The sequence below is a fragment of the Agrobacterium sp. 10MFCol1.1 genome, from assembly GCF_000381165.1.
Lineage (GTDB): Bacteria > Pseudomonadota > Alphaproteobacteria > Rhizobiales > Rhizobiaceae > Agrobacterium > Agrobacterium tumefaciens.
The window spans coordinates 606,086-663,472 of sequence record NZ_KB906072.1; the positions used below are offsets into that span (position 1 = coordinate 606,086).

The following is a 57,387-nucleotide window of genomic DNA, read 5'->3' on the forward strand; positions in this document are numbered from 1 at the left end:
GAAACCGCAGGCGGAATGGCTTAGAACTCCTGCCAGTCCCCGTTCGCTACAGCAGCGGCTGGTTGGGCGTTGAGAGCGCGGCTGACGCTGCTCATCAATTTACGTGCCGGAGAGGCCACGGCCGCTGCCCTTCCGGACACCGCCACGGGCCGCATCTGCTGTTCTGCGCGAGAGCGGATCTGACCATCCTCTACGCCAACCTTGAAGCGCGACACCAGCGTGACGAGATGGCCCGCTTCACCGCTCAGCTTGTGGGTTGCGGCCGAGGTTTCCTCGACCATTGCGGCATTGCGCTGCGTCACCTGATCCATCTGGTTGATGGCGGTATTCACCTCATGCAGGCCGGTCGACTGTTCCCGCGCCGCCGTGGCGATCGAATGGATATGTTCGTTGATAGCCAGAACGCGGGTCTCGATCTCGCCCAGCGCGCTACCGGTTCTCTGCACCAGCGACACACCGCGACCGACCTCTTCGCCGGACTTGGTGATCAGCGCCTTGATGTCCTTCGCAGCCGTCGCAGAGCGTTGCGCCAGTTCACGCACTTCCTGTGCGACGACAGCGAAGCCCTTGCCCGCCTCACCCGCACGCGCAGCCTCAACGCCGGCGTTCAGCGCCAGGAGGTTGGTCTGAAAGGCGATCTCGTCAATGACATTGATGATCTGGCTGATTTCCCGCGAGGCATGCTCGATCCGATCCATGGCGGAGACGGCATCGCGCACGACATTGGCGGATTCTGCCGTCTTCTGCTTGGTCTCGGCCACCATGGTGCTGGCTTCCTGCGCCCGATCCGTTGAATTGCGAACGACGGCGGTGATTTCGTCGAGGGCGGCGGAGGTTTCCTCCAGTGCCGCAGCCTGCTGTTCCGTCCGCTTCGAAAGGTCGTCGGCCGCCGAACGCAATTCGTTCGCATTGCCGCTGATGCCTTCCGTGCTGCTGCGCACTTCCCGCATCGTCTCCCGCAGCTTGGCCAGCGTCTCGTTGACATTGGTCTGGAGCTCGGCGAAGACGCCGCGGAACTCGCCATCCATCTTTTCCGTCAGATCGCCCCGCGCCAGACCTTCGATGACGCGGCTGGTCTCGGAAACACCATTGTCCACGCCGGTGAGCAGGGCATTGATCGTCGCAGCGAAACGATTGAGGTTTTCGTCGCCGTAATCCTTGTTGATGCGGCGGCTGAAATCGCCCTGGGCAGCAGCGTCGACGACAACGGCCATGCCGGCCTGCAGATCATCGCTCTTGGCACGCATGGCGGTTTCCTGCGCATTCATGCGGCGCACTTCACGACCGTTCTTCTTGAAGACTTCGACTGCCGCTGCCATTTCGCCGATTTCGTCGGTCCGGCCGAGATAGGGCACGTCCGCGTCCAGATTTCCGTCCGCAACGGCATTCATCACTTCCGAAACCTTGCGGATGGGCGCGCTCAGCTGCCGCGCTCCGATGTAGAGGCCGAACGCCGCGCCGGCCAATATGCCGCTGCCGGTGACGATGATGACCAGCCAGAAGGTCGTCGTTACAAACCCGTCGATGCCCGCCTTGACGGCTTCAAGCCCGGCGATGTCATTCTTCACGACAGCATCGATTTCCGCCTGATAGGCTTTGCGGTTGGCCCGGTTCGCGTCGTTATTACCCTGCTGGTTGGCGGCCTGCGGGCCGGCCTCGCGGGCAAGCCGCGCCGTTTCCAGACGGAAGGCCTTGAATTCCTTGAAGCGACTGGAGAGATTGTCGAAGGCCGCCTTCTGTTCTGCCGGAACGAGAGGGGTCCAGGTTGCGATCAGCTTCTCCATGGCGTCGAGGTTCTTGACGATGCCATCGGCAAAAGGTGCCGCCTTTTCGATATCGGGCGCAGCGTAGACCCCGCGCGCCTCCATGACGACCGCAGTCACAAGCCGGTTCAGCGCTTCACCCTTATAGGCGCGCTCCGCTGCCTTTTCGTATCCGACCGTGCGCACCTGAAACTCGCTGACCGCATATATGGACAGGCCGCCGATGGTGCAGGCCACAAGGCTCATAAGCCCGACAAGAAGATTGATACGACCGCGAATTCTCAATTTCGTTCCCCCAAAAGCCAGCCGCACGATGGAAAATGGGAAGCTGGCATAACTTTTCCCATCACAACATTTATCAATGCCGCCTTAAGAAAGAATTTCAGAATTTACCGATCGTGCGATCGGAATGCGCCCGCAGCGCCCGTGAGCGAAGCCGATTTCATGGCGCTTCCGCAAAAGGTGAAGGGCGAAAACCCCTTCGGCAATTGACTTTGCTCGGCCTATGCCCTTATAAGCCGCGCACGCTCGGCCATTAAAAGCTCGCCCAGGCGGGGTTAGCCGTGCAAAAAACGAAACGCTCTTGCAAATAGTGCAAATTCAAGAAGGGCCGCACACCGCGGTATTAAATAAATGTCGAAGCGTACATTCCAGCCATCCAAGCTTGTTCGCAAGCGTCGTCATGGTTTCCGTGCCCGTATGGCTACTGCCGGCGGTCGCAAAGTTCTCGCAGCCCGCCGTGCGCGCGGCCGCGCAAGTCTGTCGGCTTAATTGCCGTCTCTGTGGCCCGATGAAAGTCGCGGGCACATGAGCAAGACAAAAAAACTGCCCGGCCGGCTTAAAAACCGGTCGGATTTTCTTGCCGTGCAGACGGGGGAAAAGCGTCGGGGAGGCACCTTTCTTCTGGAGGTCCTCGACAGGAAAACCCCGGAAACCGAACCTCGGGTCGGTTTCACCGTAACGAAAAGACAAGGCAACGCGGTCGAGCGAAATCGCATGCGCCGCCGTCTCAAGGAAGCCGTCAGGCTTTCTGCCGGATTCGCAATGAAGCCCGGCCATGACTATGTGATTGTCGCCCGCAGGGACGTGCTCGAGACGGCCTTCCCGAAACTTCAGTCTCTCCTTACCGAGCGAATTGAAGGAACGGCGAAACCGAAACGGTCCCAGGACACCCGCTCCAGGAAAGAATGATGGAAAAGAACCGCAATTACTTCATCGCGATAGCCCTTTCGGTTGTCATCGTCCTCGCCTGGCAATTCCTTTACATGAATCCGCGCATCGAGCAGCAGCGCCGCGCCGAAGAGGCCCGCCAGGCGCAGCAGCAGACAACGCAGCAACAGCCGGCACCGGGTGCCGCACCCGGCGTGACCGTCGACGGCGCACCGCCTGCCTCCTCCACGCAGGCCGCCGCCACGGCGACGCGTGAAGAAGCGATTGCAAAAAGCCAGCGTGTGGCCATCGACACCAACGCCATCGCCGGCTCGATCAATCTGACCGGCGCCCGCTTCGATGACATCCGGCTCAAGGGCTACCATGAGACCGTCGATGACTCGAGCCCGATCATCACGCTGTTTTCGCCTTCCGACACCAAGGACGGCTATTTCACCGAACTCGGTTACGTTGGCGGCGCCGATGCCGGCAGCGTTCCCGGTCCTGCGACCGTGTGGACACTCGCAAGCGGCGACAAGCTGACGGAGACCACACCGGTTACCCTGAAGTATACCAACCAGAATGGCGTCGTTTTCTCCCGTACCGTTTCGATCGACCAGCATTACATGATCACGGTCAACGACAAGGTCGAGAACCCCGGGCAGGCGCCCGTCTCCTTTGCCACCTACGGCCGCGTGACGCGCAACAACAAGCCGGCAATACCGCCCGTTTTCGTTATCCATGAAGGCTTCCTCGGCGTCTCGGGCAAAGACGGCAGCCTGACGGAAGAAAAATACAAGGATGTCGAAGAAACCCCGGTAACGATTGCCAAGGCGACCGGCGGCTGGCTCGGCATCACCGACAAATATTGGGCCGCTGCCATTGTGCCGCCGCAGATGACGCCGTTCGAAACGCGTTACTCGCACATCAAGGGCAATCAGCCGAGCTACCAGGCCGATTTCAAGAGCGACACGATGACGGTCGAACCCGGCCAGTCCATCGAACTGAAGAGCCTTGTCTTCGCCGGTGCCAAGGAAGTGCCGCTGGTTGACCGCTATGAAACCGAATATTCCATTCCGAAGTTCGACCTGTTGATCGACTGGGGCTGGTTCTACTTCATCACCAAGCCGATGTTCAAAATGATGGATTTCTTCTTCCGTTATTTTGGCAACTTCGGTGTGGCCATCCTGCTGACCACCATCGTCGTCAAGGCTCTCTTCTTCCCGCTCGCCAGCAAGCAATATGCATCCATGGCGAACATGAAGCGCATGCAGCCGAAGATGGAAGAGCTGAAGGCCAAGCATGGCGATGACCGCATGGCCATGCAGCAGGCGATGATGCAGCTCTACAAGGAAGAGAAGATCAATCCGGTTGCCGGCTGCTGGCCGATGCTGCTGCAGATTCCGGTCTTCTTCGCGCTCTACAAGGTCATCTACGTCACCATCGAAATGCGGCATGCACCGTTCTTCGGCTGGATTCACGACCTTTCCGCGCCAGATCCGACCTCGCTGTTCAATCTGTTCGGCCTTCTGCCCTACGACGTGCCGCACTTCCTGATGATCGGCGTCTGGCCGCTCGTCATGGGCATCACGATGTTCCTGCAGATGCGCATGAACCCGACCCCACCCGATCCGACACAGGCGATGATCTTCACCTGGATGCCGCTGATCTTCACCTTCATGCTGGCTTCGTTCCCCGCCGGTCTGGTTATCTACTGGGCATGGAACAACACGCTGTCGATCTCGCAGCAGGCCCTCATCATGAAGCGTCACGGTGCCAAGATCGAACTGTTCGATAATCTCAAAGGGCTATTCAAGCGAAAGCCGGTGCAATCGAAATGAGTGAAACCGGCCCGGCAACCGAAAAGCCCCTCTTTGGGCGACCCTGGATATTCATTCGCGGCGTTCCCGCGATGAAATTCCTGCCGCCCGAAGGCCCGCCGGAGATTGCCTTCGCCGGACGTTCGAATGTCGGCAAGTCTTCGCTCATCAATGCGCTGGTGGGCCACAAAGGCCTTGCCCGCACCTCCAACACACCCGGACGCACGCAGGAACTGAACTACTTCGTTCCTGAGGGTTATTCCGGTGAGCCGGGCGACCTGCCGCCGATGGCGCTGGTCGATATGCCGGGTTACGGCTATGCGCAGGCGCCGAAGGACCATGTCGATGCCTGGACGAAGCTCGTCTTCGATTACCTGCGTGGACGTGCGACGCTGAAGCGCGTCTACGTGCTGATCGATTCCCGCCACGGAATAAAAAAGAACGACGAGGAGGTTCTTGGCCTGCTCGACAAGGCGGCCGTGTCCTATCAGGTCGTGCTGACGAAGACGGACAAGATCAAGGACGTTGGCGTTCCCCGGCTGATCAGTGAAACGCTGGAGAAAATCCGCAAGCGTCCCGCCGCCTATCCGGAAGTTCTCGCTACCTCTTCGGAAAAATCCTTCGGGCTGGATAGCCTACGCGCCGAGATCGTACGAACGGTCTCGCTCTAAAAGACCATCGCCTTCAGGCGATGGTGAAAAGCAGGACGGCGGTCCACAGCATCGCCGTCAATGCCAGAAGCCGCCAGAAACGCACGGAATTCCACACCTCCAGAAGCATCGCCGCGAATATGCTGCCATTGCGAAGCGGCTGGCCCTTGAATGGCAGACCGGAGCGAAGCGGATCCCTGTCAAGCAGGGCTGCAACGCCCGCTCTTTCGCGATATTCGGTTTCCGCCAGATTGTCCCGCCAGCGCCTGACCATGGCCGCAAACTGGCGGTCGCGTTTGACGCGTTTTGCAAGCTCCGCCATGCTTTCCGGTGGCAAGGCACCCAGCACATATTCGCCAGCGAGTACTTCGTCCCGCAAACCGCTTTGCTTGTCTCGATCCGGTACGGTCATATGTTTTCAAACTCCTCGGTCGTTCAGGCCAGCATCGTTTTTTGCGATGCGCAACGATCCTCCGTCGCCCTGCTGAATAACCCCTCCCCTGCTCGCCACAAGGCTGGTCCGATTGGTGCTTTATGTCAATCTTATTACGCGCCGCAGGCCGCCCAAAAGCGGAATTTTACTATGCGCCGACACAATATGGCCCGGAGGTTACTTCATTCATTCACCCCGCGCATTCACCTGTCTTTGCAAACGCATCGACATGTCGAATCTGCGCATCCTGCACCGCAAAAATCGATTCCGATTTTTGCGCCGATGCTGTAGAGCGATGAAAGGCTCTCAAGGGCCGCAACCACAGACCGAGGTTTTTCCATGACTGCTTCCGAAAGCGAGACTCAGGCGCGGCTGCTCGCACAGGCTCTGCCCTTTATGCAGAAATATGAGAACAAGACCATCGTGGTGAAATATGGCGGTCATGCCATGGGCGACTCCACACTTGGAAAGGCTTTTGCGGAAGATATCGCCCTGTTGAAGCAGTCCGGTATCAACCCCATCGTCGTGCACGGCGGCGGCCCGCAGATCGGTGCAATGCTGACGAAGATGGGCATTGAATCGAAGTTCGAAAGCGGCCTGCGCGTCACCGATGCCAAGACAGTCGAGATCGTCGAAATGGTTCTGGCCGGCTCGATCAACAAGGAGATCGTCGCGCTCATCAACCAGACGGGCGAATGGGCCATTGGCCTGTGCGGCAAGGACGGCAACATGGTCTTCGCCGAAAAGGCGAAAAAGACCGTCGTCGATCCCGACAGCAATATCGAGCGCGTTCTCGATCTTGGTTTTGTCGGTGAAGTCGTCGAGGTCGACCGCACCCTGCTCGACCTGCTTGCCAAGTCGGAGATGATCCCTGTCATCGCTCCCGTCGCTCCCGGTCGCGATGGCGCCACCTACAACATCAATGCCGACACCTTTGCCGGCGCAATTGCCGGTGCGCTCAACGCCACCCGCCTGCTGTTCCTCACCGATGTGCCCGGCGTGCTCGACAAGAACAAGGAACTCATCAAGGAACTGACGGTCTCCCAGGCGCGTGCGCTGATCAAGGACGGCACGATTTCCGGCGGCATGATCCCGAAGGTCGAGACCTGCATCGAGGCCATCAAGGCCGGTGTTCAGGGCGTGGTGATCCTCAACGGCAAGACCGCCCATTCCGTTCTTCTGGAAATCTTCACGGAAGGCGCGGGCACGCTCATCGTGCCCTGATACGGTTCATGTGGCGGACGGGAATGCCTGTCCGCCACGACAACACTTTCAGCCGAATATCAGAAGCGACAGCACGCCCAGCACGATCAGCAGGCAGCCCGAGAGTTCCAGCCGGTTGATCTTTTCCTTGAAGAAGAGCACGGTCGAGGCGAAGGCGAAGAGCATCTCCACCTGCGCCAGCGCCTTGACCACAGCCGCCTGCTGCAACGTCATCGCCGTGAACCAGCCGAATGACGCCGTGGCCCCCACGAAACCGACCGCAAGCGACGGTTTCCATGCCTTCGCGATCCGCCGCAATTCGTCCCTCTCCCGCCATATGATCCACAAGAACATCGCCAAGGTCTGCGTCACGATGACAACGACGAGGGTAAAGCCGGCCTGCATCACCGCATCCGGTGCCGGCAGGCTGGGTGCCAAAGCCAGCGAGGCAGAGCGATATGCAACCGATGAGAGGCCGAACAACGCACCCGAGGCGAGGCCGATGCCCGCCGTCCGGCTGAAGATGGAGGTGAGAATGGAGGCAGGGGTCACTTCCGTGCGTGCAACCGAAATCAGCATGACGCCGGCCACCGAAATAGCGATGGCCGCAAGAGTGCCGCCATTGACGCTTTCGCCAACGAAAATCAGTGCAAACAATGCCGCCTGCGCCGGCTCAGTTCGGGAATAGGCCGTGCCAACCGCGAAGTTGCGGAAGGAAAACAGGTGCACCAACAGGAAAGTGGCGGCGATCTGCGCCATGGCCCCGACCATCGCCCAGACGGCGAATGACATGTTCGGCACCGGCAGCGGCCGGCCAAGTACACCATGCAGAAAACCGAGATAGGCAAGAGCGAAGGGCATTCCAAAAACGAAGCGCACGAAAGTGGCGCCCGTGGTGCCCATCATGCCCTTCAGGTGCTTTTGCAGGGTCGAGCGCAGGTTCTGCAAGAACGCGCTTGCGAAGGTTATGCCTATCCAGAGTTCCATGATCTTGGCGGTATCATGCGCTGGAGGCCGCAGCCAAGCCCGATTTTCCCGTCTGTCGTCGTCTTTTCGATTTTCTTCGGCATTCGAAACGGGCATAAAGCTGCCCATGGACACAAAGCCGAAAAACCTGCCCGATGCCGCCGATTTCGCCCACGTCAGCGAATGGGTCTTCGACCTCGACAACACGCTCTATCCGCATCACGTCAATCTGTTTTCGCAGATCGATCGTAACATGACGGCCTATGTTGCGGAGCTTTTAAAGCTCGAGCCCGACGAGGCTCGCGCACTTCAGAAGCGCTATTACCACGAACATGGCACCACGCTTCAGGGCCTGATGATCCACTGCGGCATCAGCCCGGACGAGTTTCTGGAGCGCGCGCATGCCATCGACTATTCCGCGCTGAGCCCGCATCCGGAGCTCGGCGAGGCAATCAAGGCGTTGCCGGGCCGCAAGTTCATCCTCACCAATGGCAGCGTCAAGCATGCACAGGCAGCGGCTGGCGCGCTCGGCATTCTCGACCATTTCGAGGATATTTTCGATATCGTCGCCGCGGACTATCTGCCAAAGCCGGCCAGTGCGACCTATGAGAAGTTTGCCGCACTTGCGAAGCTCGACACCAGAAAAGCCGCCATGTTCGAGGACCTGCCACGCAATCTCGCGGCACCCAAGGCACTCGGCATGAAGACCGTGCTGCTCGTTCCTTCGAACCTCGAAGGCGTGATCATGGAGCGCTGGGAGATCCCCGCCGCGACGGATGAGCATATCGACTACATCACTGACGATCTGACCGGTTTCCTGATCAAAACGATCGCCCGCTGACAGGTAACATCGAAATCGAGCGCAGACGACATTACCGAAGCTTCATGCACCTTACGGATGTTTAAGTAGTGAACTGCCACCTGCGCCACTATCTTCCTCCTCAGGGACACCAACGGAAGGTAATGACGATGTCTACACGAAAGATCGCACTCTCTGCTCTTGGCGCAGCCCTCTTGCTCGGCTCGGCCGCTACAGCCAGCTTTGCGGCCCCGCCAGCGCACGGCAAAGGCCACGGCGAACGCATGCCGTTCCGCCCGGAACTGGCGTTCGTTCAGCTGCTGAAGGTGGCCGACACCAACAAGGACGGCAAGATTACCAAGGAAGAGTTCGCCGCACGTCAGGACGCACTTTTTGCCGAGATCGACAAGGACAAGGACGGTTCGATCACGCCAAAGGAAATGCGTGAATACCGCCAGGCCAAAATGGAGGCGTTCCGTGCGGCTCATCCGCGCCCAGAGGCTGCTGACGCCAAAGCGGGCGAAGGAAAGGGACCTGAAGGCAAGCGCGCCGAACGCGAACATGGCGGTCGTCAGGGCTGGGGCAAGCATGGCGGCAAGGGTGGGGCGTTCGCGATGATGCGCGTGGCCGACACCGATGAAAACGGCCAGGTCAGCAAGGCCGAATTTACCGCAGCCGGCGAAAAAATGTTCGAACGGTTGGACAGGAACAAGGACGGCGTCATCTCCATCGATGATATGCCAGACCGCCCGTTCCTTTAATCACATAAGAAAAAGCCCGCTCAATCGGCGGGCTTTTTTCCTTTCAATGCAGGCTGACGGTTTTCAAATCGTCTTCGGCAGCCTTGAAAAACGTGCTGGAACGATTGTCTGTCAGGAGGATCGGCGTGCCATCCGCGCCAAACAGGGCCCAGAGATCGAGTTGCGGATCGAGATCAGGCGCTTCCGGGAAACAGCGGCTTACGTCTTCCGCACGGATTTTACGGATATAGCCCACTTCTCCCTCGCCGATATGAGCGAGCTGGGACCGGGTGAGACGCGCATGCGCTTCTTTTAAAAGCATATTTCAGCCTCCTTCTTCACGCCGAGCGATTCGTGTCGGATTCCGGCGTTCACGTTCTACTCTGAGACGGAAATATTAATTTTCTTTACCACGTTTGAAATTTCGGGCTTCACCAGATCGATGGCAAGAAGGCCGTTGCGCAGGCGCGCGTCCCTCACCTGCATGCCGTCTGCAAGCACGAAGACCCGCTGGAATTGCCGGGCAGCGATACCCCGGTAGAGAAAATCCCGCTTTTCCTGCTCCTGCTGGCGACCGCGAATGACGAGCTGGTTGTCGGCCGTCGTCACATCCAGATCGTCCTGCGAAAAACCGGCGACTGCAATCGTGATACGCAGGCGTTCCGGTACGTCTTCAGCGCCGGGCAGGCGCTCGATGTTGTATGGAGGATAGCCATCATTGGCCTTCGCCATACGCTCCAGCGTTTTTTCCATGGCATCAAAACCCAGCAAAAGCGGGTGGGTGAATGGCGTCATGCGGCTCATATCGTCTCTGTCCTTGCAACCAAGCGACGTTTCGCGGTCCCGCTTCCGGCAACCCTGCCGGTCAATCTTACCGGCTGTACGCAATATGGGAAGCAAAACCACGATGCGCAAGGCGGGGCCACAAGGCAAAGGCAGGCACTCCGAGGAATGAGGCTTGACAAGTGAGCGTCCGCCGCTCGAAAAAAGCGCCTTATCTCAACGGCGGGCAAGACATGGCAGAACGCAGAAAAATCATCATAGACACGGATCCAGGTCAGGACGACGCGGCAGCGATCATGCTGGCTTTCGCAAGCCCGGAAGAAATTGAAATTCTCGGTCTGTGCGCCGTCGCCGGCAATGTTCCGCTGAAACTGACCAGCCGCAACATCCGCATCATCTGCGAATTGTGCGACCGCACCGATATTTCCGTCTATGAGGGTGCCGAGCGGCCACTGGTGCGAAAGCCCATCACTGCCGAGCATGTTCACGGCAGCACCGGCCTTGATGGCCCGGTTCTCGACGAGCCGACGATGGAGGCACAAAAGCAGCACGCCGTCGATTTCATCATCGAAACGCTGCTGCGGGAGCCTGCGGGCACCGTGACGCTCTGCACGCTCGGCGCGCTGACCAATGTGGCGCTGGCTTTGCAGAAGGCCCCCGAGATTGCAGGCCGCGTCAAGGAACTGGTGATGATGGGTGGCGGCTTCTTTGAAGGCGGCAACATCACACCGGCTGCGGAATTCAACATCTATGTCGATCCGCAGGCTGCCGATATCGTCTTCCGTTCCGGCGTGCCCATCGTCGTAATGCCGCTTGACGTAACCCACCAGTTGCTGACCACCAAGGCGCGTGTCAGCCGCATTCGCGATATAGGCACACGCCCGGCAATCGCCATGGCGGAAATGCTGGAATTCTTCGAGCGTTTCGACATCGAGAAATACGGTTCGGACGGCGGCCCCCTGCACGATCCAAGCGTTATCGCCTATCTCCTCAAGCCCGAGCTGTTTCAGGGCCGCGATTGCAATGTCGAAATCGAGGTCAATTCCGAACTGACCATGGGCATGACGGTGGTGGACTGGTGGCGGGTGACCGAGCGCCCGGTCAACGCCCGCGTGATGCGAAATGTGGATGCGGACGGCTTCTTCGAGTTGCTGACGGAACGTTTCGCCCGCCTCTGATGGAAACGCAGACATGAAAAGGGCCGCTGGCATGACCAGCGGCCCTTTCATTTGGAACCACGGGATATTCTCAGAACTCCGTCCAGTCGTCCTGTGCCAGCGCGTTTGCGCCGCTGGTTCTTGGGCGGGAACGTTGGGTCGCAGCCGAGCGGCCCGATGCCTGTGACGGGGCGACAGGCGCACGCATTGCCGCCGCGGTGGCGCGCAATTGCTGGCTCGACTGGCTGGAATGACCGCCGGATACGGAGAAGCCGGCAACGAGCGATTTCAGCGTTTCCGCCTCGCTGTTCAGCGTCACGCTTGCCGCCGTTGTTTCTTCCACCATGGCAGCATTCTGCTGGGTGACCTGGTCCATCTGAGTGACGGCGGAGTTGATCTCCTTGAGACCTACCGCCTGCTCGCTGGCGGAGGCCGAAATCTGCCTTATCAGCTGGTTGATCTGCAGAACCTGATCGGCAATCTTTCTCATCGTCTCGCCGGCCTTGCCGACCAGCTGGACGCCCTCGCCCACCTGCCTTGCGGAGGTGTTGATCAGACCTTTGATCTCCTTCGCGGCTGTCGCGGAACGTTGCGCCAGTTCACGTACTTCCTGCGCGACAACGGCAAAACCCTTGCCAGCCTCGCCCGCACGGGCAGCTTCCACACCGGCATTCAGCGCCAGAAGGTTGGTCTGGAAAGCGATTTCGTCGATTACCCCGATGATGCGGGAGATTTCCGCCGAGGATTGAGCGATGCCTTCCATGGAACTGACGGCCTGCTGCACGACCTCGCCCGACTTGCCGGCGTCGTCGCAGGCGTTGCTGACAGCTGTCGCCGCCTGCGCTGCGTTTTCCGCACTGGAATTGACCTGCGCCGTCAGCTGGTTGAGGGCAGCAGCGGTTTCTTCCAGGCTTGCAGCCTGCTGTTCCGTGCGGTGGGAGAGATCGCTCGCAGCGCGGGTGATCTCGCCGGTGCCGTTGCCGATGCTGGCAACGGTTCCGTTGACGGTGGAAACGGTTTCCTCGAGGCTGGCGAGCGCCGAGTTGAAGTCGTTGCGCAGCTTTGCATATTCACCGGGGAACTGGTCCTCGATGCGATAGGTCAGATTGCCCTGCGAGAGCGCATTGAGACCCGCGCCGAGTACGCTCACGATATGTTGCTGCATCCGGCTGTTCTCATTGCGCTCGGATTCGGACCTTTGGCGCTCCGTTTCCGCATTGCCACGCTGCACGGCGGCATCCGCTTCCATTTCGCGGATACCGGCAAGCTTCGCACGGAAGCCTTCCAGAGCCGTTGCCACCGCGCCCGTCTCATCCCTGCGGTCCTGTCCGGAAACCGGCACATCGTAACGACCGTCGCTCAGTGTTTTCACATCGGAGACCAGCGAGGCGAGCGGATTGCGGACGAAATAGCGGACGGAGAAATAGAGCGCGGCAATAACCGCCGCAAGAATGACGATCGCCCCAAGGATCATCAGATAAGTCTGCTCCTGCACCGGCGCGTTCAACGCCTGATGCGGGATATCCACCAGAACCACCCAGGTGGCATTGAGGCCCGGCACCGCAAACGGATAGACAAGGCGGTTATAGGGCGCGTCGGTATCAAGACCGAGATTTTCGATCAGACCCTGCTTGCCGGATGTGATCGCCGCCTGAACGGTGCTTGCACCCTCTCCGTCATAGGCCTTCATGTTCTGCTCGGGCGTCGGCGGTACCAGCCATTGGCCGCCCTGCGAAATGAGTGTCACACGGCCGGTTTCGAAAGGATGCAGCGCCTGCAGCTTCTGCGACAGAGCTGCCAGCGAGATATCGACCCCCGCCACACCAATCATCTTACCATCAGACATGACGGGATAGGCAAGCGAGGTCATTGTGGTGGGCACTTCCGTGCCTTCGGCCAGATAGGGCTGGGTAATGGCGCCCTTGCCGGATTTGGCAGCGAGCGAATACCACTCCGCCGCATAGTCGTTCTTGAAGGTCGAAAACTGGATGTCGCCTTTCTGGGTCTTCGACCAGTAGGGGGCAAATGCACCCGTTGCATTGGTGCCGAGATCGAGCCTGTTGGCGATCTCGGTGGTCTGTCCGTCGAAAAGGCCCAGCTGCTCACAGAACCAGCTTCCGAAAGCGAAAGCATTCTGCTCGACATTGGCCTTGAGGATGTTGACGATGCCGGGGCGGTCCATCGATTTCGCCTGGTGCGCACGGCCGATGATACCGGCCATGGAGCGGGCAGCACTGCCGAGTTCACCGACATCTGCGGCGATGACGTTGGCGATGGCGCGTGCCTCGGTGTTCGCCTGATCCATGGTCAGCGAATGGACACGGTCGCTGGTCTGGGAAATGAGGAAGGAATTCGATGCGACAAGGACCGTGGTGATTGCACAGCCGGTTACAAGGATCAGCTTGGTCGCAAGCGACTTCACTTTGAAATTGAACATTTTGGCCTCGATCAAATCGCCGGCCGAAAAGGCTGGCGTCAACGGATGAGAAATCTCCGTCATGGAGGCCCGCCCGCTAGGGGCAGTGCGCTGCAACGCGACGAGGGGAAATTAGAATATCTTTGCTAATTAACCCCTAAAATTCCCCCGTCGCATCAAGCCGAAATCAGTGCTCGTAATAGGCGGATACGATGTTCCATGCATCGTCGGCCGTTTCGGCGAAATGTAGCAGCTCCATATCTTCGGGCGCAATGGTTCCGAAATCCGCGAGGAATTCGAAATTGACGACGGAGCGCCAGAATTTCTCTCCGAAGAGAATGAGCGGGATGGGCGCCATGCGCTTCGTCTGGATCAGCGTCAGCGTCTCGAAGAGTTCATCCAGCGTGCCGAAACCGCCGGGGAAGATCACCACGGCCTTGGCCCGCATCAGGAAATGCATCTTGCGGATGGCGAAATAGTGGAAGTTGAAGCTCAGCTCCGGCGTGACATAGGGGTTGGGCGCCTGCTCATGCGGCAGAACGATGTTGAGGCCGATGGACGGGCCTCCGACATCGGCTGCGCCGCGATTGCCCGCTTCCATGACGCCGGGACCACCGCCGGTGACCACGACATATTCCAGATGGTCCGATTTCGCGCCGTAGTCGGTGCAGAGCCGGGCGAACTTGCGCGCCTCCTCGTAATAAACCGAGGATTGCTCCAGATTGCGTTTCTGCGTCTCGTTGCGGGCCGCCCAAGCCTCGCCGCCGGGCTCGGGAATGCGCGCGCCGCCGAACATGACGACGGTGGACTTGATGCCCCGCTCGGTCAGCGCCATTTCCGTCTTCAGAAGTTCGAGTTGAAGCCTGACGGGGCGCAACTCCTCGCGGCAAAGAAAATCCATATCCGCGTAGGCAAGCCGGTAGGATGGGGAATCCGACTGCGGTGTTTTGGGAATGACATCGGCCTGCTGCTTGTCCGCAGAGCTACGCTTCAACGGGTCCCACACCCCATCCTTGCGCCGCAATTTGCCGTTTTTCAGTCGTGTCATTTCCAAGCCTTTCGTCTGGTGCGCCAAATCACCCAAATCACATTGACGCCTTTCCAACACTCCCTTAGATCAAATGACCAGAGCCTTCCAGCGGCGCGGGACCATCCGTGGCCACGAACACACGCGACATTCAAGGAATTTTCCATGAGCCTTCCGGACCTCACCTCTCTCGAAACCACCATCGAAACAGCCTTCGACAACCGTGACGGTGTGAACGTATCGACAAAGGGCGAGGTTCGCGACGCGGTGAACACATCTCTTCAACTTCTCGACAGCGGCAAGGTACGCGTCGCCGAAAAGCAGGCGGACGGGAACTGGAAAGTGAACCAATGGCTGAAAAAGGCCGTGCTCCTCTCCTTCCGTCTGAACGACATGGAGATCGTCACCGGCGGCCCCGGTGAATCCACCTGGTGGGACAAGGTGCCGTCGAAGTTCGAGAACTGGGGTGAAAACCAGTTCCGCGCTGCGGGCTTCCGCGCAGTGCCTAACGCCGTCGTGCGCCGCTCGGCCTATGTGGCCAAGAACGTGGTGCTGATGCCTTCCTTCGTCAATCTCGGCGCCTATGTCGATGAAGGCACGATGGTCGACACCTGGGCGACGGTCGGCTCCTGCGCGCAGATCGGCAAGAACGTGCATCTGTCCGGCGGCGTTGGCATCGGCGGCGTTCTGGAGCCGCTTCAGGCCGGCCCGACCATCATCGAGGACAATTGCTTCATCGGTGCCCGTTCGGAAGTCGTAGAAGGCTGCATCGTGCGCGAGGGCGCCGTTCTCGGCATGGGCGTCTTCATCGGCAAGTCGACCAAGATCGTCGATCGCGCCACCGGCGAGATCACCTATGGCGAAGTGCCACCCTATTCCGTCGTCGTTGCCGGCACCATGCCGGGCAAGCCGTTCCCGAACGGCGAGCCGGGCCCAAGCCTTTATTGCGCCGTCATCGTCAAGCGCGTCGATGAAAAGACCCGCTCCAAGACCGGCATCAACGAGCTTCTGCGCGACTGATAAAAGCTGATACCATGACCACGACCGATCCCGTTGCAAATCTCGCCGCCCTCATCCGTTGCCCTTCGGTGACGCCCGCCGAAGGTGGCGCGCTATCGCTGCTAGACACCCTGCTTTCACCGCTTGGCTTTGCGGTGGAAAAGATGGTGGCGAGGGAAGCGGGAACGCCTGACGTTGAAAACCTCTACGCCCGGCTTGGCACGGAAGGCCCGCACCTGATGTTTGCGGGCCATACCGATGTCGTTCCGGTGGGCGACGAGGCGGCATGGAGCCATCCGCCCTTTGCCGCTGAAATTGCCGGCGGCGAAATGTTCGGCCGTGGTGCGGTGGACATGAAGGGCGGCATTGCCTGTTTCGTCGCTGCCATTGCCCGCTACATCGAGAAACACGGAAAACCGAAAGGTTCCGTTTCTTTCCTGATCACCGGTGACGAGGAAGGCCCCTCGATCAACGGCACCTCCAAGCTGCTGGAATGGGCCGCCGCCAAAGGCGAGGCATGGGATGCCTGCGTGGTGGGTGAACCGACCAACCCCGACCAGCTGGGCGACATGATCAAGATCGGCCGCCGGGGGTCGATTTCGGGCCGCATCACCGTGCATGGCGTGCAGGGTCATGCCGCATATCCGCATCTGGCCGACAACCCCATTCGCGGGCTGCTGCAACTGACCCACGCGCTGATGCATCCGCCCTTCGATCACGGCACGGACGACTTCCAGCCGTCCAATCTGGAAGTGACGACCATCGACACCGGCAATGCCGCCACAAATGTCATTCCGGCGCGGGCGACGGCGTCGTTCAACATCCGTTTCAATGACAGCTGGACGGTGGAGAGCCTGCGGGCGGAAATCATCCGCCGCCTCGATGCCGCCGCTGCCGAGGGAGAACTTCGTCCCGACCGCAGCCCGGTCAAATATGAGATCGTCTGGGCCGACCGTCCGGCCCATGTTTTCCTGACCCGGAACAATGCGCTCATCTCATCGCTTTCCGGCGCCGTGGAAGCCGTGACAGGCAAGGAGCCCAAGCTTTCGACCACCGGCGGCACGTCGGATGCGCGTTTCATCAAGGACTATTGCCCCGTCGTGGAATTCGGCCTCGTCGGGCAGACCATGCATATGGTCGATGAGCGCGTGGAAATCGCCGATCTGGAGACTCTCACAAACATCTACGAGACCTTCATCGAACGCTGGTTCTCCCATGCCGACGGCAAGTGAAGTAAGGCTCTATCTGAAAGGCCTCTGGCTGCTGCTGCTCGGCGACCATACCGGCGCGCGTTATCTGGACCTTTCCGAGCGCGGCATGTGGCGATCCTTCTATTCCGCTCTCTGGTGCCTGCCGGCCATGCTGGTGTCCTGGCTGTGGCTGCGCGCTGCGTTCCTGGCAAGCTATCCGCCCGGAACAGGAACGGGTTTCATCTTCTTTTTCCGCCTTGCGATGGTCGAGGCTATCTGCTGGATCGTGCCGCTGTTGTTGATCGGCATGCTGCTGTTCGCCTTTGGCGCACGGGAAAAATTCACCGCACTGGTCACCACCATGAACTGGCTGTCGCTGCCGTTTTCCTATGCCTATGCGGTTCTGATCCTGATCGCGTTTTTTCTGCCGCCCTTGCAGGGGCTGATCGCCATCCTCTGGCTGGCACTGCTGCTGTCGCTGGTCTTCGCCTTTTCGCGGATCGTGCGCTTCTTCATCCGCGACCAGTCGTTGCTTGTCTCGGCGATCGTTATGACCCTGCTGGTGCCCGGCATGCTTCTGTCCGAGGCGCTGCAGCGTTTTCTCGGCGTTTATCCGGCCTGAGAAACGAGACGGACTTCAGTCCGTGTCTTCTACCGTCTCGACCTTTGAATAGACCCGCGGCGGAATGACATCGGGATAATCGACCTGCATGAAATAGAGACCATCCGGTGGCGCGACGGGGCCGCAGGCTTTGCGATCCCGTGCTTCCAGTGCCGCGCGCACGTCTTCCGGTGTCATGCTGCCTTCACCGGCCATTTTCAGCGTTCCGGCAAAAGAGCGTATCTGGTTGTGGAGAAAGCTCTGCGCGGTGGCGCGTATCTCGATAAGATCGCCATTGCGCGTCACATCCAGCCGGTCGAGCGTTCTGACCGGGCTGCTCGCCTGACAATGAACCGAGCGGAAAGTGGTAAAATCGTGCCGGCCGACGAGCATCTGTGCAGCTTCATGCATGCGTTCGTGGTCCAGATCTTTCGATACCCACCATGCGCGCTTGTGCTCGAGTGCCAGCCGCGCTTTCCGGCAAATGATGCGGTACAGATAATGGCGGCGAAGCGCGGAGAAGCGCGCGTCGAAATCCTCGGTCACCGCCGTTACGTCGACAACCGAGACGGCCTCTTTCGCCATCGCCAGATGGGCGTTGAGAGCATTGCGAAGCTTATACGGAGCCCAATCGCGGGAAAGATCGACATGGGCTACCTGTCCCACGGCATGCACGCCGGAATCGGTGCGGCCAGCGCCGCGAATAGAAACGGTTTCGCCGGTCAGCGACCGGACGGCAGCTTCAAGCGCGCCCTGAACTGAAGGGCCGTTATCCTGTCTCTGCCAGCCGAAGTAAGGCGTACCGTCATATTCGACGGTCATGCGGAAACGCGGCATCAGCCGAGCCTCGTTCTGGCGGGAACGGGTGTGCCACGAACGAAATCGGCAGCCGACAGCGGCTTGCCACCCGCCTTCTGCAAACGGGTAAGCCGCACCGCGCCACTGCCGCAGGCGATGGTCAGGGCGTCATCGAGCACAGCGCCCGCTTCGCCCATACCGCTCGCCAGTTCTGACGCCAGAACCTTCACGCGCTCGGCCTTACCGCCGATTTCCATTTCCAGCCAGGCGCCGGGGAAAGGCGAAAGGCCGCGGATATGGTTATGGACATCCTGTGCCGGCCGGGAAAAATTAATCCGAGTCTCGCCCTTGTCGATTTTCGAGGCATAAACGACGCCTTCTTCCGGCTGCGCAACGAGAGGAAGATCGTCTGCTTCCAGCTTGTCCATCGCCTGCCGCATCAGCCGCGCGCCTGTCAGCATCAGGCTGTCGTGCAATTCACCTGCCGTGGTATTCTCACCGATCGTGACCTTGGCGGTCAGCGCCACCGGGCCGGTATCGAGCCCCTTTTCCATTTTCATGACCATCATGCCCGTCTCGGCATCGCCAGCCATGATCGCCCGCTGAATGGGAGCAGCGCCGCGCCAGCGCGGCAGCAACGAGGCGTGGCCGTTATAGCAGCCAAGACGCGTACCGCTCAGGATAGCCTCGGGCAATAGCAGCCCATAGGCAACGACAACAGCGACATCGGCGTTGAATTCCCTGAATTGCTGCCGGTCTTCCTCGGCCTTGAAATTCACCGGCGTCAGCACGGGCAGACCCAGCAGTTCGGCCGCCCGATGCACCGGCGATTTCTGCAGATCGAGGCCACGGCGACCGCCTGGACGCGGCGGCTGCGTATAAACGGCAACGACTTCGTGACCAGCGTCCACCAATGCACGCAGCGTGGGAACGGAAAAATCCGGCGTGCCCATGAAAATGATGCGAAGAGCCATATCGCCCCCTGCCCTCTATGCCGGTCCGTCTACATATTTAAGACGAATCAGACCTTAGCGCGGGCTGCTTTGGTGAATTTCTTGATGACCATTTCTCGCTTCAGGCGCGAAATATGGTCGATGAACAGAATGCCGTTCAGGTGGTCGATCTCATGCTGCAGACACGTCGCCAGAAGTCCGTCCGCATCGACCGTCTGCTGCTTTCCGTCACGATCGACATATCGCACTGTCAGGGATGCGGGACGCTCCACCTCGGCATAATAATCGGGAATGGAGAGACACCCTTCCTCATAGGCCGAGACGTCGTCCGACACTCTGAGGATTTCCGGATTGATGAAGACGACCGGCTTTCTCTCCTCGTCCTCGCGCGAAACGTCGATCACCAGCATGCGGCGCGGCACGCCCACCTGAATGGCGGCAAGGCCGATACCCGGCGCATCATACATGGTTTCAAGCATATCGTCGGCAAGGCGCAACACTTCGGCATCCACCTGTTCGATGGGCCTTGATTGCTGGCGCAGCACGGGATCGGGCAAAATGATAAGCGGTTTGATAGTCATGGCTTCCCATAACGTATCTCTTGCGCGGAGGAAATAAAAAATACGCGGTCGAAATGAGACCTTCGTCCGGTTTTGGCCGACTCAATTCCGCCGCATGAATGTTCTTGTTTTGATCTTACGAATCACTGGAAATCTGGTAGATTTAGCCATGAGCATCGATTTCTCTTTTCTCCTCGATCCCGCCTTGCGGGCCGGCTCCGTCGACATCAGCTTCGGCGGGCTTCTTGCGGCTCTCGTTTTCGGCCTTTCCGCTTTCTGGATGGTCACGAAAAGTCGTGGGAAAAAAGCGGAAGCCGATGGTGAAATTTCCGATCTGTTGAAAACCCAGTCGGAACTGCACGGCCGGATCGCGGCGATGGCCGAGACGCTCGGCACACGCCAGAGCGAGATGGGCCAGACCATCAACCAGCGCCTCGACGGCATGTCGCAGCGGCTGGGCGAGACGCTGACCGAGCAGACGCGGTCGACGCACGAGAATCTAAGCCGCCTGCAGGAGCGGCTTGCGGTTATCGATGCCGCGCAGGGTAATATTCAGGATCTGGCAAAGGACGTGGTCGGGCTTCAGGCGATCCTCTCCAACAAGCAGACGCGCGGCGCTTTCGGGCAGGCACGCATGGAAGCGCTGATCGCCGATGCGCTTCCCGCCGCGGCCTTTCAGCTTCAGCCCACGCTTTCGAATGGCTACCGACCGGACTGCATCATCAGGATGCCGAATAACGCCCCGTCCCTCGTCATCGACGCCAAGTTTCCGCTGGAGGCGTGGAATGCGCTTAAGGCGGATGAAACGCCCGAGGGCAAACGGGCTGCGACCCAGCAGTTCCGCCGCGATATGGAGGTGCATATTCGCGACGTGGCGGAGAAATATCTGATACGCGGCGAAACGCAGGATACGGCCTTCATCTTCGTGCCGTCGGAATCGATCTTCGCCGATATTCACCAGCATTTCGAATATCTGGTACAGCGTGCCCATCGCGCCCGTGTCGTCATTGTCTCGCCATCGCTTTTGATGCTGTCGGTGCAGGTTATCCAGTCGGTGCTGAAGGACCAGCGCATGCGCGAGCAGGCGCACCTCATTCAGGGTGAAGTCGCGCTTCTCATGGATGACGTGCGGCGGCTGGACGACCGGACGCGCAAGCTGCAAGCCCATTTCGGGCTGGCGCAGAAAGATGTCGACATGATGCTGATTTCCTCCGACAAGGTGCTGGCGCGCGGCCAGAAGATCGAGGGCCTCGATTTTTCGCCGACGGAAAAGGAGACCTCCCATAGCGAAATCGAGCAGGCGCGACGCTTTGCAGAGAACAGGGCAGGAACGGCCAAGTTGCGGGTGGTTGACGACGAGTGATCCCCTCGGGCAAAGTCGCCGCCTTGCTTTGAATTTCATACGGACATGCCCTGATGATTACTGTTTTCGGCTCCATCAACATGGATCTCGTCGCCACCGCCAAACGCCTGCCCAAACCCGGTGAAACCGTGACGGGAGAGACCTTTTCCACGGCGGCCGGCGGAAAGGGAGCCAATCAGGCGCTTGCCGCACGGCGCGCAGGTGCAACGGTCAAAATGGCGGGCGCTACGGGTGATGACACCTTTGCCGCGCCAGCGCTGACATTGCTGCGCGATGCCGGCACCGATCTGTCGCTCGTCAAGACCGCGCCCGGCCCCACGGGAACCGCCGTAATCCTGATCGGTGAAGGCGGGGAGAACATGATCTCGGTCATTCCCGCCGCCAATGGCGAAGTTTCCGCATCCGACGCCGCAAGAGCCGTGGCGGAGATGGCAGCGGGCGATATTCTGATGCTTCAGTTCGAGGTGCCCGCACCCTCAATCGAAGCAGCACTGACGGCCGCGAAGGCTAAACGCATCACCACTATCATCAATACCGCGCCGCTGACCGCGGACGGGCCGCGCCTTGCCAGCCTTGCCGATATCGTCATCGCCAATGAAACCGAGTTCGAACTGCTGATCGGCAAAAACGGACTTTCAGCCTCCGAACGGGAAAATGAACTCAAATCCCTGCATGAGCAGACCGGCCAGACATTGATCGTGACGCTTGGTGCTGATGGCGTGATCGCCATTCGCAACGGCAAGGTCTTCAAGGCGTCCGGTCTCAAGATCGAGCCGGTCGATACTGTTGGCGCTGGCGATACATTCTGCGGTTATCTCGCCGCCAGCCTCGATCAGGGTATGGATTTCGAAAAGGCGCTGAAGCGCGCCGCCGTCGCAGGCTCGCTCGCCTGCACCCGCGCCGGCGCCCAGCCTTCCATTCCGGTCGCAGCCGAAGTGGACGCGAATATCTGACGGTTCGAGCTGTTAAATGCGAATGAAAGTGAGATAGGCCGAGCTGCGGCCTTCTCTTTTCGCCTTGTTCTCATAACGCGTGCCCGGCCAGTTGGCATAGGGGGTGTGCCAGTCCTCGGCACTTGCCGCCGTCCACTCGAAACCGCCGTGGCGAGCGCAATGCTGTAGCGTCCAGTTGACGTAGGTATCGATATCGGAAGCAAAGCAGAACTTGCCACCGGGTTTCAGGACGCGATGGAAACGGGCAAGATTGACGTCGGAAACGAAACGGCGCTTCCAGTGCTTCTTCTTCGGCCAGGGATCGGGATAGAGAAGATCGATGTGATCGATCGACCCATCCGGCAGCCAATCCAGCAATTGCGTCGCGTCATCATCGTAAAGGCGGATATTCATCAACTCGCCTTCACGCACGCTTGCCAGCAGCTTGGCCATGGAATTGACGAAGGGCTCGACGCCGATAAAGCCGGTCTCAGGATTTTCAACCGCGCGGTGGGCAAGGTGCTCGCCGCCGCCGAAACCGATTTCCAGACGGACCGATTTCACATCCGCCGGAAAGAGAGCGACGAGATTTTTCGGAGGCGCGCTTTCCAGATCGATTTTCAGCAAAGGCAGCAGGTTTTCGATCGTATCGATCTGCTGATTGCGCAGGGGCTTGCCCTTGCGTCTGCCAAAAAACGCTTCCGTTGCGCGCGAACGCCGCTCTTCCGTCATGTCATACTCTCAAGAACAAATAGACTAAACCCGCACAGGGCCACTTGAATGGCACTATGCGGGTTACAAATGGTGCAACCGGTATCTCTCAATCCCCGCCTAATGACAAGGCTTAGAGCAAGTCCCCGCATTTTCCGAACGTAAAATCGCTACGCAATTTTACTGGAAATGCTTCAAGCGCTCAAAGCTTCCTTGAGCGGCTTCACCAGATCGAGCTTCTCCCAGGAGAAGGAACCGTCACGGCCCGCCTTGCGACCGAAATGGCCGTAGGAAGACGTTTTGGCATAGATCGGCTTGTTGAGATCGAGATGACGGCGAATGCCCGACGGCGAGAGATCCATGACCTTGCGGATGGCGCCTTCGACCTGATCTTCGCTGACCTTGCCGGTACCGTGCAGATCGACATAAATCGACAGAGGCTGGGCGATGCCGATCGCGTAGGAAATCTGAATGGTGCAGCGCTCGGCCAGACCGGCAGCCACCACGTTCTTGGCCAGATAGCGGGCAGCATAGGCCGCGGAACGGTCGACCTTGGTCGTGTCCTTGCCGGAGAATGCACCGCCGCCATGGGGGGCAGCACCGCCATAGGTGTCCACGATGATTTTGCGGCCGGTCAGACCCGCATCGCCATCGGGACCACCGATGACGAATTTGCCCGTCGGGTTGATATACCACTGGCAATCATCGGCGATCTTCAGGTCACCCAGAGCTTCGCGGATATAGGGTTCGACAACTTCGCGAACCTTCTTCGAATCCCAGCTGGCATCGAGATGCTGCGTGGACAAAACGATGGACACGGCTTCCGAAGCCTTGCCGTCGACGTAACGAACCGTCACCTGGCTCTTGGCGTCGGGACCGAGTTTCGCAGCTTCGCCTTCGCCGCTTTTACGGGCGGTCGCGAGCAGCTGCAGAATACGGTGGGAATAATAGATCGGAGCCGGCATCAGGTCCGGCGTTTCCTTGCAGGCGTAACCGAACATGATGCCCTGGTCGCCAGCACCCTCGTCGCCCTGCTTGTCGGAGGCGTTGTCCACGCCCTGCGCGATATCCGCCGACTGCGGATGCAGGAGAACGTCGATCTTCGCCGTCTTCCAGTGGAAACCATCCTGCTCGTAGCCGATGTCGCGGATCGCCTTGCGGGCAGCCGACTTGAACTTCGAGGGATTGATGACCGGGTGGCCGGCAGCATCCTTGAGAACCTTGCCGTCCTTGTCCTTTTTCAGCAGGGTATCGGGAACCCGAACCTCACCGGCGATAATGACGCGGTTCGTCGTCGCAAGCGTTTCGCATGCGATGCGCACGGTCCAGGGGTCGACACCCGTCTTGGATGCCTCACGATAGATGAGATCCACGATTTCATCGGAAATACGATCACAAACCTTGTCCGGATGACCTTCGGCCACGGACTCGCTGGTGAACAGGTAATTGGCACGCATGCGGGATTCCCCTCAAAGAACGGTCTTCGAGTTTGTTAGTCATTTCGGCCATGAAAGACAAGGACACAACCACATAAATATATCTTTATGTGAGAATTCCTTTCTAATTGGGCACAAAAAAACGGCCCTTGCGGACCGTTGAGTGTCCAGCGCCGTACGCTGGAAAATAAAGCAGTCGCCTGCGAGTGCTACTCAGCATCCCCTTCGGCGGCGAGCGACTTCACGAGATCAACGAGGCGGCGGCGAACCTTCGGGTCGGCGATCTTCACGAAAGCGCGGTTCAGTTGCAAGCCTTCGGCAGACGACAGGAAATCCACCACGTAATTGGAACTCGATGCTTCTGCCATGCCCGTCGTGCCGACGGCCTGATCTCCCGGCGCGTCCTCGAAGAAGAAGGAAACCGGCACATTCAGAATCGCGGAAATATTCTGCAGGCGGCTGGCGCCCACGCGGTTCGTGCCCTTTTCATACTTCTGAATTTGCTGAAAAGTAATTCCGAGGCTTTCACCCAGCTTTTCCTGGCTCATGCCCAGCATGGTTCTGCGAAGACGAATTCGGCTTCCGACATGAATGTCGATGGGGTTAGGCTTTTTCTTATTTTCGGTCATCATGCGGTCCTGACACTCGGAAAGGGTTGATATCTCGTTTCATTGCTTATTCGAAGAAATGAGCTGGTATTTCGACAGCGTCTAAACTTGTTTTACGACTGACGTATTCACTATGCAATTGTAGGGGTTCCCGGTCAATTCTGGCGCCGGGCAAAACGCCAGGCAGAAAATACCGAAACGGTCAGCATGATAGAAAAAATCAACCAGAAATACGTCCGATGTATGTCGTAAGTAACAGCGTCATTTGACCCACCACTCAAGGTGGCGTCAACAATTCCGACCCGGCCGTAATCCAACCCGGCAATAATACGACCATAGGGATCTATAACGGCTGAAATTCCGGTATTAGCGCCGCGAATCACCGGCACTCCCGTTTCAACGGCCCGTACTCTTGCCTGCAGAAAATGCTGATAAGGGCCGGGTGTATCGCCGAACCAGCCATCATTCGTGACGTTCAGGATCGCTGCGGCGCCCGCCAGACCAGGGGTCATCTCTTCGGGAAAAATGATCTCGTAGCAGATCAGGGGATAGAGGGTTTTACCGGAAGGAAGCGTCAAAGGCGTGCGCGAAGACGCGGCTGAAAAGCCGCCCGGCAGGCTGATGACATTATTGATGCCGAATCCCCGTAGAATATCTTCGAAAGGGACATATTCTCCAAAGGGTGTCAGATGGACCTTGTCGGTCGCGCCGATGATCTCGCCCTGACTGTCAATCGCATAGACCGAATTGTAATAACGCGGAGGCCGGCCGGCACCGGCATCTTCCATTCTGACCGCACCGGTAAACAGGACCTGCCCGTCCTCAAGCGTCTTGGCGATTTCCGCCAGAGCGTCCGGATTTTGCGTCAGGATGAAAGGCACGGAGGTCTCCGGCCAAACAATGATATCTGGGCGTTTTTTTCCTTCGCCGGGCGGCAGGCCCGTCAAGCGTAGATGCTCGCTGAAAATCTCGGCCCTGTCTGCATTCAGCATCTTGCGGGACTGGTCGATCGACGGCTGCACGATCCTCACGGTCAGCGCGTCCGCAGGTGTCTCCAACGGTGTCTGAAGGCGGTAAAAGCCATAACCAAAATGGCCAGCCAGCAGCAGGCCCGCCACAATGAGACCCGGCCACATGCCTTTTTTCGTGCCGATCAAGGCAGGCGAGGCGAAGATGAAAACGGCAAGCGTGGTGACACCAAAAAGACCAAGCAGATGCGCCGACTGCATCATGATCGGCACAGGCATGATGCCATAACCGATGGCGTTCCAGGGAAAGCCAGTTGCTATGAAGCTGCGGAGCCATTCCAAAAGGCCGAATGCGGCCGCAAGTGCGGCGATACGGCCGAGACCGTCCGACCAGACGATATTGGCGGCTGCGACCGCAAAACCGTAAAACACGGCGAGAACAGCCGGAAGGCCGAGGATGGCGAGCGGTAGCGCCCAGGCGAACTCGTCAGCTTCCAGCAGGAGCGCATTGCCCAGCCACCACAGGCCCGCCACGAAATAACCAAGGCCGAAACACCAACCGATGCCGAAAGCGGGCATGATACGGCTGAAGATGCCGCCGCCCGGCTTGCCGGTGCAGCCATCGACCAACCAGACAAGCAGGGTGAAAGACAAAAAAAGCGCCGCGAAAAAGCCAACCGGAGGCAAGGCCAGCGCTCCAACCGCGCCTGCGGCAATCGCCATCACTGCGCGGCTTTTGCCGCCGGCCAGCATTACCCTGCCTGCAAGACGCTCCATGCCATCTCCGTTTAATGCCTACCCGGAAAAGCCCAACCCCGGCATGGCCGTGCAAAGGAATTTCCCTTTAGACTCGACGTAAAGGAAAAAAGATTCGCAGTCCACAGAAGGGATGATCGCCGGAGCACCGTGCGTCCTTTTGGACCCTTGATGACGCGTTCAAGGAGCGGCGGCGACGGGGAGCATCCCGTCGCCCACCTCAGTCAGCGTTTTGCTGGTGGGTGATGAGGCGAACATCCGGCGCGGGCAGCGGAATAACCTCATCGGCATCGGCATCGCCCGGCGCGCGGTCATCCTGCCCTTCCGAGCCATGATCGCGGACGATACGGACACCCTTGATACGCCTTGTATCCGCATCGAGGATCTGGAACTCGAAACCAGGTACGGCCCTGACCACTTCACCCTTGGCCGGAATGCGGCCGAGTGCGAAGAATATCAGGCCGCCGAGCGTATCGATTTCTTCAAGATGTTCGCGGACATCGAATTCCGGTCCGATTGCCTCGGCAAGTTCTGTAAGCTCTGCGCGGGCATCCGCCACCAGCACGTCGGCGGACAGACGCGAAAACATCGTCTCGTCCTTGTCGTGCTCGTCATCAATGTCACCCACGACCATCTCGACGATGTCCTCATGGCTGACGAGACCGTCCGTGCCACCATATTCGTCGATCACCAGGGCAAGCTGTGTTCTCTGTGCCTGCATGGTCTTCAAAAGATCGGAGGCCAGCATGGAGGGGGGTGCAAAAAGAATTTTACGCACCAGCCCGGCATCGGCGACCGTCTGTTCCAGATCCACCCGAGCCAGGTCAAAATTCGGTCGCGGCGAGCGCGGAGCCTTCGCCTCGCCATAGGCAACGCCACGCGATCCCACCCGGCGTTTGTTGCGGGCCTGCTTGGCGACATAGGCCAGCAGATCGCGAATGTGGATCATGCCCTTCGGATTATCCAGCGTCTCATCGTAGACCGGCATGCGGGAGCGCCCGGTTTCCTCAAAGAGGATCAGAGCTTCGCCGATGGTCATATTCTGGTCGAGACCGTCGATATCCACGCGTGGGATCATGATATCTTCGACCCGAACCTCCCGGAAACGCAGGATATTGTTCAGCATCGCCCGCTCTTCGGGCGAAAAGGCGGCACCGATTTCGGTGTCGTCCATCAGCGCGTCGGTCAAATCCTCGCGCAGGCGCTCACCCTGTGACGGTTTCAGCAACCGTCCAATGCGCGACCAGATCGTCGATCTCGGCTTTGCATTGGAGTCGTTCCGTAAATGACTACTGCCCTCCTCCGAGGAGGACTGCTCGCCGTTTTCTCTGCCCTCATTGGCAGGTCGTGCAGAATGTTCGTTCATGGCTCCAGACAATATTCAAAGCGGTTCCTGTCCCGCATAAGGATCAGATAGGCCAAGCACCGCCAAAATGCGAGTCTCAAGCGACTCCATTTCTTCCGCCTCCTCCTCATCCATGTGGTCATAACCGAACAGGTGCAGGAACCCATGAACAAGAAGATGGGTCAGATGATCCTCGAAACTCTTCTCAAGTTCAAGAGCCTCGCGTTCAACCGTCTCGCGCGCGATGACGATATCGCCCAGCATCGGGCCGGGCATGCCGCCCGGTTCCAGCGGAAAAGCGGGGAAAGACAAGACATTGGTTGCCTTGTCCTTGTCGCGCCATTCGGCATTGATTTCCCGGATATTTTCATCGTCGGTAAAGACCAGCGACAGTTCCACCGGCATTTTCGGGAAGGGTTGTTTCTCTTCCCGCTTCAAAAAATCAACCGCCGCATCCAGCGCCTTGGTGGCAAAGGCAAGAAGGTCCTCTTCCGAGGACCACCCTTCGGCCTCGACGCTGATTTGAATATCCAGAGCTGTCATTGTCTTGCGTCAGTTGCCCTTCAGGAGGCTTTCATCCGGCACCGCCGTGTGGGATTCGTAGGCCCGCACGATGCGCGCCACCATCGGATGGCGCACGACGTCCACATCCTTGAAGCGCACGACGGATACACCTTCCACATCGGTGAGGATTTGCAGTGCCTCGACAAGGCCCGACTTCACGCCGCGCGGAAGGTCCACCTGGCTTGGGTCGCCGGTCACGATCATGCGGCCTTTCTCACCGAGACGGGTGAGGAACATTTTCATCTGCATGGTCGTGGTGTTCTGGGCTTCGTCCAGAATGACGGCGGCGTTGGCAAGCGTGCGTCCGCGCATGAAGGCCAGCGGCGCAATTTCGATGACGCCCGCCTGAATGGCGCGCTCCACCTTGTCACCCGGCATCATGTCGTAAAGCGCGTCGTAAAGCGGGCGCAGATAAGGATCGACCTTCTCCTTCATGTCGCCCGGCAGGAAGCCAAGGCGTTCGCCCGCTTCTACTGCGGGACGCGAGAGGATGATGCGGTCGACCGCACCACGCTCCAGAAGTTGCGCTGCATGCGCCACGGCAAGATAGGTCTTGCCGGTGCCGGCGGGGCCGACGCCGAAAACCAGTTCGGATTGCTCCAGCGCCCGCATGTAGACATCCTGGGTGGGCGTTCGGGCAGCGACGGTCTTCTTGCGCGTGGAAATCTGCGCCATGGAGATCTTCGCCTTGCGCTCCATCGTCGGCAAGGTCAGCTGGTCATCTGCCGCCATGGCCATGCGGATCGCGCCTTCCACGTCGGAAACCTCGGCGGTTCCGCCCTTGAGCAGACGCTCGTAAAGGAAATCCAGCGCCCGGCGAGCCTGATTGGTGGCAACGACATCGCCGGTGATGGCAACGGAATTGCCGCGCGGGCGCGCATCGATGTTGAGGCGTTGTTCCAGCAATTTGAGGTTCTGATCGAACTGACCGAATAGCTCTCCCGCTATCCTGTTATTCTCGAACGTGAGGACGAAGTGATTGGCGTCGGTCGCGGCTTGGCGTGGCTGGCGCGATGAAGGTGATACCAATTCATGTGCGTTCAAGCGGTCAGGCTCCTGTCCCAATCAGTGTCGGCTCCTCACTCTAACTCTCTGCCACCTCGGCAAACAAGCTGTTTGGACCCGTTGCGGTGATTCGTACATTAACAATGTCACCGATTTTCAAAGTCTTTGCATCAAGATTCACAGATTGCAGCCAGGGAGAGCGACCTATCAACTGTTCAGGCATGCGGCCGGGCTTTTCCAGCAACACATCCATCGTCTTTCCGACCAGCGATTCCGCAAATTCCTTCTGCTGCCGCAAGAGCAGCGCCTGCAATCGTTCCAGCCGCTCGGCCTTCACCTCTTCCGCAACCTGATCCGTCAGATCGGCGCCCGGCGTTCCGGGGCGTGTGGAATATTTGAATGAAAAGGCCTGCGCATATTTCACCTGTTCGATGATCGCCATCGTGTCTTCGAAATCACGATCCGTCTCGCCGGGGAAGCCAACAATAAAATCCCCGGACATGGCGATATCAGGGCGGGCGGCCCGGATTTTTTCAATGAGCTGGATATATTCCTCACCTGTGTGGCGACGATTCATCGCCTTCAGAATGCGATCCGACCCGGACTGAACAGGCAAATGCAGATAGGGCATCAGAATGCGCAGGTCGCGATGTGCGCCAATCAAGCGGTCATCCATGTCGCGCGGATGGCTGGTGGTATAGCGAAGGCGTGCAAGACCGGGAATTTCCGCCAGCCGGTAAAGAAGCTCGGCAAGTCCCCATTTTTCGCCCTTCGGGCCTTCGCCCTGCCAGGCATTGACGTTCTGGCCGAGCAGCGTGATTTCGCGCACACCGGCATCCACCAGTTTCATCGCCTCATCGACGATCTGGCGCACGGGACGCGAAACTTCCGAACCACGCGTATAGGGCACAACACAGAAGGTGCAGAACTTGTCGCAGCCTTCCTGCACCGTCAAAAATGCCGTGACGCCGCGCGTACGCAGTGTTGCCTTTTCGGCCACCGGCAGATGTTCGAACTTGTCCTCAACGGCATATTCGGTCTCGATGACGCGCTCGCCGCCGCGCACCCGCTTCAGGGCGTCCGGCAGGCGATGATAGGTCTGTGGGCCGATGACGACATCGACGGCTGGCGCACGGCGAAGGATTTCCTCGCCTTCCGCCTGCGCCACACATCCGGCAACGCCGATCACGAATTCGCGGCCCTGTTCTTCGCGCGATTTTTTCATGTCGCGCAGGCGGCCGAGCGCCGAATAGACCTTTTCAGCGGCCTTTTCGCGGATGTGACAGGTGTTCAGAAGCACCAGATCCGCCTCGCCCATATCCTCCGTCTGAACGTAACCGTCCTTCGCCAGCGCATCGCTCATGCGGACGGAATCGTAGACGTTCATCTGACAGCCATAGGTCTTGATGAAGACCTTCCTGCTGTTAGAGCCCTCGCGGGCAATCATTTCGGGGGCATCGAGGCCAAGCGTTTCCTGGGTCATGGCGGTTATCTAGTGTTTTTCACGCCCGGATTAAACAGAAAAATACCGGAAAAGCTGGAATGCTCTATTTCCGCCAGCCACCACGCAGGCTGAACGCCAACATGGAACGGATAGAAGCGGCGATATCGGTCGCCAGACGCTTGCGGTTATCCGTGCTGTGAAACGGAACGCTGTCGCCGAATGTAACGTCGACGTCGATAGCACCTGCCCTGATGATACCGAGCAGATGCGGCACCAGAGTTATGCTGCCCGGCCAGGCCGCAATGACCCGGTGGTAACGTCCCATGGCCATGCCCTGCACCCGCGTATAGGCGATTGCAACCGGCTGCACATAGACGAGCTTGCCCGGAACCTGCTCGGCAGCCGTGGAGGCTGCGCCAAACAGCGAGGATTTGACGGCAAGCATGCGGTTGCCGTCAGAGGTGGTGCCTTCCGGGAACAACACGACAATCTCGCCATCGGCCATGCGCGCGGCGATCTCGCCGACCTGCGCACCGGTGCTGCGCTTCTGCTCGCGCTGGACGAAGATGCTTTTCTGCAGACGGGCGAGCCAGCCAAAGACGGGCCAGTCACGCACTTCCGTCTTGGCGATGAACACCACGTCGGCAATACTGCCGAGAACGAGAATGTCCTTCCACGAGGCGTGGTTGACCGCCAGCATCAGCGGTTTTGCCCGCTCCACATCCCCATGGACATGCACGCGGATGCCGAGGACATGGCAGGCGATGCGGTGCCAGATGCGGGGAATGCGGCGACGAAGCCGCCAGTCGAAGGCAAGGCCCAACAGTTGCAGCGGCAGCAATATAAGCGTGACGATCAGGAGAACGACCGCAATATAGGCTGTCCGAAGCCACATCATGATTGAACCGTGCGCTTGCTCACCAGCGTCTCAATGTTCGCCGGGCTTCAACGGTACACCGTAGAGTTCGAGCCGGTGATCAACGAGCTTGAAGCCATGTTCCCTGGCGATCTTTTCCTGAAGCGCCTCGATCTCGGGTGAATGAAACTCGATGACCACACTGTTCTTCAGATCGATCAGATGATCGTGATGTTCCTCAGGCACGGTCTCGTAACGCGAGCGGCCATCGCGAAAATCATGACGCTCGATGATGCCGGCGTCCTCGAACAGCTTCACCGTTCTGTAAACGGTGGAAATCGAGATGCGCGGATCCACGGCGGAGGAACGGCGGTAAAGCTCCTCGACATCAGGATGGTCTGCCGATTCCTGCAGCACGCGGGCGATGACACGGCGCTGGTCCGTCATCCGCATGCCGCGTTCGGCACAAAGTTCCTCCAGCGTTTTCGAAAGGTCTATCACGTCTTCTGGCCTTTTGAGTATTCCGGTTGAATTTCGGGGCTGTCGCCGAAAAATGCCTGTCGCAGGGAACTAGCGAAGATCGCGGCGCATGACAAGCGCCGTCGACTTCGCGCCATCCTTGGCGGTGTAATAGGCCTTGCGCTCAGCGACCGTTTTGAAGCCGAGCTTTTTATAAAGTCCCAGGGCGGAGGCATTGTTGCTGTCCACTTCCAGGAACATCGTTTCGGCACCGCGCATCATCGCCTCACGGACGGCCGATTGCATCAGGCGCCAGCCGAGGCCGGTGCGCGCGAACTTGTCGGCCACCGCAACGGTCAGGATTTCCGCCTCGCCGGCCACTTCGCGCGCAAGCACGAAACCACCGAGCGGTTTGCTGAAAAATGCGTTCGTCTGCCGCGCGACGGCACCGAAAACCGAGCCTTGCGTCAACAGCCCGGAAAACTCCCCGTCATTCCAGGGGCGCGGAAAGCGCAGCGCATGCAATTCCGCCACTCCGGCGCAATCCTCATGCTGCATCGGCACGATCTCGAAATAGGGCTTCCAGCTTAGATATTCGTCAAACATAACAAGGAATCATCCGCACGCATTTACGGGTGCCACCTATCAGGCAACGCTCTGGCGTGCCAGCGCAAAACCCGTCTGCGGCCGGGCATCCGGGCCGCGAAGGTAAAGCGGTGCGGGTTTCGGCATGCCTTTCGGCTTGCGTCCACCCGCCCGCGCGACAGTGGAAATCGGAAAATGATCGGGCCCTGACCCCGTGTCGAAACCCTGAAAAAGGGGTGCGGCGGAACCGATAATGGCGCCATCGAAACCGGAGAGAGCCGTTTTGGCATCCTCCAGAGACAAAAGCGCGGCCTCGAGGAGCGGCGATCCATCCTCTGCAAATGTCTGGAGGTAGGCTTCGCCCCGTTTGGCGTCGAGCCCGACAGCCACTGGCCGGCCGGGATTTTCCAGCAGATGATGCAAGGCGATCGTCTCAAGCGTGGTTACGCCGACTGCCTCTATGCCGAGCGACAGGGCAAAACCACGCGCGGCGGCAACGCCGACGCGAATGCCGGTAAAGGAACCCGGTCCGATCGTTACCGCGATGCGCCCGACTTTCTGAAGCGGTAGCTGCGCCTGCTGCAGGGCACCATCAATCACAGCCATCAGCCGCTCGGCATGACCTTTTCCGATGGTTTCGCATACCTCGCCAAGCACCGTGTCGGAGGCGCTGTCATAGACGCAGGCGGAACAGTCCACACCTGAGGTATCGAGTGCGAGAACAATCATGGCGCGGCCTGGCTTACAACGTCATACAGCTTCGACTTCTCGCACTTCCGGCACGAAATGGCGAAGCAGGTTCTGGACGCCGTGCTTCAGCGTGGCGGTGGAGGACGGGCAACCGGAGCAGGCGCCCTTCATGTTCAGGAACACGGTGCCGTCGCGGAAACCACGGAAAGTGATATCGCCACCATCCTGCGCCACGGCGGGGCGGACGCGGGTATCCAGCAGTTCCTTGATGGTGGCGACGATGGTTTCGTCACCCGCTTCAAAGAACTCGCCTTCCTCATCCGACACTTCAGCCGCAATGGCAGTGCCCATGATGGGGCGGCCAGACATGAAATGCTCCATGATCGAACCAAGAATGGCGGGCTTCAGATGCTGCCATTCGGCGTCATCCTTGGTGACGGTGATGAAATCGAAGCCGAAATAAACGCCGGTGACACCCGGAATGGTGAAGAGGCGCTCTGCCAGCGGCGAGGCCTGCGCCTGCGCGGGGTTGAGAAACTCAGCCGTGCCGCTTTCCAGCACCACCTTGCCCGGCAGGAACTTGAGGGTCGCGGGGTTCGGCGTGGCTTCCGTCTGAATGAACATTATCTGTCTCCTTCGAGGTCGCCGTTCACGCCCCGCAATTTAGAATTCTTCCAAAAAATACGCCTGGCGAAGCCTTACTTCAAGCCCTGACATGATAATTACATTCAAGAAATCGTCAGCCCCAAATTCTTGCCCGAATCCGTTCCTGCCTTTCAGGGTCGAACGAGGGTCAGCAGAGGGCGTCGATTTCCTCATCCGTCAGCGTATCCGGCAGCACGGTGACGGGGATGGGGAAGGCCGCACCGCGTCCTGAGATGGAGGAGACGAGCGGTCCCGGCCCTTCCTTCGTTGATCCTGCCGCCAAAACCAGAATGGCAATATCGCGATCTTCCTCGATGAGCCCGTGGATCTGTTCGGTTGCGCCGCCTTCACGGATCACCGCTTCCGGCTCGATGCCGATGGTCTCACGGACCTTCTGGGCGATCTTGGCAAGCGTTGCTTCCGCCTCCTCTCGCGCCTCGGCCCGCATGATCTGCTCGACGCCCAGCCACTGCTGGAAATCGCCTTCCGGTATCATGTAAAGCAGAACCAGTCCGCCATTGGAGTTCTTGGCGCGACGACCGGCATAATGCACGGCCCTTTCGCATTCCGGTGTGTCATCGATAACAGCGAGAAATTTGCGACGATGCCCTTCCAGACGCGACAGCCGTTTTGAAACCATTCCGCACTCCCTGTGTCCGCCGCGATCCGAAAAACCGCCCGACGGTTCGGGCGGAGATTATATCAAATCACGGCAGGCGCAAACCGCCCGCCGTGATCCGCAAGGCGATACGTGGTCAGCGCAGGAACCCGATGATGTCGCGCACCTCGTTCATCGTGTTTTCGGCGATCGCGCGCGCGCGCTCACCACCCTGTTTGAGGATGGCATCGATGTGGGTGGGATCGTCGAGAAGGCGGCGCATCTCGTTGTTGACCGGAGCCAGCACATTGACGGCAAGCTCGACGAGAGCCGGCTTGAAGGCCGAGAACTGCTGTCCGCCGAATTCTAAAAGAACTTCCGCTTTCGTCTTGTCAGACAGTGCTGCATAGATACCAACTAGGTTTTCGGCCTCCGGGCGGCCCTTCAGGCCTTCCACTTCGCTCGGCAGTGCATCCGGGTCCGTCTTCGCCTTCTTGATCTTTCTCGAAATGGCGTCGACATCGTCCATGAGGTTGATGCGCGACAGATCCGACGGATCGGACTTCGACATCTTCTTGGTGCCGTCCTTCAACGACATCACCCGCGGTGCCGGACCGCCGATCAGCGGCTCCACCATCGGGAAATAGGCATGCACCGGCTCATTGCCCACGGTGATGTCGAGCCCGAGACCGGCGTTGCGGATATGGTCACCGAAATCGATGTTGAATTTCTGGGCGATGTCGCGGGCCAGTTCCAGATGCTGCTTCTGGTCGTCGCCGACAGGAACGTGGGTCGCGCGGTAGACGAGAATGTCCGCAGCCATCAGGCTCGGATAGGCAAGCAGCCCAAGCGACACCTGCTCGGCATTCTTGCCGGACTTGTCCTTGAACTGCGTCATGCGCTCCATCCAGCCGATACGCGCCACGCAATTGAAGATCCAGGCGAGTTCGGCGTGCTGCGGCACAGCCGACTGGTTGAAGACGATATGCTTCACCGGATCAATGCCTGCGGCAATGAAGGCGGCAGCGATCGAGCGGGTCTGCGCCTTCAGGTCCGAATGAACGAGCTGGGCGGTGATGGCGTGCATGTCGACGACGCAATAGATGCAGTCGTTATCTTCCTGCAACGCCACGAATTTGCGGATGGCCCCGAGATAATTGCCGAGATGCAGATTGCCGGTCGGCTGGACGCCCGAGAAAACCAGCGGCTTGAATGCGTTCATTGTCGTCCTCGAAAAGGCTTGTGGAGGGCCCCGCCCCGTGGTTGGAATTGCACGCGCGCTTATGCACCTACAGCCCCTCGCAATCAAGCGGTTTCAAGGCGCGTCAGCCGCGTGGCTGAAGAAGATCCCAGTGATTTCCATAAGGGTCCGCAAAGACCGCGACGGAGCCATAAACCTCATGGCGCGGTTCTTCCAGAAAGCGCACGCCGCGCGCAAGCATCGTCTCGTAGTCACGACCGAAATCGTCGGTATGCAGGAAAAACCCGACACGGCCGCCGGTCTGGTTGCCGATGGCAAGACGCTGCGCTTCGCCATCCGCCTCGGCAAGCAAGAGGGCACAGCCATCGGTCCCTTGAGGCTTCACCACCAGCCAGCGTTTGCCGTCATCAAGAGGTTGGTCGGAAAGGCAGTCAAACCCCAGAACCTCGCAATAAAACGTCTTTGCCCGGTCATAATCGTCCACCACGAGTGTGATGAGGGCGATGCGACGGTTTTCTGCGAAGGACATCAGCTTGTCTCCGTCTGGGCATTCTTATTGCGGCGCTTTTTGATGGCTCTCTTGACCATGCCGAGATCGGCACCACCCGAAACGAAAGCCAGCACGAAATAAACGAGCATGGCGGAGAGCACGAGGCCCATGATGGTTCCGGCCCGGACGAAAATGGAAGAGGCGGAGGACAGCTCGAAGCTGAGATAGGTCAGCGCATAGTGAACGAAGCCCGCCATAAGGGCGGCGGCCAGCAGCAAGCGCGGAATGCGGGTGAGGAGCGGAATGTCCACATGCCAGTGACCCCGCCACAACAGCATGCCGAACAACAGGGCGGCATTGACCCAGCCGGCGGTGATCTCGGCAATGGCGATGCCCGGACCTCCGAGACGCGGAAACAATGTCAGCGCCAGAGAGACGTTCACAACCACGGAAATCGCCGCGAAGATCATCGGGGTGCGGGTGTCCTCGCGGGCAAAGAAGCCGGGAATGAACGCCTTTATCAGCACGAAAGCCGGCAGGCCGAGGCCATAAATACCGAGGATCTGCGCGACGGTGACGGTGGCCGAAGGCGCGAAATTGCCGCGCTCGTACAGAAAGCGCACGATGGGTTCCGCCATGACGAGAAGGGCAGCGGCAGCGGGCAATGTCAAAAACAGCACGAATTCGACCGAGCGGTTTTGCAGGCTTCCCGCCTCGACCATATGTCCGCCACGCAAAGCCCGCGCCAGCTCCGGCAAAAGCACGGTGGCAACGGCGATGCCGACGACACCGAGCGGCAGCTGGTAAATCCGGTCGGCATAGGCGAGCGAGGAGATCACACCCTCACCGGCAGACGCGATATTGGTGTTGATCAGGAGATTGATCTGGGTGATGCCGCCGGTGATAGCGGCCGGCAAAGCAAGGACCAGCAGGCGCTGGACATTCTTCGTCAGCCGGGGTCTGCGGAAACCGATGCGCATGCCGGCATTGCGCACGGCGATCCAGACGATGCCAAGCTGCACCACACCCGCCGCCATGACACCCCAGGACAGGGCATAACCCACCTGAAGCGGGTCGTAATGCTTCCACCAGGCCAGCATCAGAACACCAATCAGAATGATGTTCAGGAAGACCGGTGCAATCGCGGCAGCGAAATAACGGTGCAGCGAATTCAGCATGCCGCCCATCATTGCCGCCAGCGACATGCAGGCGAGATAGGGAAACATGATGGTTGCGAGACGGACGGTGTTGTCGAATTTCACCGGGTCTTCCAGAAAGCCCGGCGCAATAACGGTGCGCACGATGAACGGCATCGACAGTTCCATCAGGATCGTCAAAGCCAGAAGCACGGTGAACAGAACGCCGAAAACTTCTTCGGAAAAGCGCCTTGCGCCCTCCATGCCGTTCGCCTCGATCTCCTTGGCGAAAAGCGGCACGAAGGCCGAGTTGAACGCGCCTTCGGCAAAAAGGCGCCGGAAGGTGTTCGGGAACCGGAAGGCAGCATTGAAGGCATCGGCAACCGGGCCGGTACCGACGGCTGCGGCCATCAGCGTCTCGCGGAGGAACCCGAAGATACGGCTTCCGAGCGTGGCCGTGCCGACCGTGGCGAACTTTCCGATCAAGCTCATGGGAATTTCAAGCCTTTGCCGTGCGCGTGGCCGGCAGCGCCGCCACATCGGGATGGGCGATGATGCCGTTTGGCATGCGATCGCGCAATTCGTCTTCCTGCTCGCTCATCACGGCCTTCAGACGCGTGGCAATGCTGGCCTGCCGGTTGTCATTGGTGACCTTCTGGCCGAAGAGATCCGTCACGTAGAATGTGTCGATGACCTTCTCGCCGAAGGTGGTGATGCGTGCGGAATGAATATCCAGCGACAGATCGGCAATGACAGCCGTCATATCCGCCAGAAGCCCCGGCCGGTCGAGGCACTCGACCTCGATAACGGTGAACTTGTTCGAAAGCCCGTTGGAAATGATGACGGAGGGCGGAATGGTGAAGGCGCTTTTCTTCCTCCGGCTCTTGGTGCGGGTGGCAATCATTTCCGGCAGGCGCTGACGACCGGACAGAACCTCTTCGATCAGCTTGCCGACATTGTTGCCGCGCCGCGTCTCGTCTTCGTCGATCGGAAATTCGCGGTTGATCAGGATCGTATCGAGCGCCCGCCCATCGGATGTGGTGAAGATTTGCGCGTCGGCAATGTTGGCGCCGGCCGCAGCGCAGGCGCCGGTAATGATCGACAGCAGGCGCGGATGGTCGGGCGCCAGCACGGTGATTTCGGTGATGGCGTGGAAGGAATGTGTGCGCACCATGGTCGACAGCGCTTTTTCCTGCTTGTCGGCCTCGCGGATGAAGCGGGTGTGACGCACCTGATCTTCCAGCGCCACCGTCAGCAGATAGGGCTCATAGTGCAGCTTGGTGTATTTGCGCCGTGCCTTCTGGCCCCAGTCTTCCAGCGCGTCGTAAAGCGCCTGACGGGCAATATGCGCCCTTTCCTTGCGTGAGACTTCCGAAAAGCCACCTGAGAGAAGCAGCTCGGTCTCGTAATAAAGCGAGCGGAGCAACTGACCCTTCCAGCCGTTCCAGACACCCGGACCGACCGCGCGGATATCGCAGACCGTCAGGATAAGCAGCATCTTCAGCCGCTCCATGGATTGCACCTTGTCGGCGAAATCGGTGATGGTCTTGCGGTCGTGGAGGTCGCGCGTCTGGGCGACCATGGACATCAGAAGATGCTGCTCGATCAGCCAGACCACCATTTCGGTCTGCTTGCCGGTCAGCCGGAAACGCTGGCAAAGCTTGCGGGCCACCCGCGCGCCGGCAATCGAGTGGTCCTCCTGCCGGCCCTTGGCCACATCGTGCAGCAGAACGGCCACATAAAGTGCCTCACGCTCCTCAACACCCGGCATCAGCTGGTTGGCAAGCGGATGGGCATCCACAGCCGTCCCCTTGTCCACCTCCGACAGTACGCCGACCGAGCGGATCAGATGTTCGTCCACCGTATAGTGATGATACATGTTGAACTGCATCATCGCGACGATCTTGCCGAATTCGGGAATGAACTTGCCGAGGACGCCAGCCTCGTTCATGCGCCGCAAGGTGAGCGCCGGATCACGCCTCGAGGTGAGGATCGCCAGAAACAGCCGGTTCGCCTCCTCGTTCTCGCGAAGCCCGTCATTGATCAGCGACAGCGACCGGGTAACGACACGCAGCGCATCCGGGTGAAGTTCGAGATTGTTGATATCGGCGATATGAAAGAGCCGGATCAGATTGACCGGATCGTTTTTGAACACGTCCGGCTTGGCCAGCGCGATGCGGCCGCGATCCTCAACGAATTCAACAGAACCGGGAATTTTGCGGACGCGGTGGGCAAAGCGGCTGAGAACACCCGACAGGCCCGGCACGTCCTTTGCCTGCCTGTCCTCCAGTGCGGCGCAGACGATGCGGGTCAGGTCACCCACATCCTTCGCCACCAGGAAATAATGCTTCATGAAACGTTCGACGGCGGAAAGCCCGGGGCGTGGCTGGTAGCCCAGCGCATCGGCGATCTCGCGCTGAATGTCGAAGGAAAGGCGCTCTTCCGCCTTGTTGGTGATGAAATGCATCTGGCAACGGACGGCCCAGAGAAAATCATCGGCCTTTTCGAACAGCCTGAGTTCGCGCTTAGACAGGACGCCAAGCTTGACGAGATCGGCTGTATCGCGGACATGGTAATAATATTTGGCGATCCAGAACAGCGTGTGCAGGTCGCGCAGGCCGCCCTTGCCTTCCTTGACGTTCGGCTCCACCAGATAGCGCGTATCGCCCGCCTTGCGGTGACGCTGGTCACGCTCGGCCAGCTTGGCGGCGATGAATTCCGGCCCGGTGCCGGTGACAACTTCCGACTCGAACCGTTTTTCGAGATCATCGGTCAGCGATTTTTTACCGCAGATTGCCCTCACTTCCAGAATGGCGGTGCGGATAGTCATATCGGATTTCGACAGGCGGACGCACTCATCCACCGTGCGCGTGGCGTGGCCGACTTTGAAGCCGAGATCCCAGAGCAGATAAAGCACGAACTCCACGGCCTTATGCATATCCGGCGTGTTCTTGGCCGGCAGCAGGAACAGAAGGTCGATATCCGATCCCGGCGCCAGCGTGCCGCGACCGTAACCCCCCACCGCTGCAACGGCGATTTGCGGCGCGTCTTTCGGATAGACATATTGGCAGGCGAGATCATAGAGGATTTCGATCAGCCGGTCCTGGAGCCAGGAGATACGTCGGGCGCAATCGATGCCGCTGCCGTCGGATTTCAGCAGTTCGCGAGCCTTTTCCCGGCCTTCCGTGCTGGCCTTGCGAAAGATCGGCAGCAGGTCTGACCTGACATCGGCGATGCGCTTGCCGTCGTTCTTGAAGATGATGTCGCATTCGCGCTTCAGCGCCAAAACATCGAGAATTTCGGAAAAATCCAGGTCCTTGATGGCCATCTATGCCGTTATCCATGTCCTGTGGGAAAGCCACCGCTTGCGATGGGATTGTCCTATAGCGAGTTTCAAAGGCGATGGACAGGCAGTCTATCCTCTTAAGCCTTGCCAAGTTCTTTCTTTAACGCATAGAGCGCGTCCAATGCCTCACGCGGCGTCATTTCGTCCGGGTTGAACCCCTTCAAAGCTTCTTCCACCTTCGATGGTCCAGCCTTGCGGGTTTCCTCACGGCGAACCGCGATCTGGAACAGCGGAAGATCGTCGATCAGCTGACTGGCCGGGTTCTTTCGATCGGCATCTTCGAGCTTCGTCAGCACCTCACGGGCGCGCTCCACCACCGATGCCGGAAGTCCGGCGAGCCTTGCCACCTGAATACCGTAGGAACGATCCGCAGCACCCGGTCCGACCTCGTGCAGGAAGATGACGTCACCCTCCCATTCCTTCACCCGCATCGTGGCATTGGAAAGGCGACCAAGTTTTTCCGACAGCACCGTCAGTTCGTGGAAATGCGTGGCGAAGAGGCCACGGCAACGATTGACCTCGTGCAGATGCTCGACCGCCGCCCAGGCGATCGAAAGGCCGTCGAAGGTTGCCGTGCCACGGCCGATCTCATCCAGAATGACCAGCGACCGATCCGTCGCCTGATTGAGGATGGCGGCCGTTTCCACCATTTCCACCATGAAGGTCGAGCGGCCACGCGCCAGATCGTCGGACGCGCCGACGCGGGAAAACAGCCGGTCTACGATGCCGATATGGGCGGCTTCTGCCGGAACGAAGGAGCCGATCTGCGCGAGGATGGCGATGAGCGCATTCTGACGCAGGAAAGTCGACTTACCGCCCATATTAGGGCCGGTCAGCAGCCAGATCGCACCATTTTTGCCGCCCTCAGCAGCCGACAGATCGCAATTATTGGCGATGAATGGCCCAGCCGACTGGCGCCGCAGGGCCTGTTCAACCACCGGATGGCGCCCGCCTGTGATCGCAAAGGTCATGGAGGCATCAACGATCGGGCGGCAATAGGCCTGTTCCGTCGCCAGATAAGCAAGGCTCGAGGCAACGTCGATAATTGCAAGTGCCGCCGCGCCGGCCTTGATTGCTTCAGCCTGGTGCACCACGGCCTCGACCATGCGCTCGAAGGCCTCCAGCTCCATGGTCAGGGCTTCTGCCGCGGCATTAGCGATGCGGCTTTCGAGATCGGCAAGTTCGGTCGTGGTGAAGCGCATGGCGCCGGCCATGGTCTGGCGGTGAATGAAGCGCGCCTTCGCCTCATCCGTCGCCATCATGACATCGGCGTTGCCCGCTGTTACCTCGATGAAATAACCAAGCACGTTGTTATGCTTGATCTTGAGCGACTTGATGCCGGTTTCCTCGGCATATTGCAGCTGCAGCCCGGCGATCACCCGGCGCGACTGGTCACGCAATGCGCGCACGTCGTCGAGTTCTGGATTGGCGCCCTCACGCAGAAAACCGCCATCACGCTTCAAAAGCGGCAGATCGTCGGCGAGCATCGAGCCAAGCATCGCTTCGAGCCCGCCCGGCAAAGCCTTCAGATTCGCAAGTGCAGCAGCAAGCTCCTCCGGCAATAGTCCCTGATCGAGAATGGCGGCAATTCTCTCGGCCGACGCCAGGCCCTGCCTGATCGCCCCGAGATCGCGCGGGCCACCGCGCTCCAGCGCAAGACGGGAGAGCGCGCGCGGCATATCGGCAACCTGTTTCAAGGCATCGCGCAGGCCATCGCAAAGGGAGACGTCATCAATAAGATAGGCGACTGCATCGAGACGGGCATTAACCCTTTCCGGATCGGTCAAGGGAGACATCAGCCGCTCGGCCAGAAGCCGCGCACCGCCGCCCGTGACCGTGCGGTTGAGGGCATGCAGGAGCGATCCGTCCCTTTCGCCCGAGAGCGTTTTCACCAACTCCAGATTGGCGCGGGTCGCGGGATCGATGAACAGCGTGGAGGCAGCGCTTTCGCGTTCCGGCGCACCAAGCGGCGGGCGCTCGGCAATCTGGGTCTTTTCAACATAGGCAACCGCGGCAGCGGCAGCGGCCATTTCCACGCGCGAAAATGTGCCGAAACCATCGAGGGTCGAGACGTTGAAGTAACGCGCGATCCGCCCTTCCGCCGTAGCGCTGTCGAACAGAATGGCCGGCTGCGGCACGGCGACACGGCCAAGCATATCGAAAACCGGTCGCAGCTCTTCGTCATGGAACAGACTGTCGGCAACGATCAGCTCACGCGGATCGATGCGCCAGATATCAGCGAGGAGCCGCGTCAGCGTGGTTTCCGCCAAGCGGAAGACGCCGGTGGAAATATCAATCCAGGCAAGCGCAAACTGTGCCTCCGCACTGCCGCGAATACGAGCGAGCGCCATAAGATAGTTGGATTCCGTCGGCGACAGCAGCTTTTCTTCGGTGAGCGTGCCAGGCGTGACAAGCCGCACCACATCGCGTTTTACCACGGATTTCGATCCGCGCTTTTTCGCCTCGGCCGGGTCCTCCACCTGCTCGCAGACGGCGACGCGATAACCGCGCAGGATGAGCTTCTGGAGATAATCATCGGCGGCGTGAACGGGAACGCCGCACATGGGAATATCCTGCCCCATATGCTGGCCGCGTTTTGTCAGCGTGATGCCGAGCGACCGCGAGGCTTCCACCGCATCGTCAAAGAACAATTCGTAAAAATCGCCCATGCGGTAAAACAGCAGCGAACCGGGGTTGTTCGCCTTGATCTCGATATATTGCTCCATCATGGGAGTTGCCGTAGCGCGGCTCTCTTCCGAGATCAGGGAAGCGGTGGTCAAAACGTCCGTCAATGGCTTGCCGATGTCATATCGTGTTGCGGAAAGGGAGCGCCGACACTAGCGGCAATGGCCGCACCAAGACAACACACACGGCACCGCTGCCCACAGGAACATCCCGCTAGATCCGAGTTAAAACCGGTCAGCCGTTGATGCGCTCGGTCTCGCCGCCGTAATAGCTGATGTAGCGGCCGGCGATAGAGGAAACCGGCAGGACCACGAGAACATCTGTCGTGTTGAAGGCATGGTCCACCACGGCGCCGGAGCCGAACATGGCGCCGAGACGCATATAGCCCTTGATCAGCGGCGGCATGGCGTTCAGCGCCTTGCGGGCGTTCAGCGCCTCAGCCGGTACCAGGTCCATCTCGTGATAAAGCTTGGGAAGAGCGGAAGCCGCCCACTCGCCCTTTGCAACGCAATTGTGATGCAGGAAGGACAGAGCAAGCGCGTGGGCTTCCGGCTGCACGCCGGGGAACGAAGCGCAACCGATCATGGCATCCATGCGGTGTTTCACGGCATAGGCCCAGTTGCCCTGCCACAAAAGCTCAACCGTGCGCTTGGTGCGATATTCCGGCAGCACGCAGGAGCGGCCAAGCTCCATGAAGCGCTTGCCCGGATGGCGCGCTACCAGCCCAGCGATGTCGAATTCGCTTGCGGAATAAAAACCGTTATTGGCGAGTGCAGTTTCCTGACGCAACAGACGGTAGGTACCGACGATCTGGTCCTCGCTGTCGCCTTCAATCGCCTTGTCGAGCACGAGCAGATGGTCGCAGACACTGTCCCAGGCGTCGATGTCGCGCTTCCGGCGCATCGCGTCTGCGGGAAGGCGCGCCTTCATTTCATCAACGAAAACCCGGTAACGCACGGACTGCGCCGCGTCGATCTCCCGCTCGTTTCTTGCGAGCCGTGTTTCCAGCGAGCCGATGCGGCCGAAAAGCCCCTCATTGTCCTGAGCGGTGTCTGGACGAGGATGAATAACAACTTTGTTTTCACAAATGTCGTGACTGTAGATTTCGGCAACCATGGGGAATCGCTCCGCCACCAAAAGATTTTTCCTGTCATAAATCACTAATTGACGACAGAATAGTGACAAAATGCAGCCATTGCGAGTCTCTCAAGTCATGATGGCAACAGGCGTTTCGCCTCCAGCAAGCGGCGGATTTCCTCGACCAGTCGTCTCGGGTCGGCAGGCTTGGTCAAAACCTTGGCCGCACCGGCATTCAGCAGGATTTCGGCGGTTTCAACGCTCGCATCGCCGCTGAGCACGATGAGCGGAATATTTCTTCCACCCTTCAGCGTGCCGAGAAGCTCCGGCAGCACCTCAAGCCCCTCGCCGCCCGGCATATTGAGATCGGATATGATGAGGTGCGGCAGGCGGGTTGCGCCGGGCGCCACGGCTTGCTGCAGGGCCTGAAAATCGTCGACACCGCGCACGATGTAACCGCTTTTTTCCAGAACGGCCCGGATGATGCGCGCATTGACGGCGTCGTCCTCGGCCACGAGGATATCGATGCCGCTTACCCCCTCCGTCACCCGTGACGAAAACCCCACATCCGGGTGGTTGTCGTTGATGGCATCGCGCCGTTCTATGCCGCGCAGACGGCCGCAGAGGACGTCAATCAGGGACTTTTCGCGCAGCGGCCGGATCAACCAGGCGTCGAAGGACGCATGCATGGTCGACGCCCGCTCTTCGGGACTGACCAGCAACGTGCGACGGACATTCTGTTGCGGCCAATCCCTTAGCGCGTCTCTGAACAGAGGCGAAATACGCCTGTCGACAATGATATCGGTGAGATCGACAACTGTACCGTGCAGCCTTTCCAAATCCTCCGGTTCGCGGATAAGAGCGCATTTACCGCCGAAAGCCTCGATCGCCTCCATCGTCACCGTTGCTGCCACGCCCCTCGGCGCGACCAGCAGGACATTGGTATGCTGTAGGCAATGGTGCCGGTCCGGGTCCGGCGTGCCGGTGGACGAACTGCCCGGACGGAATGCCAGCTTGAAGGTGCTGCCCTCACCCTTGCGGCTGAAGACCGTGAGGCTGCCACCGAATTCCCGCACGATGCGGGCGGAAATCGCGAGCCCAAGCCCTGTTCCCCCACTTTGTTGCGACATCGGGCCTGCCTGTTCGAATTCGCCAAAGATACGGGCCTGTTCCGCTTGGCTCATGCCGGGGCCGGTGTCCTCGACGGTGATATGCAATTCGCCTTCAACCATGCGCGCTCGGATGACGACCCCGCCCACCTGCGTGAATTTGACGGCATTGCCGAGGAGGTTGAACAGAACCTGACGCAGCCTTGCCGGATCGAAATCCAGATAATCAGGCACATCCGGCGTGACGAAGGAGGTGATTTCGATGCCCTTTTCGTGGGCGCGATGCGCCAGCATCTCGACAATGCTCTCGATCAGCCGGCGCAGGTTTTCCGCACGCGGATTGAGTTTGAAACGGCCCGCCTCCATGGTCGAATAATCCAACAGGTCCTCGACCAACTGTACCAGCGACTGACCGGACTGCTTCATGCCGTCGAGATAATTACGTTGCTCTTCATTGAGCTTCGTCTGCGACAGAAGATGGTTCATGCCGAGCATGCCGGAAAGCGGCAGACGGATCTCGTGGCTAACAGTTGCCAGCAGCCTTGCCTTTTCGGCATCGGCCTTTTCCGCGCGTAACCGGGCGTTTTCCCGCTCGCCGAGTGCCAGCCGCTCCTCGGTGACATCTCTCGCGATGCTGCTGATGAGAAGACGACTGCTTGCCAGATCGCGGGTGACGACATCGTGCCAGGAGAAAATGCGCTGACCGAACGGGGTCGCGATTTCCACATCATAAGCGTGGGCCTTGTCGCCTGGTCGGAAAGCGATGCCGATTTCCTCACAGCTCAGCCCTTCGGGGGCCGAGCAGCCCGTCACTTCACGAAAAACCGCATTCGCCTCGACGATGCGCCGATCCATATTGCGGATGACGATGATATCGCCCATGGCCTCCTGGATCTCGGCAATCAGCGATCGGTTTTGAGTTTGGCGTAGCCGTACATCCAAATCATCTGCAAATAGTTTGCCGGTATACTGGAAGGATTTGCCGAACATGGCGTAGGACAGGAGACCGACCAGCACCGCACCAAAGAAGGATGCCAAGGCGACGGTGACCGCATAAGGCACCGCAAGCGCGATCAAGGCTGCGGAGAAGGCACCCACCGACAATGACGCGGCAACGTATAGCGTGATCGATCTGGCATCTGTCCCGCGCCCCGCACCGCCATGGTGAGATGTCGTGTCGACGCGATCCGCCGGCTGCGCCGGGGTGGCGGCGAGGCCATCTGAAACTTTTTCCCGCAGTCGTGCCAGTTCGCTCATGCACAACCGCTACCACGGCAGCGGTTTTGATATGTTTGGCTCAAACGCTAAAATTTTACTTTTTAGCCGCCCGGGCGTGCAGAAACTCATCTAGAATGACGCAACCGGCACCGATTGTTATGAAAGTATCGGCCAGATTGAAGACCGCGAACGACCATGTATCGGTGTGAAACAGGATGTAGTCGATGACGTGACCGTAGAAAAAGCGGTCGAGAAGATTGCCGGCCGCTCCAGCGATGATGAAGGCGAAGCCAAGATGGGCAAAAGTCCGATCCGCCGCCGTCTTGCGCCAGAGCCACAGAACGAAGACCACGATGACGAGCCGCATGCTGACGATGAACCAGCCGTGCATGTCCGCCAGCATCGAAAACGCCACACCAAGATTATAGGTGCGGTAAAGCGCCAGGAACGGAATGACCGGCACCATCTCCTGCAACGGCAGATAGGTCTCGACCAGTTGCTTGACGACCTGGTCCAGCACAAGGGCAGCAACGATAAGCGCGAAAGCCGGGCCAAATTTCGAAAACAACGCCGCTTTGGCCATTACTTCACCGGTGCCAGTTCGAGGAGATGTCGCCGCGCCTCGAAAAGCATGACAGCGGTTGCGATGGCGAGATTGAGACTATCGGCACGGCCCTGTTGGGGAATGCGCGCCAGTTGGTCTGCCTTGCCGGCCAGTTCAGGCGGCAGGCCGGATTGTTCGTTACCCATCAAAAGCACGACGGGCTTTCCGGCGTAATCGATTTTTCGATAGTCCACCGACCCGGCAAGATGAGTGGCAACGACACTGACATTGGCTGATTTTTTCCATGAGAGGAATTCCTCAACCGATGCGCGGGCAACGGGCGTAGCGAAGACCGAACCCATGGTCGCACGCACCGTTTCCAGCGAAAACGGATCGGTGCAATCGCCGACCAGAATGACACCCGAGGCACCCGCCGCATCAGCCGTGCGGATGATGGTGCCGAGATTGCCGGGATCACGCACCCGATCGAGCGCGATATAGGTCTCGCCTTTTTCCGGACGAATATCCTTCAATGGCTTCCATCTCTGGTCAAAGATGCCAACGACCATCTGCGGATTGTCGCGGCGGGTGATCGAGGCGATGACTTTTTCGCTGACTTCGAGCACCAGCCCGCCGGAAGCGACCGTCTTTACGGCCGCCTGCTCCACCAGCGGCTTGCCCTTGGCCGCCTTGGCGTAAACAAGGGTGCGGATGGTCCAGCCCAGTTCGAGCGCGTCGATAACCAGCTTCAGGCCTTCCGCCATGAAGGTGCCGGTCTCTTCCCTACCCTTTTTCTGGGTGAGCGCCTTGATATCCTTGATGATGGGATTGGCAAGGCTGGTGACTTCCTTGACCTGGCCAACCCGGCGCGTCGTGTTTTCGCGCATGTCGTTCGTCATTTCGGCTCCCAGCGGCTGAACAGCGATGTGGAAAGCACCCGGCCCGGAGTCTTGCCATCAAGCCCGGCCTCGCGAATGACGAGCTCGCCAGATGCAACGACGCCACCGGCGCCGCGCATGATTTCGCGCATCAATTCATGCATCGAATAGAAGCTGGCCCTGATAGAATAGGCCGTCAGCACCAGACCGAGCGCTTTGGGCGACAGGATTTCCCGGCAGATATCGAGCATCAACGGAAGATGGTCGAACAATTGCCAGATTTCACCATGGGTGCCGCGGCCGAATTTCGGCGGGTCGGTGAGAATGATGTCGTAGGTGCTGCCGCGACGCTCCTCGCGCTGGATGAACTTCATCGCGTCTTCGCAAATCCAGCGGATCGGCGCCTGTTCGAGCCCGGCAAGCGCCTGGTTCTCCTTTGCCCAGCCGATCGCTTTCTTGGAGGCGTCGACATGGGTCACTTCAGCGCCTGCAGCAGCGGCGACCAAAGAAGCGACGCCGGTGTAACCAAACAGGTTCAGGACTTTCAGCGGCCGGTCAGCCGTTTCAACGGCATTTTTCAGCCATTGCCAGTGGACAATCTGCTCCGGGAAGACGCCGACATGCCGGAAGGCCGTGAAACGGCCGAGAAATTCGACGCCGAGCAGCGACAGGGGCCAGGTTTCGCCAAGTGCTGCCTTTGGAAAACGCCAACGGCCCATGCCGTCTTCATCCGTGTCGCCGGTAAAAATGGCGTCGGCATTCTGCCATACGCGGTCAGGAACCGACGGCTGCCAGAGAGCCTGTGCCTCGGGACGGACGACGCGATATTCGCCGTATTGTTCAAGCTTCAGGCCATTGCCGCTGTCGATGAGATGAAAATCACCCGCGCCACTCGATTCCAGAATAACCGGAACCTGTTCTGCGGGACGTTCGCCGGTGCGATGCTTGAGGGGCCGCGCAGGCACCTGCTCAACGGCCGGTACTGGGGCTATCTTTTCCCTCGGCGTAGGTTTCGGCGCGCTGCGCACCGCGTCCGGCTCGCGCTTTTTAGGTGCCGCGTCCATTCGCCGTGCCGGCTTTGCGGCATGAACCTGTTTTTTCTCGCTCCCGGCACGCACGCGATTGCCCGGCCGGCTGTCTTTTTTCTTCAATGGAAATCTTTCCGCTTCTGCCCGCGTCTTATCGCGCCAGCAAATAGCATTCCAAGCGTCGCTCGACTAGAGCCGCAACGAATGTCGGGACCATCACTTTGCCGGGAGTTGGCCCGCATTCGGAAGCTGCGCGGCTGTTGCCGCTTTGTGCCGGTTCGCCTCGTCATGCCAGCGAACGGCTTCCTTCGCCTCGATCCGGGCGCGCTTGCGATGCTTGCCCTGCGCAAACCATGTGGCGGAAGATCCCAGAAGCACGCCGAAAATGACGGCCAGAAACAGGAACACGAAAAACGGCGCGGTGAAGGAAAGTACGCCATCCTCCGGCCGGAACGGATTGAGCGCGAGCGTCACGGACTGACGATTGGCCACGCACAGGATGACGAGGATAATCGCCAGCGGAAGCAGGATGATGAGGTTGATGATTTTTTTCGACATCCGACATTACTCCATCGCGGCGTGCATTCCCTCGGCTCCGTTTCCGGCGCGGCGGGTGAGAACGATCAATCGTCCTCTTCGTCGCCCATACCGGGGTTCAGGCGTTCACGCAGTTCCTTGCCCGTCTTGAAGAAAGGCACCCATTTTTCTTCGACGAAAACCGATTCACCCGTGCGCGGGTTCCGACCGGATCGCGAAGGACGGTTCTTCACCGAAAATGCGCCGAAACCACGAAGCTCGACACGATTTCCCGCTGCCAAGGCATCGGTGATTTCATCCAGCACCGCATTGACGATATTTTCCACGTCACGGTGATAAAGGTGCGGGTTACGCGCAGCAACGATCTGCACCAGTTCAGACTTGATCACGGTTGCCCCCTGAAAGAATTGGATTTTTAATGCGGCTCAACCTGCCAAACGGAAACAAGACCGTCAAGAAACAACTTGTCCGCACCGAGCTGACCGGAGCCCGCAAATGGGATTAAATCGTCATATCCCAGAAGCTTCGCTATTTGCGCAACACTGAAAAGCGAAAAAGGCGAACTGGAAGACGGTGCGCGCCATTCCACGATCGGCAGATCCTTGGCAACACCGCGCGTTTCGAAATAGCCGCGAATTTCCTTTTCGCCGCCAAGCGTGTCGACCAGCTTGTTGGCGAGCGCCTGTCTGCCCGTGAAAATCGATCCGTCCGCCAGTTTCAACACATCCTCGCGCGGCAATTTGCGGCGATCGGCCACAAGATCGACGAACCAGCCGTAGCTGTCCATCACCATGGAACGGATCATCGTCTTCGCCTCTTCGGGCGCCTCATGGAACGGCGAAGGCTCCGCCTTCATCGGAGAGGACTTTATTTCCTGCAGCGAGACGCCGAGCTTATCCATCAGCTGGCCGATCTGGGGATATTGAAAGATCACGCCGATAGAGCCGGTGATCGAGGTTTCGCCAGCGACGATGACGTCACCTGCAGATGCGATCATATATCCAGCGGAGGCGGCAAGCGTGCGGACATCGGACACCACCGGCTTCTTTTCCGCAACGCCGCGAATGGCCTTGAAGATGCGCTCACCGCCATAGGTGGTGCCACCGGGCGATGAAATCGACACGATCAGCCCTTTGACATTGTCGCTCTTGGCAATCTTGTCCAGCCGCTCCAGAAGTTCGGTATTGTCCTGGATCAGCCCGGAGATCTGGACACGGGCAATATGGGGTCTCTCGCTTTGCTGCGGGGTGGCCCATAAAAACCGGTAGAGGCCGAAAATGCCGGCGACAAACAGAAAAACAGCGGCAATCCGCCAGAAAGTCAGCTTGCGGCGCAATCGTCTGCGATCCGCTATCGCCATATTATCCATCGAAAACCCCTGCCTTCCGGCATTTGAAGCGTAATGTAAGCGTCATGGCCATATGGTTCTTCTAGCGCGAAGCCGCAAGGAAACAATAAGGAAACCAGAATTACGATTAAATTCGCATTTCCCTTGCACCTTTCCAGACAAAAACCATATTGGCAGGACACAGCACTCATGCCAAAGACATCAAGATAAACATATAAGCTTCAGTTGCGCGCCAAAGTGGCGCCCAGGAAGTTTTCCGGACCCACTCTTATGCTCGAAAGACTCCGCCAACCCGCGCCAGCGTTTCCGCTGCCCAATGACCAGAACGGCGCTTACGAGCGCGCGCTGAGGCATTCCGCGCGCGTGAAGCGGCTGAAAATCATTCTGCCGCTCGGTGCGGCGATCATCTCGTTTGCCTTCGTCGCCGTTTCGCTCATTCGCACCTGGGCGCCCGAAGAGGTTTCGCTTGAAAGCGCAAGGATCGAAGACGGCAAGATCGTGATGGAAAAGCCGGCTGTTGCGGGCCGCAACGAGAAGGGGATCGACTACTCCATGAACGCAGACCGTGCGTTGCAGGATATCGCCAACCCCAACCTCATGACACTCGAAAGGGTTCTGGCCGCGGTGCCTGTGAACGACAGCGTCGCCCAGGTGATCGCCAAGGAAGGCATTTTCGACCGGGCCACCAACACGCTCAAGATGACCGCCCCTTTTGACATCAATCTCAGCAATGGCATACAAGCGAAGTTCCAATCTGCGGATGTCGATCTGAAGGCTGGAAAAATGAGCAGCAAAGAGCCGGTTTCGATCAAAACAAACGACGGCGCCATTGTTGCGCAATCGATTGATATCGCGGATAATGGCAAGACTATTACATTTTCGGGGCAGGTACGCGCACGTATCGCTGCATCCAATATCAAGAATGAAGGCAAGTGAGAGCCCGGTCCAGATGATGCAAATTTCCCGTCCCGTTTCCCTTGGCAAATCCGCAGGCGTTACAGCCGCAGCTTTTGCTTTTTCCTGTCTTGCAACCGTGGCTTTCGCTCAGAACACCACCAGCAACATGACAGGCGTCAAGCTCTCCGGCGACCAGCCGATTGCTATCGAAAGCGATCAGCTCGAAATTCGGGATCAGGAGCGCAAGGCCTATTTCACCGGTAACGTGAAAGTTGTGCAGGGCACCACCACCCTTCAGGCCGGCAAGATGACGGTCAATTACAAGGGTGAAGGTTCCTCGCTCACCAGCGGTGACGCCAACATCGAAAAAATCTTCGTCGACAATAACGTCTACCTGACGTCCGAGACGCAGAAGGCCACGGCCGATCACGGCGAATTCGACATGGCGGCGCAGACCTTCATTCTGACCGGCAAGCAGGTTGTGCTGTCCGAGGGCGCGAATGTCTTCACCGGCTGCAAGCTCACTGTTCTGATGAATTCGGGGCAGGCAAAGCTCGAAAGCTGCGGCGGTCCTGTCCGGATCATGCTCGATCCGAAATCGCAGCAGAAGAAACAGTAGTCTCACCTCGTGAAGATAGCCTCGATCTCAAAAATATTTGGCGGTGGGCGCGACCGACCTGTGGACGCTGCGTCGCAGGCCGACAAGGCTCGCTATGACGGCACCCTGATCGCGCATGGTCTGACGAAGACCTATAATACACGGCGCGTCGTCAACGGCGTCTCGCTGGTCGTGCGCCGTGGTGAAGCCGTGGGGCTGCTTGGCCCGAACGGCGCGGGCAAAACCACCTGTTTCTACATGATCACGGGCCTCGTACCTGTCGATAGCGGCAAGATCGCCATCAACGGCAACGACGTCACTACCATGCCGATGTACAGGCGTGCCCGCCTCGGTGTCGGCTACCTGCCGCAGGAAGCCTCCATCTTCCGTGGACTGACAGTCGAGGAAAATATCCGCGCCGTGCTGGAAGTGCACGAACCTGACAGCGCCAAGCGCAGCCGCAAGCTCGATGAGTTGCTGGAAGAGTTCCACATTGCGCAGCTGCGCAAATCGCCCGCTGTCGCCCTGTCGGGCGGCGAACGTCGCCGTCTGGAAATCGCCCGTGCTCTGGCGACCGACCCGACCTTCATGCTTCTGGACGAACCTTTTGCCGGCGTCGATCCGATCTCCGTCAGCGACATTCAGAACCTTGTCAGACATTTGACCGCGCGCGGGATCGGCGTTCTCATCACCGACCACAATGTCCGCGAAACGCTCGGCCTCATTGACCGCGCCTATATCATCCATGCCGGTGAGGTTCTGACCCATGGCCGTGCAGACGATATCGTCAACAATCCGGATGTGCGCCGGCTCTATCTCGGCAATAATTTTAGCCTTTAAGCTCCCGGGCGCGAAAGATTCTTCATCGCGCCCCGCAGTGACGCTTGACCAAACATAATAAAAAAGCAATTTTTGGGCCAAGTTTCGTTGCCTGCGCAAAATTTTTGAAATTTGTGGCGACGAAGAAGCTGTAAGGGGAGTTTCGCGTCCGCCATGGCATTATCTGCCAGCCTTTTGCTGCGTCAAAACCAGTCTCTCGTGATGACACCGCAACTGATGCAGTCCATCCAGCTGCTTCAGATGACGCATTTCGAACTGACGCAGTTCATCGCGCAGGAGGTGGAGCGCAATCCTTTGCTTGAAATTGCGGCAAACGACGGCGATTTGAGCAGCGATAGCCCTGTTGATGCGGAGAATTTCGGCGATGCCGACAGCGAAGGGTCCGACAAGTCCGCGCCGGTAACGGCCGACAGCGACGACTGGTACGGCGATCGCGCGGCAAATCTCGGCGAACAACTCGACACCAGCTTCGAAAATGTCTTTCCTGACGATACCGAACCCAGAAAGCCCGACGCACCCGAACTTGCGGGGCAGTGGAAATCCATGCCCGGGCAGGAGTCAGGCGAGAGTTACGATCTCGACGACTTCGTTGCCGCGAAACAGACCCTCAGCGACCATCTCAATCAGCAATTGCCTCTCGCCATATCCTCTGTGGAAGACAGGATGATCGCCGATGCGCTGATCGGCCAGCTCGACGAGACCGGATATATCGCCGTAGATGCCGTCGAAGACGTCGCTGAACGGCTGGGGGCGGCGCCTTCGGCAGTGGAGCGAATTCTGGAGACGCTTCAGGGCTTTGATCCTCCCGGCGTGTTTTCCCGCTCGCTGAGCGAATGTCTGGCGATCCAGCTTGCCCAGAAGGACAGGCTTGATCCGGCAATGCGGGCTTTTATCGACAATCTGGAGCTTCTGGCGAAACGGGATTTCGCTTCTCTAAAAAAACTCTGCGGCGTGGATGAGGAAGACCTTCTCGACATGCTGGCGGAAATCCGCACGCTCAATCCGCGTCCGGGCGCTGGTTACGATTCGACCGTTTCCGAGACAATCGTTCCTGATATCATCATTCGCCCCTCCTCTGCCGGCGGCTGGCTTGTGGAAATCAACCCCGAGACCCTGCCGCGCGTGCTCATCAACCAGACCTATTTCGCAGAGGTTTCAAGGCACAAGTCGCGCGAGGGAGAGGATCAGGATTTCCTTTCCGAATGCATGCAGACGGCCCATTGGCTGACCCGCAGCCTCGACCAGCGCGCCAGAACGATCATGAAGGTGGCGACCGAAATCGTGCGCCAGCAGGACGCCTTTCTCGTCAATGGCGTGGACCACCTGCGCCCGCTGAACCTCAAGACGGTGGCCGACGCCATCAAGATGCACGAATCCACCGTCAGCCGGGTGACGTCGAAAAAATACATGCTGACGCCGCGCGGCCTGTTCGAGCTGAAGTATTTCTTCAGTGTTTCCATCAGCTCGGTGGAAGGCGGTGACAGCCATTCTGCAGAAGCGGTGCGTCACCGCATCAAGGCGATGATCGCGCAGGAGGCCGCCGACGCAGTGCTTTCCGATGACGATATCGTCGATAATCTGAAAAAGAGCGGTATCGATCTTGCCCGCCGGACCGTGGCCAAATATCGCGAGGCGATGAACATTCCATCCTCCGTTCAGAGACGGCGCGAGAAGAAGGCCCTGGCCAGACTGTCGGCGTTCTGAGCCATGGCGCTGGTCACGTTTTCAGGGCTTTCCAGCCGCACCATTGACTCTTGCTACAGCAAGGGCTAGAAGCCCGCCGCACACGTAAGCAAGGTCATTTGTAACGGATTCATCTCCACCGTCCATGGGCGTAAAATTCGAATGGGGGCTTTTAAAGGCCTTCGAAACGCTTGGATGCGCGCGCGGCTTGACGTAAGCTGGTACTCGCAAATCACTACAAAAAGGAAATTTTCCATGAGTGTGCGTGTATCTGGTAAACATATGGAGATCGGCGAATCTTTCCGGCAGCGGATTGAGGACAATATAGGTCTGGCAGTTACCAAATACTTCGATGGGGGGTATTCAGGCCAAGTGACCGTAGAGAAGTCCGGATCGCGTTTTGCAGCCGATTGCAAACTGCATCTCGATACGGGCGTTGTATTGCATGCGGCGGGTCAGGCAAATGATCCGCAAGCGAGTTTCGATGCCGCCGCCGAGCGTATCGAGAAGCGCCTGCGTCGCTACAAACGGAAGCTGAAGGACCATCACCACAATGGTTCCGCGGCGAACGGCGCGATGTCGGAAATCGCCTATACGGTAATGGATGCTGTCCCCGATGAGGACCACGAGGTTCCGGAAGACTACGCACCCACGATCGTTGCGGAAAGTTCGAAACAGATAAAGACGATGTCCGTCGCCAGCGCCGTAATGGCGCTCGACATGACGGACGAACCGGTTCTGCTGTTCCGCAGCCCCGGCAAGGAATATCTCAACATCGTCTACCGACGACATGACGGCAATATTGGCTGGATCGACGCGGAAACGATCAAGAGCTGAACAGTCTGACAAGACATGGGAGGCAGAGCGCGAAAGCGTATCTGCCTCCTGCATCGTCTCGATGGCATGAAGGAAAAAGAGAATGGCGTTGGCAGATTTGCTGCAACAAGATGCGATTATTCCCGCCCTCAAGGTGAATTCCAAAAAGCAATTGCTTCAGGAGCTGGCCGCAAAGGCAGCCAGAATTACCGGAGTCTCGGAACGGGAAGTTTTCGACGTCATCCTCCAGCGTGAGAAACTCGGCTCCACCGGTGTGGGGCACGGCATTGCCATTCCGCATGGCAAGCTGAGCAGCATCCATCAGATCACCGGCGTCTTCGCACGTCTTGAAACACCTGTTGATTTCGAGGCGCTGGATGACCAGCCGGTCGATCTGGTTTTCCTGCTGCTCGCACCCGAAGGCGCCGGCGCGGATCATCTGAAGGCGCTGTCGAGAATTGCCCGAGCTTTGCGCGACCCCGAGCTGGTGGCCAAGCTGCGTGCCACCGATTCCGACACGGCAATTTACGCCTTCCTCAATCAGGAGCAGGCGACCGCTGCCTGATCAAAGGCTGCCGACGGTCCTTTCCATGGACAAAAAAACGCGCCCTTGAGGCGCGTTTTTTATTGGAGCATTTCAAACAAAAGCGCGCCCCGGTTTTTATATCCGGACGCGCTTTAGATGAGGGAATGCCTCACGCATCCTTCTCGTTGACGGAGGCGGTGCCCGGCTCGGGCGCTGCGGCGGTCTCCACCTTCGGGCCACCCTTTGAGACGCCAACCATGGCGGGGCGCAGCACCCGGTCACCGATGGTGAAACCGGCCTGAACCACCTGCAGTACCGTGTTGTTCGGAACTGCCGTGTTCGGAATTTCGAAAATCGCCTGGTGGAAATTCGGATCGAATTTCTGGCCTTCCGCATCGATCTTTTTGACGCCATGGCGCTCCAGCGTCGAGAGCATCGAGCGCTCCGTCATCTCGACA

57 protein-coding genes (1 of these 57 running past the window's edge) are annotated in these 57,387 nt (G+C 59.0%); 19 read left to right on the top strand and 38 right to left on the bottom strand.

The genetic code is table 11. The annotated features are described in order from the left end of the window. Positions 1-20: 20 nt before the first annotated feature. Positions 21-2,048, bottom strand: a complete 2,028-nt coding sequence (locus tag F617_RS0103175) for a methyl-accepting chemotaxis protein (RefSeq protein WP_026330647.1) — start codon at positions 2,046-2,048, stop codon at positions 21-23. 348 nt (positions 2,049-2,396) lie between these two features. Between F617_RS0103175 and rpmH the strand changes: the two genes are divergently transcribed. From rpmH to yihA, 4 genes are read left to right on the top strand one after another with little or no spacing between them, the layout of a single operon-like run. Continuing rightward, on the top strand, positions 2,397-2,534 hold the full coding sequence (gene rpmH, locus F617_RS26870) for a 50S ribosomal protein L34 (protein ID WP_013635393.1): 138 nt from the start codon (positions 2,397-2,399) through the stop codon (positions 2,532-2,534). A gap of 36 nt (positions 2,535-2,570) precedes the next feature. Then, positions 2,571-2,954 (top strand): ribonuclease P protein component, encoded by a 384-nt coding sequence (rnpA, locus tag F617_RS0103180; protein WP_003514841.1) that lies wholly within the window; start codon positions 2,571-2,573, stop codon positions 2,952-2,954. Continuing rightward, entirely contained in the window at positions 2,954-4,753 is a 1,800-nt protein-coding gene (gene yidC / locus F617_RS0103185) for a membrane protein insertase YidC (RefSeq protein ID WP_003514840.1), read from the top strand. Before rnpA ends, yidC begins: the two co-directional genes overlap by 1 nt. Continuing rightward, positions 4,750-5,403 carry a ribosome biogenesis GTP-binding protein YihA/YsxC gene (gene yihA, locus F617_RS0103190; RefSeq protein ID WP_003514838.1) on the top strand — a complete coding sequence of 218 codons (654 nt, stop codon included), beginning with the start codon at positions 4,750-4,752 and terminating at the stop codon, positions 5,401-5,403. The genes yidC and yihA overlap by 4 nt, the downstream gene beginning before the upstream one ends. 13 nt (positions 5,404-5,416) lie before the next feature. Here yihA and F617_RS0103195 read toward each other — a convergent pair whose 3' ends face one another. Then, positions 5,417-5,794 carry a hypothetical protein gene (locus F617_RS0103195; RefSeq protein WP_003514836.1) on the bottom strand — a complete coding sequence of 126 codons (378 nt, stop codon included), beginning with the start codon at positions 5,792-5,794 and terminating at the stop codon, positions 5,417-5,419. A gap of 360 nt (positions 5,795-6,154) precedes the next feature. On the opposite strand from F617_RS0103195, the gene argB reads away from it, so the two are divergent. Then, positions 6,155-7,039, top strand: a complete 885-nt coding sequence (gene argB / locus F617_RS0103200) for an acetylglutamate kinase (RefSeq protein ID WP_003514834.1) — start codon at positions 6,155-6,157, stop codon at positions 7,037-7,039. A gap of 48 nt (positions 7,040-7,087) precedes the next feature. On the opposite strand, the gene F617_RS0103205 is transcribed toward argB, so the two are convergent. Then, complete coding sequence (locus F617_RS0103205; RefSeq protein WP_026330648.1) at positions 7,088-8,005, bottom strand: DMT family transporter; 918 nt, start codon at positions 8,003-8,005, stop codon at positions 7,088-7,090. 106 nt (positions 8,006-8,111) lie between these two features. Here F617_RS0103205 and F617_RS0103210 point away from each other — a divergent pair, with 106 nt between their 5' ends. Further along, on the top strand, positions 8,112-8,825 hold the full coding sequence (locus tag F617_RS0103210; RefSeq protein WP_019564409.1) for a pyrimidine 5'-nucleotidase: 714 nt from the start codon (positions 8,112-8,114) through the stop codon (positions 8,823-8,825). A 122-nt stretch (positions 8,826-8,947) separates the two neighbouring features. Next, on the top strand, positions 8,948-9,544 hold the full coding sequence (locus F617_RS0103215; RefSeq protein ID WP_019564410.1) for an EF-hand domain-containing protein: 597 nt from the start codon (positions 8,948-8,950) through the stop codon (positions 9,542-9,544). 43 nt (positions 9,545-9,587) lie between these two features. Here F617_RS0103215 and F617_RS0103220 read toward each other — a convergent pair whose 3' ends face one another. Then, complete coding sequence (locus tag F617_RS0103220; RefSeq protein ID WP_003493591.1) at positions 9,588-9,845, bottom strand: DUF1150 family protein; 258 nt, start codon at positions 9,843-9,845, stop codon at positions 9,588-9,590. Positions 9,846-9,901: 56 nt separating this feature from the next. After that, positions 9,902-10,327 carry an Hsp20 family protein gene (locus tag F617_RS0103225; RefSeq protein ID WP_019564411.1) on the bottom strand — a complete coding sequence of 142 codons (426 nt, stop codon included), beginning with the start codon at positions 10,325-10,327 and terminating at the stop codon, positions 9,902-9,904. A 212-nt stretch (positions 10,328-10,539) separates the two neighbouring features. On the opposite strand from F617_RS0103225, the gene F617_RS0103230 reads away from it, so the two are divergent. Then, entirely contained in the window at positions 10,540-11,484 is a 945-nt protein-coding gene (locus F617_RS0103230; protein ID WP_026330649.1) for a nucleoside hydrolase, read from the top strand. Positions 11,485-11,554: 70 nt separating this feature from the next. Here F617_RS0103230 and F617_RS0103235 read toward each other — a convergent pair whose 3' ends face one another. Both F617_RS0103235 and F617_RS0103240 read right to left on the bottom strand, forming a co-directional pair. After that, positions 11,555-13,900 (bottom strand): methyl-accepting chemotaxis protein, encoded by a 2,346-nt coding sequence (locus F617_RS0103235; RefSeq protein WP_026330650.1) that lies wholly within the window; start codon positions 13,898-13,900, stop codon positions 11,555-11,557. Positions 13,901-14,066: 166 nt separating this feature from the next. Continuing rightward, on the bottom strand, positions 14,067-14,927 hold the full coding sequence (locus tag F617_RS0103240) for an LOG family protein (protein WP_034501844.1): 861 nt from the start codon (positions 14,925-14,927) through the stop codon (positions 14,067-14,069). Between the two features lie 144 nt (positions 14,928-15,071). Here F617_RS0103240 and dapD point away from each other — a divergent pair, with 144 nt between their 5' ends. Genes dapD through F617_RS0103255 form a run of 3 tightly spaced genes read left to right on the top strand, consistent with a single transcriptional unit; the run spans position 15,072 to position 17,717 of the window. Beyond that, positions 15,072-15,926 carry a 2,3,4,5-tetrahydropyridine-2,6-dicarboxylate N-succinyltransferase gene (gene dapD, locus F617_RS0103245; protein WP_003514821.1) on the top strand — a complete coding sequence of 285 codons (855 nt, stop codon included), beginning with the start codon at positions 15,072-15,074 and terminating at the stop codon, positions 15,924-15,926. 14 nt (positions 15,927-15,940) lie between these two features. Next, positions 15,941-17,137 carry a succinyl-diaminopimelate desuccinylase gene (gene dapE / locus F617_RS0103250; protein ID WP_019564414.1) on the top strand — a complete coding sequence of 399 codons (1,197 nt, stop codon included), beginning with the start codon at positions 15,941-15,943 and terminating at the stop codon, positions 17,135-17,137. Next, a complete protein-coding gene (locus tag F617_RS0103255) occupies positions 17,121-17,717 on the top strand; it encodes a hypothetical protein (RefSeq protein WP_019564415.1) in 597 nt (198 codons plus the stop codon). The genes dapE and F617_RS0103255 overlap by 17 nt, the downstream gene beginning before the upstream one ends. Before the next feature lie 15 nt (positions 17,718-17,732). Here F617_RS0103255 and truA read toward each other — a convergent pair whose 3' ends face one another. From truA to def, 3 genes are read right to left on the bottom strand one after another with little or no spacing between them, the layout of a single operon-like run. Next, complete coding sequence (gene truA / locus F617_RS0103260; protein ID WP_019564416.1) at positions 17,733-18,533, bottom strand: tRNA pseudouridine(38-40) synthase TruA; 801 nt, start codon at positions 18,531-18,533, stop codon at positions 17,733-17,735. After that, on the bottom strand, positions 18,533-19,468 hold the full coding sequence (gene fmt / locus F617_RS0103265) for a methionyl-tRNA formyltransferase (RefSeq protein ID WP_019564417.1): 936 nt from the start codon (positions 19,466-19,468) through the stop codon (positions 18,533-18,535). The genes truA and fmt overlap by 1 nt, the downstream gene beginning before the upstream one ends. 47 nt (positions 19,469-19,515) lie before the next feature. Further along, on the bottom strand, positions 19,516-20,028 hold the full coding sequence (def, locus tag F617_RS0103270) for a peptide deformylase (protein ID WP_019564418.1): 513 nt from the start codon (positions 20,026-20,028) through the stop codon (positions 19,516-19,518). Positions 20,029-20,176: 148 nt separating this feature from the next. Here def and F617_RS0103275 point away from each other — a divergent pair, with 148 nt between their 5' ends. Together F617_RS0103275 and F617_RS0103280 are read left to right on the top strand one after the other, a co-directional pair. Beyond that, a complete protein-coding gene (locus F617_RS0103275; protein WP_019564419.1) occupies positions 20,177-21,370 on the top strand; it encodes a DNA recombination protein RmuC in 1,194 nt (397 codons plus the stop codon). 53 nt (positions 21,371-21,423) lie between these two features. Further along, the gene (locus F617_RS0103280; protein WP_013635377.1) at positions 21,424-22,323 is read left to right on the top strand and encodes a ribokinase; all 900 of its coding nucleotides are present in this window, start codon (positions 21,424-21,426) and stop codon (positions 22,321-22,323) included. A gap of 12 nt (positions 22,324-22,335) precedes the next feature. On the opposite strand, the gene trmB is transcribed toward F617_RS0103280, so the two are convergent. From trmB to sppA, 27 genes are all read right to left on the bottom strand, one after another. Next, on the bottom strand, positions 22,336-23,034 hold the full coding sequence (gene trmB / locus F617_RS0103285; RefSeq protein ID WP_003514809.1) for a tRNA (guanosine(46)-N7)-methyltransferase TrmB: 699 nt from the start codon (positions 23,032-23,034) through the stop codon (positions 22,336-22,338). A gap of 173 nt (positions 23,035-23,207) precedes the next feature. Beyond that, a complete protein-coding gene (metK, locus tag F617_RS0103290) occupies positions 23,208-24,470 on the bottom strand; it encodes a methionine adenosyltransferase (RefSeq protein ID WP_003514808.1) in 1,263 nt (420 codons plus the stop codon). A gap of 188 nt (positions 24,471-24,658) precedes the next feature. Further along, positions 24,659-25,078, bottom strand: coding sequence for a helix-turn-helix domain-containing protein (locus F617_RS0103295; RefSeq protein WP_003514807.1), 420 nt, complete (start codon positions 25,076-25,078; stop codon positions 24,659-24,661). A 134-nt stretch (positions 25,079-25,212) separates the two neighbouring features. After that, positions 25,213-26,802: an apolipoprotein N-acyltransferase gene (gene lnt / locus F617_RS0103300; protein ID WP_003514805.1), complete on the bottom strand. Its 1,590-nt coding sequence runs from the start codon at positions 26,800-26,802 to the stop codon at positions 25,213-25,215. Positions 26,803-27,001: 199 nt separating this feature from the next. Then, positions 27,002-28,147, bottom strand: coding sequence for a hemolysin family protein (locus tag F617_RS0103305; RefSeq protein ID WP_003514803.1), 1,146 nt, complete (start codon positions 28,145-28,147; stop codon positions 27,002-27,004). Between the two features lie 15 nt (positions 28,148-28,162). Beyond that, positions 28,163-28,669, bottom strand: coding sequence for an rRNA maturation RNase YbeY (ybeY, locus tag F617_RS0103310; protein ID WP_019564421.1), 507 nt, complete (start codon positions 28,667-28,669; stop codon positions 28,163-28,165). 9 nt (positions 28,670-28,678) lie between these two features. Beyond that, a complete protein-coding gene (locus F617_RS0103315) occupies positions 28,679-29,734 on the bottom strand; it encodes a PhoH family protein (protein WP_026330651.1) in 1,056 nt (351 codons plus the stop codon). Positions 29,735-29,774: 40 nt separating this feature from the next. Then, positions 29,775-31,178, bottom strand: a complete 1,404-nt coding sequence (miaB, locus tag F617_RS0103320; protein ID WP_019564423.1) for a tRNA (N6-isopentenyl adenosine(37)-C2)-methylthiotransferase MiaB — start codon at positions 31,176-31,178, stop codon at positions 29,775-29,777. A gap of 64 nt (positions 31,179-31,242) precedes the next feature. Further along, positions 31,243-32,037, bottom strand: coding sequence for a 1-acyl-sn-glycerol-3-phosphate acyltransferase (locus F617_RS0103325; protein WP_019564424.1), 795 nt, complete (start codon positions 32,035-32,037; stop codon positions 31,243-31,245). A gap of 30 nt (positions 32,038-32,067) precedes the next feature. After that, the gene (locus F617_RS0103330; RefSeq protein WP_003514787.1) at positions 32,068-32,496 is read right to left on the bottom strand and encodes a Fur family transcriptional regulator; all 429 of its coding nucleotides are present in this window, start codon (positions 32,494-32,496) and stop codon (positions 32,068-32,070) included. Positions 32,497-32,565: 69 nt separating this feature from the next. Beyond that, a complete protein-coding gene (locus tag F617_RS0103335; RefSeq protein WP_003514785.1) occupies positions 32,566-33,060 on the bottom strand; it encodes a GNAT family N-acetyltransferase in 495 nt (164 codons plus the stop codon). Between the two features lie 39 nt (positions 33,061-33,099). Next, entirely contained in the window at positions 33,100-33,768 is a 669-nt protein-coding gene (gene tsaB, locus F617_RS0103340; RefSeq protein ID WP_013635371.1) for a tRNA (adenosine(37)-N6)-threonylcarbamoyltransferase complex dimerization subunit type 1 TsaB, read from the bottom strand. A gap of 21 nt (positions 33,769-33,789) precedes the next feature. Further along, a complete protein-coding gene (locus F617_RS0103345; RefSeq protein ID WP_003514783.1) occupies positions 33,790-34,353 on the bottom strand; it encodes a NifU family protein in 564 nt (187 codons plus the stop codon). A gap of 169 nt (positions 34,354-34,522) precedes the next feature. Then, on the bottom strand, positions 34,523-35,014 hold the full coding sequence (locus tag F617_RS0103350) for a universal stress protein (protein ID WP_003514782.1): 492 nt from the start codon (positions 35,012-35,014) through the stop codon (positions 34,523-34,525). A 115-nt stretch (positions 35,015-35,129) separates the two neighbouring features. Next, the gene (gene trpS, locus F617_RS0103355; protein ID WP_003514781.1) at positions 35,130-36,194 is read right to left on the bottom strand and encodes a tryptophan--tRNA ligase; all 1,065 of its coding nucleotides are present in this window, start codon (positions 36,192-36,194) and stop codon (positions 35,130-35,132) included. A gap of 103 nt (positions 36,195-36,297) precedes the next feature. Continuing rightward, positions 36,298-36,702, bottom strand: a complete 405-nt coding sequence (locus F617_RS0103360) for a VOC family protein (protein WP_019564425.1) — start codon at positions 36,700-36,702, stop codon at positions 36,298-36,300. Next, positions 36,702-38,291, bottom strand: coding sequence for a murein biosynthesis integral membrane protein MurJ (gene murJ / locus F617_RS0103365; RefSeq protein WP_003514779.1), 1,590 nt, complete (start codon positions 38,289-38,291; stop codon positions 36,702-36,704). The genes F617_RS0103360 and murJ overlap by 1 nt, the downstream gene beginning before the upstream one ends. 7 nt (positions 38,292-38,298) lie before the next feature. Next, on the bottom strand, positions 38,299-41,127 hold the full coding sequence (locus tag F617_RS0103370) for a [protein-PII] uridylyltransferase (protein ID WP_019564426.1): 2,829 nt from the start codon (positions 41,125-41,127) through the stop codon (positions 38,299-38,301). A 95-nt stretch (positions 41,128-41,222) separates the two neighbouring features. Next, entirely contained in the window at positions 41,223-43,937 is a 2,715-nt protein-coding gene (gene mutS, locus F617_RS0103375; protein ID WP_026330652.1) for a DNA mismatch repair protein MutS, read from the bottom strand. A gap of 127 nt (positions 43,938-44,064) precedes the next feature. Next, positions 44,065-44,946 carry a GNAT family N-acetyltransferase gene (locus F617_RS0103380; RefSeq protein ID WP_019564428.1) on the bottom strand — a complete coding sequence of 294 codons (882 nt, stop codon included), beginning with the start codon at positions 44,944-44,946 and terminating at the stop codon, positions 44,065-44,067. Between the two features lie 95 nt (positions 44,947-45,041). Next, positions 45,042-47,273 carry a hybrid sensor histidine kinase/response regulator gene (locus F617_RS0103385; protein ID WP_019564429.1) on the bottom strand — a complete coding sequence of 744 codons (2,232 nt, stop codon included), beginning with the start codon at positions 47,271-47,273 and terminating at the stop codon, positions 45,042-45,044. Positions 47,274-47,328: 55 nt separating this feature from the next. Then, entirely contained in the window at positions 47,329-47,817 is a 489-nt protein-coding gene (gene lspA / locus F617_RS0103390) for a signal peptidase II (RefSeq protein WP_003514769.1), read from the bottom strand. Next, the gene (locus F617_RS0103395; protein WP_003514768.1) at positions 47,817-48,677 is read right to left on the bottom strand and encodes an RNA methyltransferase; all 861 of its coding nucleotides are present in this window, start codon (positions 48,675-48,677) and stop codon (positions 47,817-47,819) included. The genes lspA and F617_RS0103395 overlap by 1 nt, the downstream gene beginning before the upstream one ends. Further along, positions 48,674-49,807 (bottom strand): class I SAM-dependent methyltransferase, encoded by a 1,134-nt coding sequence (locus F617_RS0103400; protein WP_019564430.1) that lies wholly within the window; start codon positions 49,805-49,807, stop codon positions 48,674-48,676. The genes F617_RS0103395 and F617_RS0103400 overlap by 4 nt, the downstream gene beginning before the upstream one ends. A gap of 93 nt (positions 49,808-49,900) precedes the next feature. After that, positions 49,901-50,242, bottom strand: a complete 342-nt coding sequence (locus tag F617_RS0103405; protein WP_003514766.1) for a LapA family protein — start codon at positions 50,240-50,242, stop codon at positions 49,901-49,903. A 65-nt stretch (positions 50,243-50,307) separates the two neighbouring features. Further along, positions 50,308-50,634: an integration host factor subunit beta gene (locus F617_RS0103410; RefSeq protein WP_219256707.1), complete on the bottom strand. Its 327-nt coding sequence runs from the start codon at positions 50,632-50,634 to the stop codon at positions 50,308-50,310. A 2-nt stretch (positions 50,635-50,636) separates the two neighbouring features. Continuing rightward, complete coding sequence (gene sppA / locus F617_RS0103415; RefSeq protein ID WP_013635364.1) at positions 50,637-51,590, bottom strand: signal peptide peptidase SppA; 954 nt, start codon at positions 51,588-51,590, stop codon at positions 50,637-50,639. A gap of 249 nt (positions 51,591-51,839) precedes the next feature. Here sppA and lptC point away from each other — a divergent pair, with 249 nt between their 5' ends. The 6 genes from lptC (at position 51,840) to ptsN (ending at position 56,968) form a co-directional block, all read left to right on the top strand. Further along, complete coding sequence (lptC, locus tag F617_RS0103420; protein WP_003514764.1) at positions 51,840-52,505, top strand: LPS export ABC transporter periplasmic protein LptC; 666 nt, start codon at positions 51,840-51,842, stop codon at positions 52,503-52,505. A gap of 13 nt (positions 52,506-52,518) precedes the next feature. Beyond that, complete coding sequence (locus tag F617_RS0103425) at positions 52,519-53,085, top strand: LptA/OstA family protein (RefSeq protein WP_003514763.1); 567 nt, start codon at positions 52,519-52,521, stop codon at positions 53,083-53,085. A 9-nt stretch (positions 53,086-53,094) separates the two neighbouring features. After that, positions 53,095-53,904 (top strand): LPS export ABC transporter ATP-binding protein, encoded by an 810-nt coding sequence (gene lptB, locus F617_RS0103430; RefSeq protein ID WP_003514762.1) that lies wholly within the window; start codon positions 53,095-53,097, stop codon positions 53,902-53,904. 153 nt (positions 53,905-54,057) lie between these two features. After that, a complete protein-coding gene (gene rpoN / locus F617_RS0103435; protein ID WP_026330653.1) occupies positions 54,058-55,608 on the top strand; it encodes an RNA polymerase factor sigma-54 in 1,551 nt (516 codons plus the stop codon). Positions 55,609-55,842: 234 nt separating this feature from the next. After that, entirely contained in the window at positions 55,843-56,424 is a 582-nt protein-coding gene (hpf, locus tag F617_RS0103440; RefSeq protein WP_003514759.1) for a ribosome hibernation-promoting factor, HPF/YfiA family, read from the top strand. Between the two features lie 82 nt (positions 56,425-56,506). After that, positions 56,507-56,968 carry a PTS IIA-like nitrogen regulatory protein PtsN gene (gene ptsN / locus F617_RS0103445; protein ID WP_003493488.1) on the top strand — a complete coding sequence of 154 codons (462 nt, stop codon included), beginning with the start codon at positions 56,507-56,509 and terminating at the stop codon, positions 56,966-56,968. Positions 56,969-57,098: 130 nt separating this feature from the next. Here ptsN and grpE read toward each other — a convergent pair whose 3' ends face one another. Further along, positions 57,099-57,387, bottom strand: partial view of a nucleotide exchange factor GrpE gene (gene grpE, locus F617_RS0103450; RefSeq protein ID WP_019564434.1) — the 3' portion only. 347 nt of this gene lie beyond the right edge of the window; the window shows 289 of its 636 coding nt (coding positions 348-636); its start codon lies off the right edge, out of view — the gene reads right to left on this strand; its stop codon occupies positions 57,099-57,101.

Coding starts and splice junctions, on each gene's coding strand:
- F617_RS0103210 (WP_019564409.1), top strand. CDS start 8,112: ATGGACACAAAGCCGAAAAACCTGCCCGATGCCGCCGATTTCGCCCAC.
- lnt (WP_003514805.1), bottom strand. CDS start 26,802: ATGGAGCGTCTTGCAGGCAGGGTAATGCTGGCCGGCGGCAAAAGCCGC.
- ybeY (WP_019564421.1), bottom strand. CDS start 28,669: ATGACAGCTCTGGATATTCAAATCAGCGTCGAGGCCGAAGGGTGGTCC.
- F617_RS0103235 (WP_026330650.1), bottom strand. CDS start 13,900: ATGTTCAATTTCAAAGTGAAGTCGCTTGCGACCAAGCTGATCCTTGTA.
- murJ (WP_003514779.1), bottom strand. CDS start 38,291: ATGAGCTTGATCGGAAAGTTCGCCACGGTCGGCACGGCCACGCTCGGA.
- F617_RS0103325 (WP_019564424.1), bottom strand. CDS start 32,037: ATGATGTGGCTTCGGACAGCCTATATTGCGGTCGTTCTCCTGATCGTC.
- yihA (WP_003514838.1), top strand. CDS start 4,750: ATGAGTGAAACCGGCCCGGCAACCGAAAAGCCCCTCTTTGGGCGACCC.
- trpS (WP_003514781.1), bottom strand. CDS start 36,194: ATGAACGCATTCAAGCCGCTGGTTTTCTCGGGCGTCCAGCCGACCGGC.
- F617_RS0103280 (WP_013635377.1), top strand. CDS start 21,424: ATGATTACTGTTTTCGGCTCCATCAACATGGATCTCGTCGCCACCGCC.
- F617_RS0103230 (WP_026330649.1), top strand. CDS start 10,540: ATGGCAGAACGCAGAAAAATCATCATAGACACGGATCCAGGTCAGGAC.
- dapD (WP_003514821.1), top strand. CDS start 15,072: ATGAGCCTTCCGGACCTCACCTCTCTCGAAACCACCATCGAAACAGCC.
- yidC (WP_003514840.1), top strand. CDS start 2,954: ATGGAAAAGAACCGCAATTACTTCATCGCGATAGCCCTTTCGGTTGTC.
- F617_RS0103385 (WP_019564429.1), bottom strand. CDS start 47,273: ATGAGCGAACTGGCACGACTGCGGGAAAAAGTTTCAGATGGCCTCGCC.
- rpoN (WP_026330653.1), top strand. CDS start 54,058: ATGGCATTATCTGCCAGCCTTTTGCTGCGTCAAAACCAGTCTCTCGTG.
- lspA (WP_003514769.1), bottom strand. CDS start 47,817: ATGGCCAAAGCGGCGTTGTTTTCGAAATTTGGCCCGGCTTTCGCGCTT.
- ptsN (WP_003493488.1), top strand. CDS start 56,507: ATGGCGTTGGCAGATTTGCTGCAACAAGATGCGATTATTCCCGCCCTC.
- F617_RS0103220 (WP_003493591.1), bottom strand. CDS start 9,845: ATGCTTTTAAAAGAAGCGCATGCGCGTCTCACCCGGTCCCAGCTCGCT.
- F617_RS0103275 (WP_019564419.1), top strand. CDS start 20,177: ATGAGCATCGATTTCTCTTTTCTCCTCGATCCCGCCTTGCGGGCCGGC.
- rnpA (WP_003514841.1), top strand. CDS start 2,571: ATGAGCAAGACAAAAAAACTGCCCGGCCGGCTTAAAAACCGGTCGGAT.
- F617_RS0103335 (WP_003514785.1), bottom strand. CDS start 33,060: ATGTTTGACGAATATCTAAGCTGGAAGCCCTATTTCGAGATCGTGCCG.
- F617_RS0103205 (WP_026330648.1), bottom strand. CDS start 8,005: ATGGAACTCTGGATAGGCATAACCTTCGCAAGCGCGTTCTTGCAGAAC.
- def (WP_019564418.1), bottom strand. CDS start 20,028: ATGACTATCAAACCGCTTATCATTTTGCCCGATCCCGTGCTGCGCCAG.
- F617_RS0103345 (WP_003514783.1), bottom strand. CDS start 34,353: ATGTTCATTCAGACGGAAGCCACGCCGAACCCCGCGACCCTCAAGTTC.
- rpmH (WP_013635393.1), top strand. CDS start 2,397: ATGTCGAAGCGTACATTCCAGCCATCCAAGCTTGTTCGCAAGCGTCGT.
- argB (WP_003514834.1), top strand. CDS start 6,155: ATGACTGCTTCCGAAAGCGAGACTCAGGCGCGGCTGCTCGCACAGGCT.
- sppA (WP_013635364.1), bottom strand. CDS start 51,590: ATGGATAATATGGCGATAGCGGATCGCAGACGATTGCGCCGCAAGCTG.
- tsaB (WP_013635371.1), bottom strand. CDS start 33,768: ATGATTGTTCTCGCACTCGATACCTCAGGTGTGGACTGTTCCGCCTGC.
- F617_RS0103380 (WP_019564428.1), bottom strand. CDS start 44,946: ATGGTTGCCGAAATCTACAGTCACGACATTTGTGAAAACAAAGTTGTT.
- F617_RS0103240 (WP_034501844.1), bottom strand. CDS start 14,927: ATGACACGACTGAAAAACGGCAAATTGCGGCGCAAGGATGGGGTGTGG.
- F617_RS0103295 (WP_003514807.1), bottom strand. CDS start 25,078: ATGACCGAAAATAAGAAAAAGCCTAACCCCATCGACATTCATGTCGGA.
- F617_RS0103395 (WP_003514768.1), bottom strand. CDS start 48,677: ATGACGAACGACATGCGCGAAAACACGACGCGCCGGGTTGGCCAGGTC.
- F617_RS0103425 (WP_003514763.1), top strand. CDS start 52,519: ATGATGCAAATTTCCCGTCCCGTTTCCCTTGGCAAATCCGCAGGCGTT.
- F617_RS0103225 (WP_019564411.1), bottom strand. CDS start 10,327: ATGAGCCGCATGACGCCATTCACCCACCCGCTTTTGCTGGGTTTTGAT.
- F617_RS0103215 (WP_019564410.1), top strand. CDS start 8,948: ATGACGATGTCTACACGAAAGATCGCACTCTCTGCTCTTGGCGCAGCC.
- trmB (WP_003514809.1), bottom strand. CDS start 23,034: ATGACGGAAGAGCGGCGTTCGCGCGCAACGGAAGCGTTTTTTGGCAGA.
- F617_RS0103350 (WP_003514782.1), bottom strand. CDS start 35,014: ATGGTTTCAAAACGGCTGTCGCGTCTGGAAGGGCATCGTCGCAAATTT.
- F617_RS0103370 (WP_019564426.1), bottom strand. CDS start 41,127: ATGGCCATCAAGGACCTGGATTTTTCCGAAATTCTCGATGTTTTGGCG.
- hpf (WP_003514759.1), top strand. CDS start 55,843: ATGAGTGTGCGTGTATCTGGTAAACATATGGAGATCGGCGAATCTTTC.
- F617_RS0103360 (WP_019564425.1), bottom strand. CDS start 36,702: ATGTCCTTCGCAGAAAACCGTCGCATCGCCCTCATCACACTCGTGGTG.
- miaB (WP_019564423.1), bottom strand. CDS start 31,178: ATGACCCAGGAAACGCTTGGCCTCGATGCCCCCGAAATGATTGCCCGC.
- F617_RS0103305 (WP_003514803.1), bottom strand. CDS start 28,147: ATGAACGAACATTCTGCACGACCTGCCAATGAGGGCAGAGAAAACGGC.
- F617_RS0103195 (WP_003514836.1), bottom strand. CDS start 5,794: ATGACCGTACCGGATCGAGACAAGCAAAGCGGTTTGCGGGACGAAGTA.
- F617_RS0103405 (WP_003514766.1), bottom strand. CDS start 50,242: ATGTCGAAAAAAATCATCAACCTCATCATCCTGCTTCCGCTGGCGATT.
- dapE (WP_019564414.1), top strand. CDS start 15,941: ATGACCACGACCGATCCCGTTGCAAATCTCGCCGCCCTCATCCGTTGC.
- fmt (WP_019564417.1), bottom strand. CDS start 19,468: ATGGCTCTTCGCATCATTTTCATGGGCACGCCGGATTTTTCCGTTCCC.
- truA (WP_019564416.1), bottom strand. CDS start 18,533: ATGCCGCGTTTCCGCATGACCGTCGAATATGACGGTACGCCTTACTTC.
- metK (WP_003514808.1), bottom strand. CDS start 24,470: ATGCGTGCCAATTACCTGTTCACCAGCGAGTCCGTGGCCGAAGGTCAT.
- F617_RS0103255 (WP_019564415.1), top strand. CDS start 17,121: ATGCCGACGGCAAGTGAAGTAAGGCTCTATCTGAAAGGCCTCTGGCTG.
- lptC (WP_003514764.1), top strand. CDS start 51,840: ATGCTCGAAAGACTCCGCCAACCCGCGCCAGCGTTTCCGCTGCCCAAT.